The organism is Brevibacillus sp. AG162 (assembly GCF_006715575.1).
In the GTDB taxonomy this organism is placed as follows: domain Bacteria; phylum Bacillota; class Bacilli; order Brevibacillales; family Brevibacillaceae; genus Brevibacillus; species Brevibacillus brevis.
Map to the genome: position 1 here is coordinate 114,621 of NZ_VFNO01000013.1, position 56,244 is coordinate 170,864.

The 56,244-nt window shown below is 47.0% G+C and carries 62 protein-coding genes and 1 pseudogene (1 of these 63 cut by a window edge); 14 read left to right on the top strand and 49 right to left on the bottom strand.

The features are described 5' to 3' along the window. The 6 genes in view from FB479_RS27330 to FB479_RS27355 are tightly spaced (at most 15 nt apart) and all read right to left on the bottom strand, a layout consistent with a single transcriptional unit that may run on beyond the window. Positions 1-802 carry the 5' portion of a GNAT family N-acetyltransferase gene (locus tag FB479_RS27330; RefSeq protein ID WP_185746427.1) on the bottom strand. 356 nt of this gene lie to the left of the window's left edge, so only the first 802 of its 1,158 coding nucleotides appear in the window; its start codon is at positions 800-802; its stop codon lies beyond the left edge, outside the window. Continuing rightward, a complete protein-coding gene (locus FB479_RS27335) occupies positions 783-2,117 on the bottom strand; it encodes a F390 synthetase-related protein (RefSeq protein ID WP_142067369.1) in 1,335 nt (444 codons plus the stop codon). The genes FB479_RS27330 and FB479_RS27335 overlap by 20 nt, the downstream gene beginning before the upstream one ends. Continuing rightward, positions 2,105-2,956 carry an MBL fold metallo-hydrolase gene (locus FB479_RS27340; RefSeq protein ID WP_142067370.1) on the bottom strand — a complete coding sequence of 284 codons (852 nt, stop codon included), beginning with the start codon at positions 2,954-2,956 and terminating at the stop codon, positions 2,105-2,107. The genes FB479_RS27335 and FB479_RS27340 overlap by 13 nt, the downstream gene beginning before the upstream one ends. Beyond that, on the bottom strand, positions 2,946-3,947 hold the full coding sequence (locus FB479_RS27345) for an NAD-dependent epimerase/dehydratase family protein (protein ID WP_142067371.1): 1,002 nt from the start codon (positions 3,945-3,947) through the stop codon (positions 2,946-2,948). Before FB479_RS27345 ends, FB479_RS27340 begins: the two co-directional genes overlap by 11 nt. 15 nt (positions 3,948-3,962) lie before the next feature. Then, positions 3,963-5,138, bottom strand: coding sequence for an ATP-grasp domain-containing protein (locus FB479_RS27350; RefSeq protein ID WP_142067372.1), 1,176 nt, complete (start codon positions 5,136-5,138; stop codon positions 3,963-3,965). After that, positions 5,128-6,123, bottom strand: coding sequence for a beta-ketoacyl-ACP synthase III (locus tag FB479_RS27355; protein WP_142067373.1), 996 nt, complete (start codon positions 6,121-6,123; stop codon positions 5,128-5,130). The genes FB479_RS27350 and FB479_RS27355 overlap by 11 nt, the downstream gene beginning before the upstream one ends. A gap of 338 nt (positions 6,124-6,461) precedes the next feature. On the opposite strand from FB479_RS27355, the gene FB479_RS27360 reads away from it, so the two are divergent. After that, positions 6,462-7,355 (top strand): proline iminopeptidase-family hydrolase, encoded by an 894-nt coding sequence (locus tag FB479_RS27360; RefSeq protein ID WP_142067374.1) that lies wholly within the window; start codon positions 6,462-6,464, stop codon positions 7,353-7,355. Here FB479_RS27360 and FB479_RS27365 read toward each other — a convergent pair. The 11 genes from FB479_RS27365 to FB479_RS27415 all read right to left on the bottom strand — a co-directional run bounded on the left by FB479_RS27365 (position 7,341) and on the right by FB479_RS27415 (position 18,085). After that, positions 7,341-7,637, bottom strand: a complete 297-nt coding sequence (locus tag FB479_RS27365; protein ID WP_106653833.1) for a hypothetical protein — start codon at positions 7,635-7,637, stop codon at positions 7,341-7,343. The genes FB479_RS27360 and FB479_RS27365 overlap by 15 nt on opposite strands. A 99-nt stretch (positions 7,638-7,736) precedes the next feature. Then, a complete protein-coding gene (locus FB479_RS27370) occupies positions 7,737-8,723 on the bottom strand; it encodes a FecCD family ABC transporter permease (RefSeq protein ID WP_142067375.1) in 987 nt (328 codons plus the stop codon). Further along, on the bottom strand, positions 8,720-9,712 hold the full coding sequence (locus tag FB479_RS27375; RefSeq protein WP_142067376.1) for a FecCD family ABC transporter permease: 993 nt from the start codon (positions 9,710-9,712) through the stop codon (positions 8,720-8,722). The genes FB479_RS27370 and FB479_RS27375 overlap by 4 nt, the downstream gene beginning before the upstream one ends. A gap of 72 nt (positions 9,713-9,784) precedes the next feature. Beyond that, positions 9,785-10,765 carry an ABC transporter substrate-binding protein gene (locus tag FB479_RS27380; RefSeq protein WP_142067377.1) on the bottom strand — a complete coding sequence of 327 codons (981 nt, stop codon included), beginning with the start codon at positions 10,763-10,765 and terminating at the stop codon, positions 9,785-9,787. Positions 10,766-10,873: 108 nt separating this feature from the next. Next, positions 10,874-11,725, bottom strand: coding sequence for an AraC family transcriptional regulator (locus FB479_RS27385; protein WP_142067378.1), 852 nt, complete (start codon positions 11,723-11,725; stop codon positions 10,874-10,876). A gap of 131 nt (positions 11,726-11,856) precedes the next feature. Then, entirely contained in the window at positions 11,857-13,866 is a 2,010-nt protein-coding gene (locus FB479_RS27390; protein ID WP_142067379.1) for a peptidoglycan D,D-transpeptidase FtsI family protein, read from the bottom strand. Between the two features lie 11 nt (positions 13,867-13,877). Beyond that, on the bottom strand, positions 13,878-15,929 hold the full coding sequence (locus FB479_RS27395) for a penicillin-binding transpeptidase domain-containing protein (protein WP_142067380.1): 2,052 nt from the start codon (positions 15,927-15,929) through the stop codon (positions 13,878-13,880). A 169-nt stretch (positions 15,930-16,098) separates the two neighbouring features. Continuing rightward, entirely contained in the window at positions 16,099-16,791 is a 693-nt protein-coding gene (locus FB479_RS27400) for an FHA domain-containing protein (protein ID WP_142067381.1), read from the bottom strand. A gap of 224 nt (positions 16,792-17,015) precedes the next feature. Then, positions 17,016-17,345, bottom strand: coding sequence for a cupin domain-containing protein (locus FB479_RS27405; RefSeq protein ID WP_142067382.1), 330 nt, complete (start codon positions 17,343-17,345; stop codon positions 17,016-17,018). A 134-nt stretch (positions 17,346-17,479) separates the two neighbouring features. Continuing rightward, the gene (locus tag FB479_RS27410; RefSeq protein ID WP_106653824.1) at positions 17,480-17,716 is read right to left on the bottom strand and encodes a hypothetical protein; all 237 of its coding nucleotides are present in this window, start codon (positions 17,714-17,716) and stop codon (positions 17,480-17,482) included. Between the two features lie 90 nt (positions 17,717-17,806). Beyond that, a complete protein-coding gene (locus tag FB479_RS27415) occupies positions 17,807-18,085 on the bottom strand; it encodes a DUF2277 domain-containing protein (RefSeq protein ID WP_106653823.1) in 279 nt (92 codons plus the stop codon). A 90-nt stretch (positions 18,086-18,175) separates the two neighbouring features. Between FB479_RS27415 and FB479_RS27420 the strand changes: the two genes are divergently transcribed. Continuing rightward, positions 18,176-18,505 (top strand): hypothetical protein, encoded by a 330-nt coding sequence (locus FB479_RS27420; RefSeq protein ID WP_185746428.1) that lies wholly within the window; start codon positions 18,176-18,178, stop codon positions 18,503-18,505. Here the strand turns inward: FB479_RS27420 and FB479_RS27425 are convergent. From FB479_RS27425 to FB479_RS27440, 4 genes are all read right to left on the bottom strand, one after another. After that, positions 18,502-19,485 (bottom strand): helix-turn-helix transcriptional regulator, encoded by a 984-nt coding sequence (locus FB479_RS27425; protein ID WP_106653822.1) that lies wholly within the window; start codon positions 19,483-19,485, stop codon positions 18,502-18,504. The genes FB479_RS27420 and FB479_RS27425 overlap by 4 nt on opposite strands. Before the next feature lie 134 nt (positions 19,486-19,619). After that, positions 19,620-20,396: a GNAT family N-acetyltransferase gene (locus tag FB479_RS27430; RefSeq protein WP_142067383.1), complete on the bottom strand. Its 777-nt coding sequence runs from the start codon at positions 20,394-20,396 to the stop codon at positions 19,620-19,622. 29 nt (positions 20,397-20,425) lie between these two features. Continuing rightward, positions 20,426-21,319: an AEC family transporter gene (locus tag FB479_RS27435; RefSeq protein ID WP_142067384.1), complete on the bottom strand. Its 894-nt coding sequence runs from the start codon at positions 21,317-21,319 to the stop codon at positions 20,426-20,428. 12 nt (positions 21,320-21,331) lie between these two features. Then, on the bottom strand, positions 21,332-22,297 hold the full coding sequence (locus FB479_RS27440; RefSeq protein WP_142067385.1) for a PfkB family carbohydrate kinase: 966 nt from the start codon (positions 22,295-22,297) through the stop codon (positions 21,332-21,334). 124 nt (positions 22,298-22,421) lie between these two features. On the opposite strand from FB479_RS27440, the gene FB479_RS27445 reads away from it, so the two are divergent. After that, positions 22,422-22,754: a hypothetical protein gene (locus tag FB479_RS27445; RefSeq protein ID WP_106653818.1), complete on the top strand. Its 333-nt coding sequence runs from the start codon at positions 22,422-22,424 to the stop codon at positions 22,752-22,754. A gap of 74 nt (positions 22,755-22,828) precedes the next feature. On the opposite strand, the pseudogene FB479_RS27450 reads toward FB479_RS27445, so the two are convergent. After that, positions 22,829-22,918, bottom strand: a pseudogene (locus FB479_RS27450) (glutaminase); the annotation flags it as partial. 65 nt (positions 22,919-22,983) lie between these two features. Between FB479_RS27450 and FB479_RS27455 the strand changes: the two are divergent. Further along, complete coding sequence (locus FB479_RS27455) at positions 22,984-23,508, top strand: DinB family protein (protein ID WP_142067386.1); 525 nt, start codon at positions 22,984-22,986, stop codon at positions 23,506-23,508. Positions 23,509-23,570: 62 nt separating this feature from the next. Here the strand turns inward: FB479_RS27455 and cuyA are convergent, their stop codons facing one another. Beyond that, positions 23,571-24,569 (bottom strand): D-cysteate sulfo-lyase, encoded by a 999-nt coding sequence (cuyA, locus tag FB479_RS27460; protein WP_142067387.1) that lies wholly within the window; start codon positions 24,567-24,569, stop codon positions 23,571-23,573. 291 nt (positions 24,570-24,860) lie between these two features. Here cuyA and FB479_RS27465 point away from each other — a divergent pair, with 291 nt between their 5' ends. Further along, the gene (locus FB479_RS27465; RefSeq protein WP_106653815.1) at positions 24,861-25,529 is read left to right on the top strand and encodes a hypothetical protein; all 669 of its coding nucleotides are present in this window, start codon (positions 24,861-24,863) and stop codon (positions 25,527-25,529) included. Between the two features lie 108 nt (positions 25,530-25,637). Here FB479_RS27465 and FB479_RS27470 read toward each other — a convergent pair whose 3' ends face one another. Then, positions 25,638-26,342, bottom strand: coding sequence for a Crp/Fnr family transcriptional regulator (locus FB479_RS27470; protein ID WP_106653814.1), 705 nt, complete (start codon positions 26,340-26,342; stop codon positions 25,638-25,640). 108 nt (positions 26,343-26,450) lie between these two features. Between FB479_RS27470 and FB479_RS27475 the strand changes: the two genes are divergently transcribed. Further along, the gene (locus FB479_RS27475; protein ID WP_106653813.1) at positions 26,451-26,792 is read left to right on the top strand and encodes a DoxX family protein; all 342 of its coding nucleotides are present in this window, start codon (positions 26,451-26,453) and stop codon (positions 26,790-26,792) included. A gap of 86 nt (positions 26,793-26,878) precedes the next feature. Here FB479_RS27475 and FB479_RS27480 read toward each other — a convergent pair whose 3' ends face one another. From FB479_RS27480 to FB479_RS27515, 9 genes are all read right to left on the bottom strand, one after another. Then, positions 26,879-27,814: a cation diffusion facilitator family transporter gene (locus tag FB479_RS27480; protein WP_106653811.1), complete on the bottom strand. Its 936-nt coding sequence runs from the start codon at positions 27,812-27,814 to the stop codon at positions 26,879-26,881. Positions 27,815-27,986: 172 nt separating this feature from the next. Further along, positions 27,987-28,901, bottom strand: a complete 915-nt coding sequence (gene murQ, locus FB479_RS27485; protein ID WP_142067388.1) for an N-acetylmuramic acid 6-phosphate etherase — start codon at positions 28,899-28,901, stop codon at positions 27,987-27,989. A 38-nt stretch (positions 28,902-28,939) separates the two neighbouring features. Further along, positions 28,940-30,553: a glycoside hydrolase family 3 protein gene (locus FB479_RS27490; RefSeq protein WP_142067389.1), complete on the bottom strand. Its 1,614-nt coding sequence runs from the start codon at positions 30,551-30,553 to the stop codon at positions 28,940-28,942. A gap of 30 nt (positions 30,554-30,583) precedes the next feature. Continuing rightward, on the bottom strand, positions 30,584-31,546 hold the full coding sequence (locus tag FB479_RS27495; protein ID WP_142067390.1) for a GNAT family N-acetyltransferase: 963 nt from the start codon (positions 31,544-31,546) through the stop codon (positions 30,584-30,586). Positions 31,547-31,569: 23 nt separating this feature from the next. Continuing rightward, the gene (locus FB479_RS27500; RefSeq protein ID WP_106653807.1) at positions 31,570-32,397 is read right to left on the bottom strand and encodes a carbohydrate ABC transporter permease; all 828 of its coding nucleotides are present in this window, start codon (positions 32,395-32,397) and stop codon (positions 31,570-31,572) included. Between the two features lie 17 nt (positions 32,398-32,414). Beyond that, a complete protein-coding gene (locus FB479_RS27505) occupies positions 32,415-33,362 on the bottom strand; it encodes a carbohydrate ABC transporter permease (RefSeq protein WP_142067391.1) in 948 nt (315 codons plus the stop codon). A gap of 29 nt (positions 33,363-33,391) precedes the next feature. Further along, positions 33,392-34,723 carry an ABC transporter substrate-binding protein gene (locus FB479_RS27510; RefSeq protein ID WP_142067392.1) on the bottom strand — a complete coding sequence of 444 codons (1,332 nt, stop codon included), beginning with the start codon at positions 34,721-34,723 and terminating at the stop codon, positions 33,392-33,394. Between the two features lie 129 nt (positions 34,724-34,852). Then, positions 34,853-35,110 (bottom strand): MurR/RpiR family transcriptional regulator, encoded by a 258-nt coding sequence (locus FB479_RS31320; protein ID WP_370511709.1) that lies wholly within the window; start codon positions 35,108-35,110, stop codon positions 34,853-34,855. Next, entirely contained in the window at positions 35,107-35,700 is a 594-nt protein-coding gene (locus tag FB479_RS27515) for a MurR/RpiR family transcriptional regulator (RefSeq protein WP_370511710.1), read from the bottom strand. The genes FB479_RS31320 and FB479_RS27515 overlap by 4 nt, the downstream gene beginning before the upstream one ends. 272 nt (positions 35,701-35,972) lie before the next feature. Here FB479_RS27515 and FB479_RS27520 point away from each other — a divergent pair, with 272 nt between their 5' ends. Next, complete coding sequence (locus tag FB479_RS27520; protein WP_106653804.1) at positions 35,973-36,623, top strand: hypothetical protein; 651 nt, start codon at positions 35,973-35,975, stop codon at positions 36,621-36,623. A 164-nt stretch (positions 36,624-36,787) separates the two neighbouring features. Then, the gene (locus FB479_RS27525; RefSeq protein WP_142067393.1) at positions 36,788-37,387 is read left to right on the top strand and encodes an undecaprenyl-diphosphatase; all 600 of its coding nucleotides are present in this window, start codon (positions 36,788-36,790) and stop codon (positions 37,385-37,387) included. Between the two features lie 109 nt (positions 37,388-37,496). On the opposite strand, the gene FB479_RS27530 is transcribed toward FB479_RS27525, so the two are convergent. From FB479_RS27530 to FB479_RS27570, 9 genes are all read right to left on the bottom strand, one after another. Further along, positions 37,497-37,898 carry a DUF4183 domain-containing protein gene (locus FB479_RS27530; RefSeq protein WP_106653802.1) on the bottom strand — a complete coding sequence of 134 codons (402 nt, stop codon included), beginning with the start codon at positions 37,896-37,898 and terminating at the stop codon, positions 37,497-37,499. 107 nt (positions 37,899-38,005) lie between these two features. Beyond that, positions 38,006-38,290, bottom strand: a complete 285-nt coding sequence (locus FB479_RS27535; RefSeq protein WP_106653801.1) for a DUF4183 domain-containing protein — start codon at positions 38,288-38,290, stop codon at positions 38,006-38,008. A 164-nt stretch (positions 38,291-38,454) separates the two neighbouring features. Beyond that, complete coding sequence (locus tag FB479_RS27540; RefSeq protein WP_232030280.1) at positions 38,455-38,967, bottom strand: hemerythrin domain-containing protein; 513 nt, start codon at positions 38,965-38,967, stop codon at positions 38,455-38,457. Between the two features lie 57 nt (positions 38,968-39,024). Next, positions 39,025-39,342 (bottom strand): hypothetical protein, encoded by a 318-nt coding sequence (locus tag FB479_RS27545; RefSeq protein WP_106653799.1) that lies wholly within the window; start codon positions 39,340-39,342, stop codon positions 39,025-39,027. A gap of 28 nt (positions 39,343-39,370) precedes the next feature. Then, a complete protein-coding gene (locus FB479_RS27550; RefSeq protein ID WP_142067395.1) occupies positions 39,371-39,574 on the bottom strand; it encodes a hypothetical protein in 204 nt (67 codons plus the stop codon). Further along, positions 39,558-40,091 carry a Rieske (2Fe-2S) protein gene (locus tag FB479_RS27555; RefSeq protein WP_106653797.1) on the bottom strand — a complete coding sequence of 178 codons (534 nt, stop codon included), beginning with the start codon at positions 40,089-40,091 and terminating at the stop codon, positions 39,558-39,560. The genes FB479_RS27550 and FB479_RS27555 overlap by 17 nt, the downstream gene beginning before the upstream one ends. A 16-nt stretch (positions 40,092-40,107) precedes the next feature. Next, a complete protein-coding gene (locus FB479_RS27560) occupies positions 40,108-40,677 on the bottom strand; it encodes a 4Fe-4S dicluster domain-containing protein (RefSeq protein WP_017251305.1) in 570 nt (189 codons plus the stop codon). After that, complete coding sequence (locus FB479_RS27565; RefSeq protein WP_142067396.1) at positions 40,670-42,844, bottom strand: molybdopterin oxidoreductase family protein; 2,175 nt, start codon at positions 42,842-42,844, stop codon at positions 40,670-40,672. Before FB479_RS27565 ends, FB479_RS27560 begins: the two co-directional genes overlap by 8 nt. Further along, positions 42,831-43,871, bottom strand: a complete 1,041-nt coding sequence (locus FB479_RS27570) for a hypothetical protein (protein ID WP_142067397.1) — start codon at positions 43,869-43,871, stop codon at positions 42,831-42,833. Before FB479_RS27570 ends, FB479_RS27565 begins: the two co-directional genes overlap by 14 nt. 186 nt (positions 43,872-44,057) lie before the next feature. Here FB479_RS27570 and FB479_RS27575 point away from each other — a divergent pair, with 186 nt between their 5' ends. Next, complete coding sequence (locus FB479_RS27575) at positions 44,058-44,765, top strand: Crp/Fnr family transcriptional regulator (RefSeq protein WP_106653794.1); 708 nt, start codon at positions 44,058-44,060, stop codon at positions 44,763-44,765. Between the two features lie 82 nt (positions 44,766-44,847). Here FB479_RS27575 and FB479_RS27580 read toward each other — a convergent pair whose 3' ends face one another. Then, positions 44,848-46,347: a nitrate/nitrite transporter gene (locus FB479_RS27580; protein ID WP_106653793.1), complete on the bottom strand. Its 1,500-nt coding sequence runs from the start codon at positions 46,345-46,347 to the stop codon at positions 44,848-44,850. A 145-nt stretch (positions 46,348-46,492) separates the two neighbouring features. On the opposite strand from FB479_RS27580, the gene hcp reads away from it, so the two are divergent. Next, on the top strand, positions 46,493-47,788 hold the full coding sequence (gene hcp / locus FB479_RS27585; RefSeq protein ID WP_142067398.1) for a hydroxylamine reductase: 1,296 nt from the start codon (positions 46,493-46,495) through the stop codon (positions 47,786-47,788). 63 nt (positions 47,789-47,851) lie between these two features. On the opposite strand, the gene FB479_RS27590 is transcribed toward hcp, so the two are convergent. From FB479_RS27590 to FB479_RS27615, 5 genes are all read right to left on the bottom strand, one after another. After that, positions 47,852-49,228 carry a YcdB/YcdC domain-containing protein gene (locus FB479_RS27590; protein WP_142067399.1) on the bottom strand — a complete coding sequence of 459 codons (1,377 nt, stop codon included), beginning with the start codon at positions 49,226-49,228 and terminating at the stop codon, positions 47,852-47,854. A 168-nt stretch (positions 49,229-49,396) separates the two neighbouring features. After that, on the bottom strand, positions 49,397-50,458 hold the full coding sequence (locus FB479_RS27595) for a hypothetical protein (RefSeq protein WP_185746429.1): 1,062 nt from the start codon (positions 50,456-50,458) through the stop codon (positions 49,397-49,399). After that, positions 50,448-51,023 (bottom strand): sigma-70 family RNA polymerase sigma factor, encoded by a 576-nt coding sequence (locus FB479_RS27600; RefSeq protein WP_106653790.1) that lies wholly within the window; start codon positions 51,021-51,023, stop codon positions 50,448-50,450. The genes FB479_RS27595 and FB479_RS27600 overlap by 11 nt, the downstream gene beginning before the upstream one ends. A gap of 126 nt (positions 51,024-51,149) precedes the next feature. Continuing rightward, entirely contained in the window at positions 51,150-51,743 is a 594-nt protein-coding gene (locus FB479_RS27605) for a YdeI/OmpD-associated family protein (protein WP_106653789.1), read from the bottom strand. A 988-nt stretch (positions 51,744-52,731) separates the two neighbouring features. Next, positions 52,732-52,977, bottom strand: coding sequence for a YolD-like family protein (locus FB479_RS27615; RefSeq protein ID WP_142067400.1), 246 nt, complete (start codon positions 52,975-52,977; stop codon positions 52,732-52,734). Positions 52,978-53,157: 180 nt separating this feature from the next. Between FB479_RS27615 and FB479_RS31110 the strand changes: the two genes are divergently transcribed. The 3 genes from FB479_RS31110 to FB479_RS27620 all read left to right on the top strand — a co-directional run bounded on the left by FB479_RS31110 (position 53,158) and on the right by FB479_RS27620 (position 54,283). Further along, on the top strand, positions 53,158-53,286 hold the full coding sequence (locus FB479_RS31110) for a hypothetical protein (protein WP_255438744.1): 129 nt from the start codon (positions 53,158-53,160) through the stop codon (positions 53,284-53,286). A gap of 429 nt (positions 53,287-53,715) precedes the next feature. After that, a complete protein-coding gene (locus FB479_RS31325) occupies positions 53,716-53,877 on the top strand; it encodes a putative holin-like toxin (protein ID WP_221629588.1) in 162 nt (53 codons plus the stop codon). Further along, positions 53,810-54,283 carry a hypothetical protein gene (locus FB479_RS27620; protein ID WP_185746430.1) on the top strand — a complete coding sequence of 158 codons (474 nt, stop codon included), beginning with the start codon at positions 53,810-53,812 and terminating at the stop codon, positions 54,281-54,283. Before FB479_RS31325 ends, FB479_RS27620 begins: the two co-directional genes overlap by 68 nt. Before the next feature lie 242 nt (positions 54,284-54,525). Here the strand turns inward: FB479_RS27620 and FB479_RS27625 are convergent, their stop codons facing one another. Next, on the bottom strand, positions 54,526-55,299 hold the full coding sequence (locus FB479_RS27625; RefSeq protein WP_142067402.1) for a M23 family metallopeptidase: 774 nt from the start codon (positions 55,297-55,299) through the stop codon (positions 54,526-54,528). A gap of 108 nt (positions 55,300-55,407) precedes the next feature. Here FB479_RS27625 and FB479_RS27630 point away from each other — a divergent pair, with 108 nt between their 5' ends. Beyond that, positions 55,408-56,100: a hypothetical protein gene (locus FB479_RS27630; RefSeq protein WP_142067403.1), complete on the top strand. Its 693-nt coding sequence runs from the start codon at positions 55,408-55,410 to the stop codon at positions 56,098-56,100. Positions 56,101-56,244: the final 144 nt, after the last annotated feature.

A 56,244-nucleotide genomic window follows, 5' to 3' on the forward strand; every position in this document is an offset into this window, starting at 1 on the left:
ATGTCTTCTTTTGTATTGCCAGTCGGACGAACTCCACCGAAAACTGTGGATTATGCCGGGAGTATTTATCCAGGTACAGCGCGTCATATAAAGCAACGATTCGCTCGACATGATGTTCTCCCAGCTCCTCATGACGCAGGATGCGATAGCCGGATTTGGCAAGCATTTTCCGATCGCGATTGAGCGTATTGCGGACCCGCCACTTGCCCTGCGCTGGCCAATCGGGGTGAAAAAGGTAAACGTAGCGGCTGGGAACCATGAGATAGCCCTTCTCTACAAGTCCCTTGTGGAAATCCGGATACAGTCTGCGACAGACAGATCGAAACGCGATGATATGGCCAGGGAACTTTTGGATGCCGTTTTCCGTGATGTCCTTGACTTCATCTGCACTCACATCATGATACAGATTCGTCGATAACAGCCAGTTGTTGAAAATGACCATTTTGTTGCATTGGCTTTTTTTCATCCAATGTCCAAGCCCTGTCAGAACAGTCGACAATACCCGCCTCAACACCCCTGAATCGAGCATGCCTAGCTCTTCCTTCGCATACGTCACGTAATGGGTAAACACCGAACTGACATACGAATTGTCGTACTCGGTATCGTTCACCGTGACGGGCATGATCCGATCGCCTACACGGAGTGCATGCATCCGCGTCTGTACATTTTGCACATAGCGGGATGGTTGTTCCGTCATCATGGGCAGCAAGTAGCTTTTGACGTAGTCGGAATCCTGTACTTGTTCCCAAGGGATTGGCCCCACCGAGGTCCCTTCATACCATTCAATCCATTGCCTGCTCACCTGGAACAAACATCCTCTCTACCCGCCGCAATTTTTTCGTACCGAGATTCAACTCGTACGGTGCAAACACAATCGCAGGCAATTGTCCTTGCTGATCGGCAATGACTCGCTCAAGACTTTGGCGTACTCGTTCCTGCTCCCGCATGGACGGTCCTTTCCCATCCTTCATGAGCAGTGCTACCTCAACTTGCTCGTAGCTGAGCTGCCGTACCGTGTACTCTTCAATCGTATCAAACGAGGTAATGACAGCACGACGGATGAAATCAGGAAAGACCGATATTAGGCGCACCTCATTTTCATGGCGAAAAACAAACAGATCATCTGCCCTGCCCTCAATCCATTCCAGCGCCATAAATACCGAGCCACACGGACATGGGGTACGCTTTTCCGTTAAAATGTCGTTCAAACGGTAACGGATAATCGGCTGTGTCGTCCGGGAAAAGTCTGTGATGATCGGAAAGAATCGCTCCTTTTGCTCATCGAGATATTCCTTTTCCACCACCACGAGGTCTTCATTGATATGCAGCGTCCCGTGAGAGCAGCTCACCGCAAGCAGTCCTTCTGTGCATTGATAAATTTGATGCACGATCTGCCCGAACACTTCTGCGATGTATGTTTGATCCAACGGGTCCAGCACTTCTGCCACCGAGATCACTTTGATCGGAGATATCCGCAATTTCCCTTGATGCTGGGCAGCCGCGAGCATTCTCAACATCGAGGCTGGCGCAACCAGCACCGTCGGCTGATACTGATTCAGGTGATCAAGGTGCTGATCGAGCGGTATTTGCAAATCGAAGAACGAGAATTGAATGCGCCGCCTGTTGACCGCCGTATACAGGTTGCTGTTCGCTCGCAGGAAAAAAGCAATCCGATGCGTTGACCATAGCTGACCAGGCAGTGCTTTTGCCAAAATCACCCCTGCCCATTTCGCCTGCTCCTGCGGTCCCACGAGAAAAAGCCCGCGATTGCCAGATGTCCCAGAAGACAAGCCTACGGTCACGCCGTTTAATTGGGGAGTGAAATCGCGTGTCGTTTCTGCTTTCAGTGCAATCCCAAACGCTACTTCCCTCTTGATCCCGCACGTATTCAGCTCGTCAAAATGACTCATCATGCTCTTTTTATCAATCGGCTCCATCTGTCTCCATTGTTCTGGCGTTCCCAATCTCTTTCGGTAAAAAGGAGAGGCTGGCAAAATGCGAGACAGCATCGCTCTGACCTGCGCTTCTTGCCATTTCACCAGTTGCTCACGCGAGGAAAACCGACGGGCAAGCCACTTCGTTTTTACATACTGCTTCAAGAGCGTCATGATCTCCATGTGAACTCTCCTCTGCTGGCCTGCCAGACTTCCCCGCAGTGTGTCGGCATGATTTTCATGTCGGGGCGTTGGCGGGATAGCACATGAAGCTTGTGCAAATGCTCGCGATACGCCGGTCGATCCGCCATGATCAACCTAGCCAGCGGATGAGGCAACAGGTTGCCGCGATAGGCTTCACTCGACCAAGCGGCATCCGCACACAAAAATACATCCCCATGATCCCGATCACGCAGGAATACACCAAACTGCCCGATTGCATGGCCGTTCAGATCGACGATATACAGACTCTGATCCGCAAACAAATCGTAGCCTTCGGTGTACGGTGCGTAAGCTTCAGGCAATGCCACCAGCCCTCCGCGATTAATGAAAGTCACCCTTTCTTCGAAATCGTCAGGCATCAAATCAGGCAAGTACGCCTCCCGTAACGCCGCCCACCCCGTTTTTCCCTTGACGTGGTTGTAGGCACTCTCGAAGCAATATAGTCGCGCATGCGGAAAATCGCGCAAACCGCCGATATGATCCGCATGAAAATGAGAAATAAGAATGCCCGCTATGTCTGTCGTTCTGATTCCGCGTGCTGCGAGCTGCTCAGAAATACTCTCATGTGCCTCCGAGAATACCGGCGTTATTTTGCCGTACAGCGAATAAGGAAGCTTGCTCGTAGCTTCAAAAAAGCGCTGCGAATAGCCCGTATCAAAGAGCAGCAAGCCGTGGACGGGGTGCTCGATAAGCCCTGCAATGGCGTGAAACGGGATGTTTTTCATCCGGCCGCCTTTTCGTGAAAACATCTCGAGCTGCTGGCAGTAGCCCGTGTCCATCAGCGTCAGTTTAACGTCCATTATGCGTCCTCCACCAATCTGTAAACGTCTCGATGCCCTGGGCAATGCTCACCCGTGGTTCATAGCCCAGATCGCGCTTCGCCTTGGAGATATCCAAGGTTTGTGATTTGGCGAGCACGCCTACCGAGTAACGCGTCAAAACCGGCTCGCGATAGCCCAAAACGGTCTTGGAGAGCGTCTCCAGCACCCAAGCTGCCGCATACGCCTTCCAATATGGCAGCTCGCGCGTTTTCAGCGGGACCCCCAAGCGGCGGAATACATCTGACAACACCTCGATCATCGTCACTGGCTCCCCATTTGTAATGTTGTAAGCCTGTCCCAATGTGTGCGCTGGAGAATCCATGCACAAGATCAACGCGTCCACGACATTTTCCACATAGGTCAAATCAACGATCGCCTTGCCTCCGTCGATCAGCGGAACGAATTTCTTTTCATTGGCGCGAATCAATCGGGGAAGGATTGCATTGTCCCCTGGGCCAAACAAGGCCCGAGGACGAATCGTTATCGTCGGAAGCCCTGCAAGAAACGCCTTGTCGACTTCCAGCTCCGCCTGGTATTTGGTCTGTGCGTATGTATTGGCAAAACGTACGGGCATCGGCTCATCTTCGCGGATTCCCAGCTTGTCGTCAAAAGCAAAATAAATACTCGGTGTCGATACATGAACCAGACGCTCGATGCCGTGTTGCTTGCAGCCCTCGATGATATGAATCGTTCCTGTCACGTTCGTCTCGTACATGTCACGGTACGTTCCCCACGGCGAGGAAAAAGCAGCCGCGTGATGCACGATATCCTGATCGCGGCATGCCTTCCGCATGGCTTCTCTGTCTCTTAGGTCTGCCCGAAGAAATCGGATGCCTCGCTCCTGCAATAGCTGGCCGATTCGCTCGTCTCTCCCTTGCGCTGTTACCTCATAGCCCATTTCATGGAGTCGTGTCGTCAGCTTCTGTCCGAGAAACCCCGTCGCCCCTGTTACTAGAACTCGCTTGTTCATTACTTCCTCACGTCCTTACGCCTCTTCTCCGTTCCATTCGATATCGCTCGTACTACAAGCGATCATGCTTTTTCTCGTTCGTAAACTCTGCCAAGCCAAATCTGCCAGCATGGAGAACTGATCAAAAAAAGGCCGCGGATCATCCCGCCTAAACAGAACATCCCTTGCAGAAAGCAGGTCGCTCACCCAACGCTTTGCTTTCTTGCCATTCGTCATGCCAGCAAGGCCGTATGTCAGCATCGCCATCCCTAGCATGCAAGCTTGTTTTCCAGCAGGAACAACCGTTTTTCCCCGATCAGAAAAATAAGCAGTCGCAGCCTCTTGCTGTCCTGCAAACAAATGCACACCGCTTGTCAGGCGTGGATTGCACTCGATCACGTATAGCTCTCCCTGCTCATTCTCCATGAAATCAAATGCGATTTGTCCACTAAACGTACACTGTTGCACGAAGCGACTAACAAAATCTCTTACCTGTGGATGGTCTGAATAGACGAAGTGAATCGAGGCACCCTGCCCTGCTGTATATGTTGTTTCGTAATCGGCGTACAAGGTGAGCTGTCCATCATGAGCAACCGCGTAGCTGCACACCTGTTTCCCTTTTATAAACTGTTGGACTAGCCATGGCTGCCTAACTGTCGGTTCGGGTAGCGTGGACTGCCCTGCCGCAGAGGACGGGTTTGCCACGATCTGTACATGAGCTGCGAAGCGAGAATACACGGGCTTTAGCACAACTGGCCCCCTAGCTTGCAGCATAGCCTCCCGCAATTGAACAGGAGATTGTACCCGAACCGTCTGTGGAACCAGTGCGCCCACCTCACGGGCCATTTCGGCAAAAAGCCATTTGTCGTGCAACGAACGCAGTACCTCGATTCCTTCTACAAGTACTTCACCAAAGTCAAGCAAGCGATCCCGCCCGCGCGATACGTAGAATATCTCCTCGCAAGTCGGGATCAAAAGATCGATACACTCACGCTGCATGATTTCACACAGCTTTTCGATATAAGCATCGGGCTCTTGTCGGGGAGGAGGCACTTGGTAGGAGCGCTCTACATAACGAGAGTGCTGGCATAAATGTCGCCGCGCACTCTCTGCTACAATGACTCGATGTCCCGCAGAACCCAGCAAGCGCGCCAACTCTAACGTAGCTGGAGCTCGCCCTCCTGTCAGCAAGACGGATTGTTTAGTATTCAAGCACAATTCCTCCGAGAGACAAGCCGGCGGATGTGCCCAGCAGCAACAGATGATCGCCTCGCTGTACCCGATTCTGCCCAATCGCTTCATGCAGCGCCATCGGGATCGAAGCTGCGATGACATTGCCGTGCTCCGCCAGAATGTTCACCATTTGCTGGTCGCTAAATCCGAGCTTGCCTGCCATGATCCGCATCGCCATCCCACTGGCCTGATGAGGAATGACTGTACGAATTTGTTCCTTGGTTACGGAGGCTGAGGACAGCAAGCGCTCCACAAATCCGGTAATCAACTGCGAGGTCAGGCGAAAAATTTTCCGTCCATCCATATCAAACGCAAAGTCTGCTTCTCTTCCTTTCGCAAATTGGCTCGGGTGGATCAGCGTACCGCCACCCCTTATTTCGGAATAATGCGCTCCTTCACTATATGTTTTCATACTTGAACCCAAGATGCGGGAGCTTTCTGGTGCTGGCGTCCTGCCGATGACAACAGCCGCAGCTCCATCTCCGAACAGCACGCAGCTCTCTTTTTGCTCCCAATTCAAACCTGCGGAGGATATCTCCGATGAAATGATCAAGACTCGCTCATAAATACCAAACGCCATCTGGCACGACATCACATCCAGCGCAGTGACGAAGCTCAGGCATGTCGCATTTATATCAAAGCAAGGGATACCTGTTTTGCTTAGTTGAAGCTCTTCCTGAATCAAGGCAGCCGTGCATGGGATTTCCTGCTGCGCCGTCCCGCTTGCACATACGATACAATCGATATCGTGAAGGGAGAGGCCCGCCGCTTCCAAAGCACGCCTGGCAGCGATGGCCCCCATCTGTGCTGCCGTTTCGTCCGTCACAAAATGCCTGACGCTTACCCCGGACTTTTTCTCTACCCATCCAGCCGCAAGTCCCAGCTTTTCTTCCAGTTCTGCCGCTGTCACTCGCCGAGTGGGCAAGTATTTTCCTGTTCCGAGGATTTTGATTTTTCTCTCCATAATCTGTGTCTCCCTTAGCTCGCATTACTCACACACTATTCGACATCTGCCCTATATTTTACATAAGTTTGTCGATTTATGGTAAACAGAATAAACACTTGGTACTAATTACCCAAGTGTTTGTTGTATCGGGATTTCTTTTTTGATCCGCATTTCTAATGTGCTGGTTATGATCGATCTTTGCGATTCCCTCGAGAGTAAGCTTTTTCGCATGCTGATCCCTCCTATTTTCATCGAAAGCAACTGTCATCGCTTTCTATACCAATGATGATAAATTGAGGGTATGCTATATTGAAAGTAAGAGAGATCAGCATGAACCTGAAGTGGAGGCATTATCGATGAGTATGCAAGAAGGCTATATTGAAGTTCCTGGCGGAAGAGTATGGTACAGTCGTGTCGGCGCAGGGGAGAAAACGCCTCTGATCGTCCTTCACGGAGGACCTGGCAACACGCATGATCCGCTCAAATCAACGCTTCATGTCTTAGGCAACGACAGACCCGTCATTTTCTACGATCAGCTCGGATCAGGAAATTCCGATCGACCAACTGATCTGACTCTTTGGAAAACCGAACGCTTTGTGGAAGAGCTGGCTTGCATCAGACAAGCCCTTGGCTTAAAAGAGGTTCACATTCTGGGACACTCGTGGGGCACGATGCTGGCAGCAGCTTATTTGGTGGATGCCAAGCCGGAAGGGGTACAGAGCATCATCTTCTCCAGCCCATGCCTGAGCGCAGAACGTTGGAAACAGGACGCAGATCGCTTAATCGAGCAATTGCCAGTGGATGTGCAACAAACCATCGCTACACACGAGGAGCAGGGCACAACTGATTCACAAGAATACCAGGATGCCATGAAGGAATACTACAAGCGCCATGTGTGCCGCCTTGATCCAATGCCAACAGTCATGACAGAAAGCCGTCCAAGAGCAAACAAAGAGGTTTACATGAAAATGTGGGGACCGTCTGAGTTTTGCCCAACAGGGAATCTGAAAACATTCGACTACACACCCAAACTGCATCAAATCAACATCCCTTCCCTGTTCGTTTGTGGCCGCTACGATGAAGCGACTCCAGAATCGACAGGTTATTATCAGTCTCTGGTGCCAAATGCCGAGCTCCATGTCTTTGAAAACAGCTCCCATGTCGGCTATCTGGAAGAGACAGACGAATACGTGCGAGTCGTCCGCAGTTTTTTACAAAAAGCAGATACGAAAACCTCATTCTTTTTTTAAGTAAATCAGGAAATTTAGTATGTTTAACCCTAATATGATGAGAAACATATAGGTGGACATAGCATCGCCACTTAGATTAAATTCATCCGCTATGTAACCCATAATCATAAGATTCGTTCCAGAAACGATTACTGAAATTGCTGAAATCATACTAAGTGTAAATCCATTGACAAGATTACATCGTTTCTTTTGAAGCAATAAAGCAACGGAAATAACGAGTAAACTTATGATAAAAGTAATCAAAACAATTCTTACTAAATCGTTTATCTCCATCCCTGCCATAGTCATCCCCCTAACAATCTTATACCTGCTATATTTTACCACACAAAAGAAAGACCGAATTTCGCAAGCAAGTCCTTTTGCAAGATTCGGTCCCTTCTTTTATACTCCTTTTCTTTTCTCTCGTCCGATCAAATACAAGAAATACGGCGCACCAATGACAGCTGTCACGATGCCTACGGGAACCTCCATCGGCGGCAAAAGCCATCTGCCTAGCCCATCAGCGGCGACCATGAGCGTAGCACCGAGCAGAGCGGCGACCGGGAGAAGAAGCGCGTGCTTCCCACCTACCAATCGACGAGCAATGTGCGGTGAGAGCAGACCGACGAACCCGATGGAACCGACAACCGCCACACATGCACCTGCAAGTGCGACAGAGGTTATCAAAAGTACAACACGCAGTCTCGTCACATCCTCGCCCAAGCCTTCTGCTACTTCATCTCCGAGAGTCAATACGTCGAGCCGGTACGCCAATAAATAAGCAATCGGTAAAAAGACGAGTATCCACGGAAGCACCGCCCATACGTGTTCCCATCCACGCCCCCACAAGCTGCCTGCCATCCAGAGCAGTGCCGCATTGACATCCCCCGGATTTTTGACCATCAGGTATTGGATGCCCGCCTGACAAATGACCCCGATGGCGATCCCTACCAGCGCTAGAGTAGCGGGCTGGACGCGTTTTCGCGCGGTATATACATACAAAATAGCAGCGACAACTGCCGCACCCCCAAATGCCGCCAACGGCAGCAAATACGCCGGAGATTTGGGAAAAAGAAAAATGACGATGGCAGAGGCGAGTCCCGCCCCTTTAGTGATGCCGATTACGTCAGGAGAGGCCAACGGATTGCGAATCATTCCTTGTAAAATAGCCCCGGATACCGCCAATCCCGCTCCAGCCAGCATGCCGAGGACGACACGCGGCAAACGATACTCTCCAATAATAAAGCTATGATTTTTCGGCCCCGTCCCAAAAAGTGACTCGACTACCTCGCGCGGCGATATGGACACCGCCCCCGTTCCGATGCTGATAACAGCGGTGACGATGAGCAACAGAAGGAAGGCAGGTGCAATACTTTGTCGGCGTGTCATGAAGCTTTCCTCTCCTTGCCCACTAAGTAAAGGAAAAAGGGAGCGCCCAGAAAAGCGGTCACGATGCCTACTGGCGACTCATACGGATACGCAATGAACCTGGCAAGAATATCCGCATAGACCAGCAGCAATGCGCCGAGCAGCGCTGTAATCGGGAGGTATAGCTGACTCTCTCTTCCTAACAAAAGTCGGGTCAAATGTGGCACCATCAATCCGATAAAGCCGATCGGACCAGCAACGGCAACAGCCGAGCCTGCGAGTACGATGACAATGATTCCACAGATCGTCCGCACCCGAAATACATGTTGTCCAAGATTTTTGGCCACATCCTCACCCATACGCATAATCCCGATGGAGCGAGCCATGAAAAAGGCAACCACTAGCCCAGCGATCGACCATGGCAGCACACGGTTCACATCCGTCCAATCTGCTCCATCCAATGAGCCTGCAAGCCAAAACAGGACTTGGTCGGTAGAATGCTGATGGAACAAGATGAATGCCTCTGTAATCGAAGCGAGAAACAAATGGACGGCTGTCCCAGCCAAAGCCAGCTTAACAGGAGTCATCCCCCCAGCCGCACCGAGATAGTACACCGCAAAGCCACCTATGACAGCCCCGCCAAAAGCGAGTGGTGCTAAATATGGCACCGGGAGATTGGGCAAGAGTACCAAGGCAGCAACGACAGCCATCGATGCACCTGCGTTAACCCCAAACGTCTGTGGAGAAGCAAGCGGATTGCCTGTCATTGCTTGCATAATCGCACCAGCCACACCAAGACCAGCCCCAATGATGACCGCCAATAGCGTTCTTGGAAGCCTGAGCGTCGTCACAATCAGATGCTCCTGCGATGTAGAGGGGGCAAAAAGGGATTTTACGCCACTCACTACCCCCATGTCTGTCCAACCAACTGAGATACTGACGACTAAACCAAAAACGAGCAGGAGAATTCCTGCCGCAAGAACAATGCCCGCCTTTGAAGCTCCCTCCATAGGTACAACCTCCTCCCGCAAAAACGACGGGATCGATGTCAGCTACGACACCCATCCCGAAAAGTTTCTTCTTTATTTGCCAGAAAGAAGCGTTACTGCTTCCTCCGAACTTAACTCCGATCCGATCAAGCCACGTGACAGCGCCCATTTATTGCGTGCCACTTCAAACACCTTGCCATTTTTTACGGCGTTGATGTTTTGCCAAAGCGGATTCGTCTTCCATTCATCCACAATCGTCTTGTCACCTGTTTTCATCAAAAACAGTACGTCTGGATTGAGGGCAACCAGCTGTTCCAGATTGGTTTTTGGATACGCCTCTTCACTCTTTGCCGCATCCTCCAACCCGAGGTATTCCAAGAGAGAGCCAGCATAGGAAGCATTGGAGTGAGCGAAGAATCCGGTCGGGTTCACTACTGCTGGCAGAATCTTCAGCTTGGCATCTGTTTTTGGCAGCTTCGCTTTGATGGCATCCATTTTCGCTTGATGCTCGTCGAGGCGTTTTTTGCCTTCTTCTTTCAAGCCTGCTGCATCTGCGATTACGGCGTAATTGGCTAGCATATGCTCATAGTTCGCTTGGTGGTCATTCAATACAATGGTTGGTGCAATTTGCTTCAATTTGTCGTACACAGCCTTGTGCTTGTTCAAATCTGCAATGATGAGATCAGGAGCAAGGGAACTGATCAGCTCCATGTTTGGTTCGTAACGAGAACCGAGTGATGTATAAGTGCCTACTTTTTCTTTCACCTCAGGAATGATCAGATTCGCATCACTGTCATCAGAGATACCTACAGGAGCTACACCCAATGTCGCCAAAGCATCTGCAAAGGAAAAGTCCATCACGACAATACGCGCAGGCTTGCCAACAATTTCTGTTTCCCCCAGCTCATGCTTGATCACTCGCTTTTCACTTGGAGCAGCTGGTGTAGACTCTGTATGGGTTGCAGCTGCTGGAGCTGTTCCCTGTGCATGTTGTGTCGCTGTACCGCAACCACTCAAAAAGACAGATACCAAAAAAATAAGAAGAAAGCCGGGTAACATCAGTCTTGCTCTCATGATGATAAACCTCCTACCAAAATAAAACTCCACCGAAATTGAAAATCATTTTCAATAGAGATTATATCGATAGCCACTACACCATACCATGAAGAATCTTGCTCGATTTCATGAATTATCTTGTCTCATATGCGTCTTGACGTATTCCGATGGTGATAGTCCAACAACTTTTTTAAACATCTTGCTAAAGTAAAACTCATCGTTATAGCCTACGCTTTGTGCCACCTCACGCAATCGACTCCCTGACAATTGGAGCAGCACCTTTGCCCGATTGATTCGAAGGCTTGTCATGTAATCGGAAAAGCTCACACCCTTTAACATTTTGAACATGCGTGAATAATAGCTGGGACTGACATTCGCCTTTCCTGCCAACATTTCCAGCGTGAGATTAAGCATGTAGTGCTGATCGACATACAGAATCGTTTCTTCAATGCTAGCTATCGTATTTTCGTTGCTCTCAATCGAAGAAAAATCTTTCACCAGGATGTACAGAATGCGCTCGAATAACAACCTCTGCCGAAATTGCTCTCTCTCCTCATTCGACGCATAGCTTTTATGTAGTTCCTCCATTAAATGCAAGACCTGCGAATGGCTTCGTACCCGGAAAGTCCCTTCCAGAGGAAAATTTTCTCCGCCCGGAACAAATACTCTCTCTTTCCCTGTTTCGTTTTGTTCGATCCAATAGGAGAACGCAATGAAAAAGACCTCCAGCTCTTTGTCTTGTTCCGTCCGCAAAGAAACGCTCTTCTTCGGCTTGATAAAAAACACATCTCCTGCCTCAACTAACTGCCTCTTCCCGTTCTCTTCCATTGTTCCTTTACTATTTTTGATAAACCCGATTCGATGAGAATTGACAGCTGAGAGAATCAGTGGTTCGTTGTGACGGCAAATCGCAACACTGACCGTGTCGAGGGAGTAGATCATCTGTTTTAACTGTCGATAGGCTTCATTTGCAATCAACGGTGCATCCCCCTCTCCTATTCCTTCTATTATAGCTTGTAAACTCTATCTAACGCATTATTTGAGGGCTTTGGTAAATGAAAGAAAGCTGCCCGAAGTAGATCCTCGACAGAACCACTTCGAACAGCCTGTTATTTCAATCCAATATGCTTGTCATACACATCGTATACGGAACGTGAAATAATCGCAGCCGATCTTCCCCCATAACCACCCTCAGGAACGATTACGGCTACTGCCAGGACAGGATCGTCGACTGGGGCATACGAAATGCTGACACCATTCGTAATGCGGGCGTGCATTTTCCACCTTGTCTTTTTCTGTCCTGTTTTCTCATCTGTCACCATCACCGGTACATAAATATCTTGCTCAGATGTACCCGTTTTTGCAGCTACCTGAAACGGCATTCCCTCATACGCGCGGACTGCTGTTCCCCCTGGCTTTGTCACCATCACCATGCCTTGCTCTAAAATATCCCAGTATTTATCGGGGTGAGGGAAGGTACTCATGGTTTTTGGCGTGTGCGTTTTCACCAGTTTTCCTTTAGCGTCTGTGATCTTATCTACCATCTGCGGCTGCAAACGCACACCTTTATTCGCAAGTGTCGCTGCATACTGTGCCAATTGCATCGTCGTTGCTCGAACTTGCTGGCCGAAGGAAGCCTGCACCATCGCTGCTAATGGACCGTAGTTTTCATTCATCACCAAATAGTCTTCTTTGCCTTTGTTTTCATTCGGCAGATCGACGCCAGTCTGAACCCCTAATCCAAATGCGTGATAGTACGATTGCAGCACGGACGCTGACTGTTTTCCTTTTCGACGGGACAGCTCCTCCCCGATTCTCGCCATGTACGTATTCGAGGATTTTTGCAGGGAAATCGCAGGCGTAATCATGCCATGCGCTTTGGAATTGTCGTTCTTAATCCGGTCTGTTCCACGTCCATAGTGATACACCCCTCCATCATTCCAACGATCAGCGGGAGAGATGATGCCTTCCTGCAAACCGAGCAATACCGTAATCGGCTTGAGGACAGATCCTGATGGCACAATTGAACCCGGATGCTTGTAACCCTCCTGGATGGCCGCCTCGCCCGTTAATGGCCGCGTATCGTATGGCGCTTCCCGAATCGTCCCATTCGTCACCGCCAGCTTGATCTCGTCATACATTTTTTGATCCGGTCCCTCAATCCATACGTTTGGATCGTATTCCGGATAACTGACCATCGCGACGACCTTGCCTGTCTTAACCTCTACTGCCACGACGTACGCTCCCTTTGCCCCCCTCGCCTCAGGGATGGTTGCACGCATCTTCGGAAGAAACGCTCGGATCGAATCCCGGATATCTAGCTGTACCCGCTGATCGATGGTGAGATACACATGATTGCCCGGAACGGATGGAACTTCCTCCACTTGCTTCACAATTGTCTGATCTGCTGCGACCTCATACATCCGGTAACCGTTGCTCCCGCGAAGTTCTTTTTCGTAAGACAGCTCAATCCCATCGAGCCCGACTAGCTGGTTCGGCAAATACCGCTCGCTCTCATCCTTGTAGGAGGCGAGCTTCACATTTTCAGCAATGTGAAAGGGCCGAACATACCCGACCGCCTGTACAGCGATTTGCTTGGGATCGTAATTCCTGATCGGTTTTGTTACTACTTCAATCCCCGGCAGATCGCCGCGATGCTCACCCAGTACCGCGATTTCTTTGTCCGTCAAATCCACCTTCAACTCTTTTTCCAAATAGCGCGGCAATTGCCGTGCCACTTCCACATAATTGCCTTTCTCGTAGGCATAGCCGACATCCATCTTTTTTAATAGCGTGGCCTTGTCGAGGCTCAGTATTTTCTCCAGCTTTTCCACCAGGTCAAAGTACGCTTTCTTCTCCATGACCTCTTGTTCACGGAAGACAGCGAGATGGGAAGGCCGACTTTCGGCAATGACATACCCGTTGCGGTCATAAATGTTTCCTCGCATAGCAGGAATGTAATCTTTTTTATACGATCTGTCTGCCAGCTCATTTGCATAATCGCTCCCTTGCTGGATTTGGATTTGCGCCAATCTCAAAATGATGACCACAAACATCAGAAATACGACGATATAGACGATTTGCAGTCGCTTCACACGATCATTTTTTTCTTCCTTCATCCTTGCTCTCCCTACTCTTTCAGTACCTTCGTGAAAATCCGTTTGATACGTGCATCGAGTACATGACTGCCACCCCGACCACGCACATCTTCGATCATCATGGTAACCAGCAAACGCGGATCATCTGCATTAAAAACGGCGTACCATCCGTTTTCCACTCCGAGCTCGCCCTTTTTCTGTTTCAGCTCAGCTGTTCCAGTCTTGCCCGCCATGCGAATACCAGGCACACGCGCTCCTCGTCCTGTGCCGCGCGGGTCTTCCATGACCTTTATCAAATGCTGCTTCACCGTGCTCGCCACATCGGCAGGTATGACATTTGTCTTCCAATACCCGCCTTTTTTGTCTTCCTGCACTAGTGATGGATAGACGATACTCCCGTCATTTGCAAAAGCGCTGTACACCAACGCGAGGTGAAGCGGTGTCATCGTTACCTCGCCCTGACCGTATCCGGAGTCTGCCAATTGAATCTCGTTTTTGAAACCGTCGTTATACAGCTTCGACTTGTCCAGTGGATATGGAATCGGGAGAGCTTCATGGAATCCAAACAGCTCGCTCTTTTTCACGAATTGCTCCTCCCCCATGGAGAGTGCCGCTTTTGCAAAATAAATATTGTCGGAGTACACCAATGCTTTTTCCAAATTGACAGGTCCCCCGTAATCGCTGACCCGCGTTACCTCGTACCCACCCCAAGACGCATCCTTTTGCCAATGCAGTCCGCGGACATGGATACTGTCCGCAGGGGTAATTGCGCCTGACTCAAGTCCAATCGCTGCCGTAATCGGCTTGAAGGTGGAGCCCGGCGCAAACCCGCGCGTGAATCGATTGAGAAGCGGCTTTTGCGGGTTTTCATTCATTTGCTTCCACTCTGCAGCCGACATCCCAAGTACAAACGCATTCGGGTCAAAGGACGGAGAATTGACGAGGGCCAGTATTTCCCCGGTCTTTGGTGAGATCGCCGCAGCTGTGCCTGCTTCGTTTTTCAGCTCCTGGTAAATCGTCTGCTGTACTTCCGCATTTATGGTTAATGCCAATGGCTGTCCATGCTTGGCGAAGCGTTCCGCCACGGTCTTTTTTTCTGTCCCTTCTGCATCCGTAATGACGATGCGCCCACCTGCGCTCCCTCTTAGCTGCTCCTCAAAAATCTGTTCCAGTCCTGATTTGCCAATCACATCAGACGTTTTATAGCCCTGATCCTTTCGCTTCTCGTACTCTTCCTGACTGATTGCGCCTACATAGCCGACCAGATGGGCCGTCGCGTCCTGATAGGGATAGTAGCGGACTTTCTTTTTGTGCAATGTGAGCCCTTCTGTTTTTTCCAATTGTTTGATGCGTGCATCGTCCTGCGGCAGCGTGGCGATCCGGATAAACTTGGCCGACTTGCTTGTCGTAGCTTGGACCTTCGAGGTGAGGACATCCAACGGAATTTGCAAAAGCTTGCTGACCTCCATTTTCCCGGTCTGTGAAGCCTGGCTCCATTCTCCCGGATTTATCCCGATATCTACCACGACACGCTCTGTTGCCAATGGACGCCCTGCCCGATCCGTGATTTCACCTCGTCTGGGATACACTGTATTGGCTCTTACTTTGTCCCCTTCTTTCATTTCTGGAAAAATAAAAGAAGGATTCCAATGAATGTACCAATCCTCCAAGTCGTTCTGCGTTTCTTTGACAAGCGTTGCTTTCCCTGTAAAGGAAATTGGTTCGACGAATGTTTCCATCGTCAGCCGATAATGAAAGTTGATCTGCCCATCCTCACCCGGCATGACGTCGCCATTGTACATCGGCTCGACCGCAATCGCTTTGGCCTCGATTCCTCCGTAAATGTTTTGGTAACGCGAAACGAATTCTTCTTTGCTGATGGTCTTTTTTGTATGTAAAGAAAGCTGCTCGTACATGTCAGAGAATTTCTGTTCTCCCCACTTTGTCGTATACGCGGTGAATGCTGCCTTTGCCCTCTCGCCATCCGACCGCGTGGTGTCCTTCCAAAAGTCCCAGAAAAGATAGAAAAACCCTGAAAGAACAACGAGAAAAACCGTCCAAAATACCAACCATGTCTTTTTCACTAGTCATTCACCTTCCCTCCCACACGATATTACAGTCGGATACCATAATATATGGAAAAAAGATGATGACAAGATGAGACTATTCTCATAGGACGATGATAAGTGTCAGATAGTTACATCAAATGCAAAAAAACACAGGAAATTCATCCTGTGTCTGCCGTACTGCTTACTATTCTTCCCACATGTAACCAAAGCGCGGAATCGTGGTGACGTTCTCGCCATATCTGCCCAGCCGCTTACGCAAGCGATAAACGAGCGCGTTGATCTCCGCTCGGCCAACATCCGGGACGCTGCTCTCCGTATTCAGCAACCGCTCCGGCCAGACGAGTACCATGATTTCCTCATAGCTGACCGCCTGATTCGCACGTTGGTACAAAAGCATGAGCAAGTCCATATCTTTTCCGGTCAAATGGATTCTCGCGCCATCGAGACGTATTTCTCTGCGTTCCAGATTGATGACCAAGCCGGAAGTGGAGGTGGTTTCTTTTGGATTCGTCAAAGGGAATGAGAACTCCCGCGTCACATCCATCTCGCTGCCCTCTGCGAAAAATATCATCTCAACCACGCCTTTTGCCAGCGTAATATGATCACCGTGATAAAGAAAATGCGGTGCTTGCTGTATCGGCATTCCGTTTACTTCTGTCCCATGCTTGCTTTGCAAATCAGAAATCGTATATTGGTTATTGATTTTCCGTATCACTGCATGCCTTCTGGATATATACGGACTGGAAAAAGCAATGTCTGGTTGTAATTGATTGCCCCGTCTTCCAATTGTACACTCTTCCTTATGTAGAAACTGACGCTTTTGAAGCTGCTCGGGGTCTCCTTTTTTGATCAGTACATATATGCCGTCGTCCAACATTCATCACCTCGAAAAGAGTTGGAGCTATCAGTATTTATTACATAATAAATTACGCATAAGTCAATACTTTTTTCTTTTAGTGGAAAGTCAAAAAGTTTTAAACATAATTAATAGCAAAAAAGCCGCCAATTGTCCAGACAACAAAAGTGACCGGTCGATTGACAGCTCTATATCATCGCTATCCGACAAACGAATAGCGTTCGATTTTCTATGTTGATCGTGTCTTAGGAGCAGCGCTTGAGAGCAGCGAATTGTTTCGGTTCAATCGCCAGTAGATGACAATCTCCATTCGGGATAAACAGTTTGTAGGAAACTCCCTTTGGCACAATGATAAACTCTCCAGCTTCCACCCATATATTACGCTCGTGGTACATCATCAACAATCTTCCTTTGACGACAAACAGCAGTTCATCTTTCTGGTCATTTTGTTGCCAAGGATACTCACCTTGCAGCTTCTCTAGCTTAATAGACGTATCATTCAGCTCTCCGACAATCAGAGAGCCCCAGGAATCTTGCAAGCGTGATAAATGTTGTGCGATGTTTACCTTTTCCATGATGATCCTCTCCCCTTTGCACTCTACGATATTATAATTTGCAGGAGAGAGACATAGTAGCGAAATGATAAATCATCTCATAAGGCGATGATAAGATACTGAAATTTCTGATACAAAACAACTGTCATCCAAAATTAATCGGAAAAGTCTCGAAACAGCACATCCAACTCCTTCTCGTCGTACCTATCACCGTCACTTATAAATTTTTCGATCTCTATCGTACCGTCCTCCATAATCTCGATCTCCCATCTTTGACCAGGGACAGCTACCTCGATCATGATGCTTTCACTCCTTATTTTACTCAAGCGATAAAAGATATGTCGCTCCTCCAATTTGTTTAGCAAATCGTTCAACTCATTTAGCCGCTCCATAGGCTCACCCCGTATTCATTTCTCGCAAAATAAAAATGGGCAGTTGCCTTAATGGACTGCCCCTAGAATAGACTGCTTGTCTTTATCGTCTCACTGCTCTGTCGTGCCAAACCGTTTGGCATTTCTCGCGCGAGCACGCTCGATTTCGACTTCTCGATTGCGTGGCTCTGCATTCGTCACCAGCGAATCCAAGAGATTTTTCGCAACAACGGAGACCTCTTGGACCGCGCGGTGAAAAGCCTCTTCATTGGCCTTCGAAGGCGTGTTAAAGCCCGAGAGCTTTCGCACGAATTGCAGGGCTGCTGCTTGAATCTCATCTTCTGTCGCGGGTGGGTCGAAGTTGAACAAGGTTTTGATGTTTCGGCACATCGCTTACACCTTCTGTTCCTTTTTTTGTATCATTTTACTATACGTGATCGTTGAATCGCTAGATGAGAGGAAACGGAGTGAAGCACAATTATGGCCAAACGCGCATTAACCTATGCCCTCCTGATCATGTCCATTCCTGTTGTTGTAGGAGGATGTACGGAGTTCTTCGGGACCATATCAGGCAGGATACAAACGAACCAAGATGCGATTGCTTACATCCATCAAAAATATAACATTCCTTTAGAAGATTTGAAGGCTGACATGCCATCATTTCGTTACGGGATGAATCGGTATTTTACGAGAGTCCACGATGTCAAAAACAAGAAAGTGTATGAGTTAACAGTAAGGCCCATGCCTGATAACCATGTGCCTGTTGTAGAAGAGTTACCTTTCAATCCACAGGAAGCAGCGTCTAACTAACAAAATCTTCCCCGCTTCACCTCGGAAGGATTGAGTCCATACTGCTTGCGAAACGCCTCGGAGAAATGACTGAAGTTGGAGAATCCCACGATGAGTGCAACCTCACTGACATTCAGATTGCCCTCCCGCAGCAATCCAAGCGCTTTTTCCAAACGCCTTTCCCGCAAATAGGCAAATACACTCGTCCCGAACTCTTCTTTGAAGCCGATCTTCAGCTTGTATTCATTGAGCTGTGCCATACGCGCCAGTTCGATCAGAGAAGGCGGAGACTCCATATTTTCGAGTAGAATGTCACGGGCGTTGTGAATCTTTTCCCGATCACTCCGAGATAACTGTGTCCTTGGTCGATTCTCTTCCCGCTCGAACAAAAACGTATCCAGCGCCGACGACACAATCTCCAGAATCTTGCCTTCCGTATGCAATCTACGCAGCTTCAGATGAGAGGATGAAAAATCGTTCAACTGCTGGAGCATCCGAGCCATATTCGGTTGCAACGGCATTCGAAACAGACGATAGGCTTGATTGCCAAGCAGCCCTTGAAATGAATACGCTGCTCCCACATCGCTCTCAGCCACCCAATCATTAAATTGCTCCACGGAAATACCGATCCCGACAGATCGATGTGGAACATCCGCCCGGTACATAAAATGCGCATGAAAGTCGTTCATCAATTGAAGGGAGCAGCTCCCAGGCAAAAACTCGTGCTGACTTCCCGAAACGACGAACTCCCCGCTCCCCTCCAAACAAAAGCTGAGCTCAACCATGGCTGCCTGCGACTGTAAATTCATGACGCGGTTTTCCTGAAGGGAATAGCTGGATTCGACCAGCTCCAATCCCGGTCGAGGAATCACTCTCCGAAGGTAGCCATCACTATTCGTCAGTGTATACCGATTCGCTTCGGACACAATGCGATCACTTTTTGTAGAGGGCAATGCATTGATATAGCTATCGTATATGGAATGTACAGATGCTTGATCCATGACCTTCTCCCTGCCTAACCATATGTAGGATATTTTTGCAAATGATTCTTATTCTCATAATAGTTACACAGGCGAGTATCTGCAACTACAAAAGCTGCCCCTCAGAGGATTGGGCAGCTTCTATTTCCACGATACTATTTATACTCATAAAAACAAGGATAAGAATAGGCGAGAAATTCAAATCCTTTTTTCTCCAAAATCGGTCGACTCATCGGACTTGCATCCACCATCAACAGCGGATACCCGCGTTTTTGTGCTGCTTGTACCCGTACCGCGACGAGGGCCGTATAATAGCCTTTATTTCGGAAGTCAGGCAAAGTAGAGCCTCCCCACAGACTGCCAAAGGACGTATTCTCATGCAAATACATCCAAGCTGCACTCACTGCCTGATCGCCACTGTACGCAGCGTACACGAGCAGGTGCTCAGGATCTTCCGCCAAATCCCGTTTTAATCTCGCAGCAAGCTCCGCATTGACACTGCCCCATAGCTGCTCCTTCAGCTGCATGATATCATCAATGCCCGCCGAGTCTGTGATTTGCCGTATCTCTGGCGGAATGACAAGGCTTCGCAACTCCTCTGCCTGCGCCACCTCCAACACAAGCAGCGCCTCCTCCTCATCAACTGTAAAACCATGGCCTTTCAGCCTCTCAAGCAAATTAGCCGGTTGGTCATAATCAAACAGCTTCCACTCAAAGGACTGCTGAAGACTTGAGAAATAGGCAAGTTCCTGCTTGATCACTTCCTCTGCATTTTCTTCATACAGCCTGGAAAACAAGACCACTCCTGAATCATCCGGGGTTGGCGAGACGTGACGAACAAGGTGTTCTGTCTCCTCCCGTCGAAGTGGCGGATAGGTGATTTCCACTCTCATCTCTTTGTCAAAAAGCTGCAATACCTCTGTCTTATTCATGTTTTCTTCCTCCCTTGCCTCTGTCAGGACTAGTGCAGAATGTTCAGCAAAAACGTTAATGTACCTATACTGATAACCGTCGTAACCAACACGCTGCTAGAGACGAATTGTGGTCGCATATTGAATTGGATCGCATAAATCGCAGTGGTTGCGGCAGAAGGCATGGCTGCCAGAACGACCAGCACCTTTTGCAGCAGCGGATCAATCGGGAATAACAGACAGATGAAGTACGCCAAAAGTGGTGACGCCACCAGCCGAATGACACTCGCAGCACTGAGTCCCTGCCACTCTAGCGCTTTCGTAGATACATTGGCGAGCTGCATGCCCAAAATGAGCATCACAACTGGAATCGCCGCCTGTGCAACGAGATCAATCGCTTGGTAGTAGCTTTGCGGGATGACGATTTGCAGTTGTTGCATCAAAATCGCGAGAACCACAGCGTAATTGGACGGCTGCTTGAAGATCGCCTTGATAGCCGTCCCCATTCCATTCCCGCCTCTGGAGGCAAAATACACACCGAATACGCCCATCATGATCGAGTGGAAAACCATGATTTGCACCGCATATGTAAAGCCAGCCTCTCCGAAGGCGAACAAAATAATCGGCGTCCCGTAGTTGCCACTGTTCATGAAGGCAGTCGCGAGCATCAGCGCGCTTTCCTGTTGCTTGTCGTATTTGAACATGCGTGCCGTCAACTGCGTGATCACAACAAGAGCAGCCAGCAAGAGCAGCGAAATCACGACGATATAAAATAATTGCAAGTCGAGCTCTGTTTTGTAAAAGGTACGAAAGACGAGCGCCGTCGACAAGATGTAAATCGCCAAGGAAGAAATCGGCTTCAAATCCATTTTGAAAATGCGCTGCAAAATATAGCCGCTAAGAAAAATGAGCAGGACAGGCAGGATGACTTCCACAAATATCATGACTCTTCCCTCCTACCGTGCTGCTTCCATGAAGCTTTTGACCTCAGACAGCGTCGGCAGGGCGGGAATGGCGCCCGTCCGTGTTGTTGTTAGCGCACCAGCCGCATTGGCAAAGCGCACCATGTCCTCTAAAGCGGCTTGTTGGATATCCAGCATACTTTCCCCCGCCTCAAGAAGCTGATAGAGTAGCGCGCCCACAAACGCGTCTCCCGCTCCAGTCGTGTCGATCGCGGTTACTTGAAAGCCACCGACTGTACCGAATCGATTTCGTGTGCGGTAAAAACACCCCTTTTCCCCCAGCGTGACAAAAACAGCCTGCAGATCATATTGCGCAAGCATCCACGCTGTCGCTTCCACGACATCCTCGCTCCCCATGAGAAAAGCCAGCTCTTCCTCGGACAGCTTGACGATATCGGCCTGCGCCACTCCTTTGAGGGCCATAGCCTTCGCTTCCTCCAGATCCCCCCATAAGGACGCTCGAATATTCGGGTCAAATGAAAGGAGCCGTTGATGCTTTTTGGGGTACTCGACGGCTTTCCAGGTTGCTGATCTGGCTGGCTCATGCGTCAAGGACAACGTACCGAAATGAAAAATGGCAGCCTGTGCAATCAACGCCTCGTTCACGTCTTGCTCCCGCAGCATAATGTCTGCACCCGGATTGCGGTAAAAGTGAAAAGAACGATCGCCTGTCTCATCGAGATGGACAAAAGCCAATGTCGTAGGCGCTTCCTCCGTGAGTACGATCCCTTCTGTGCCAATATTCTGTCGGATCAAGGTCTGTTGCAAAAAACGCCCGAACACATCATTTCCCACCGCACCGATAAAGGAAGTCCGCTTCCCAAAGCGCGACAGGGCGGCAAGTACATTGGCAGGCGCTCCTCCAGGGTTTTGCTCAAATGCAACGCTGCCCGGCTTTTCCTTCTGCTGTACAGGTGTAAAATCAATCAATAACTCGCCACATGCAACCACATCTACCATGTTGATTTCCTCCGATGACCGTGATAGCTCCAGTATGTCACAGGTTCTTTTTTTTGCCAATGAAAGCCAGCGGCTGTATGTTGATGCTTCCATTTGGTAAAATCAAGAAACGAGGTGATTCGCTGTGAAAAGTTTTGGGTTTACCATTTTTGAACCAGTTGGAATAAGAACTGATTATCCTTTGGTTGATTTGGAGAAAAAACAGGTGACAGCAAGAATCTTCTATAAAGATAAACTTCTGATGACGGTGCTCGTTGATTTACGATCAAATCATATTCAAAAGGAAGGAAATCTATCAGAAGTTGCTCACCTCACTACTCCAGATGGAATGAAGATCGTAGATGAAGAGAGAGAAATTAGCATCATAAAGAGCCAAGCTGAATTCTTTATTGAAAACAGAATTTCGAATCCTACAGAACACGAAGAGCAGCTCATAAAAAATCAATTAAGGAAATAAAAGAAATGGCTAAAGATCCAGACATGATCTGTGATCTCTAGCCATTTCTTTTTAATAGATCGTCAAATCCCACGCGGAGGGACGGCAGCCATAATGCCTCCTGACACGCCGCTTTTCGCTGGCACACCCACAAAAGCGGCAAAATTGCCGGAAGCTCCAAACAAATTGGAAGGGATGGCGCCTGTGAAAGACGAATAATTCCGAATTCCATACCGAAAGGAGTCGTACCATGAATTTTAATCTAGATGAAGCGATTGAGGTTCTTGAGCGTACGCCACAAGCATTGGAATATTTGTTAACGGGCTTATCGGATGGGTGGTTGCTGCACAACGAAGACGACGGCACCTGGCATGCCACCGAAGTGATTGAACACCTGATCGAGGCTGAGAAAACGAATTGGCTCCCACGTCTGGTGATCATTCTTCAAGAGGGAGAGAGTAAACCGTTTCCTCCATTTGATCGGTACGCTCACTTACAGGAAACCTCGGTTAGATCGTTCGAGCAAAAGCTGCAGGAATTCAAAACGCTTCGTGTACAAAACATAGCCAAGCTGCGAACGCTCGTGGAACCGGAAAAGCATCTGGAATTAACCGGACTCCATCCCGCTTTTGGGGTCGTAAAAGTACGGGAGTTGCTCTCTACGTGGGTCGTTCATGATTTAACGCATACGGCGCAGATCGTACGGGTCTTGGCCAAGCGGTACACGGCGGATGTAGGGCCATGGAGCGAATATTTAGGTATCCTGAACAAATAATCGAACAGGCAGGGGTAGCTCTGGACGCAAATGTACGTCATCGCTGCCACTGCCTGTATTTTTTATGGCAAAAACAGCTGCGGAACGGTATACAGCGCTGGGGCACCACCCGTATGCAGGAACAATACGTGATCACTCTTCTTAAAATACCCTTCGCGAATTAAGCCGATCAACCCCGCCATCGCCTTTCCGGTATAGACTGGATCTAGCAAAATTCCTTCTGTCCGAGCGACCAGCTGAACAGCTTCGATCATGCCATCCGTCGGAATCGCATAGCCTGGCCCGACAAATCTGTCGTCGCAAAGCACGGCTTCTGCTTGTATGTCCCCTTGCAAGCCGATCAGTGAAGCTGTACTGCGAAGCAATCCCATCACCTTGGCTTCTTGTGCAGCCCGATCTCGACTGACATTGATCCCGATTACTTTTGTGTTGGACTGGCGCGCCATAAAACCGGCAAGCAGACCGGCTTGCGTACCGCCGCTTCCCGTTGCCGTTACGACATAATCGTAGGGACTCGTTGTTTCCCATGCCTGCTGCTCGATTTCCTCCGCGCAAGCCATGTATCCCAATGACCCGACTTCGTTAGAGCCTCCTACAGGGATCAGATATGGTTTTCTGCCTTGTTTTCGCAGACTTTCAGCGAGTTCTTCCATCGCTGCAAGCAAATCTGCCTCTGCGGGAATGACCTCGATTTTTTCTGCTCCGAGCAAGTGAAACAACAGATGATTGCCGCTCGCTTGCGGTTGGTAGCCGCCCGTCTCAGGCGCGGACAGCACGAGCTGGCAGTGCAGACCTTCGCGGACTGCCGCCGCCAGAGTCAACCGGCAGTGATTGGATTGGACAGCTCCACATGTAATCAACGTGTCTGCCCCTTGCTGGATTGCCTCCGCTACCAAATACTCCAGCTTTCGTGTCTTGTTTCCCCCTGCTGTCAAGCCAAGCATGTCGTCTCGCTTGATAGAAATGCTCGGTCCTCCCAACTCCTTGGACAGTCGCTCCAGCCTTTCGATTGGTGTAGGTCCGTGTGTATAAATTTTTCGCTGGTAACGGATATGGTTCATGCCCTTCGTTCCCTTCGGTTTGGAGTGTGATTTGGTATTCATACGCTTTGTGTTGTACGAATTCCTTCGCATTATGTGACTTTGTTACAGGCAAAAATAAGATTGCCCGGTACAATGGGTCTCGTAAACCACAAAAGTTAAATAGCTTGAGCTCAGAGCTCCTCTTTTTTGGGCGTTCTTTCCTGAAAAATTTGTCGAAAATTTAAATATTTTGCAATTGTAAATATGAGGAATAACAGGGATAATATACTCGATAGACTGTAACCCAATTTCAATCGTGGAGGGAAATCTATGAAAACACTCCTGCGAATTGCCATCGCCTTAGCCATGGTATTAACCATGTCAAGCGGTGCTTTTGCTGGTCCAAATCCTGCCGCTTACGAGGCAAAGTTTGTAGGATTAAAGGAAACTTACAATGCTGGTGAATCGATTAAGCTATCCGTAGAAACAAAAACAGCCGGGCAGATTACCGATGCCAAGTTTTTGCTGAAAACAATTGGTGGCAATGACAAGGATAAGATCACCAGTGTCCGAACTACCCATAGCAAAACCAAAGCTACCTATACGACCACAGGTTACCTGAAGCCTACCTCCCAAGGTATCTACTTGCTCGCTTACCAAGCCACTCACAAGAGCTTTGAAGGAGAAAAGAAAATAGAACTCACTGCAACTCTTTCGATCAAGGATCCAAATAAAATCACCTTGAATGTCACACCGAACACCATCCATGTCAAAAAAGGCAAAGAAGTGCCTATCCTCATCACATACAGTTCAAAAGCCACTCCTCAATTCACTTACAGTACACAGGTTACTGAGCTTTACACGAAGCGAGTCGGCAATGAAAACAAGAAAGTCGTACTCTTCAAAGCTGAAAAAGCCGGAAAATTTACAATCAATATCACTGCAAAGAACAAATACGATGAGGTCTCTGAAGCAGTCGAAATCGTTGTTTCGGATTAAAAGACAATATCGAGCACTATCATTTCTCGCCATACCAAAAATCCCGTCCCCTTTTTATAGGGCAACGGGATTTTTGCTGATTGGCTCTATTTCCATCCGTGATAGTATCTACACTTTCGCCAATGCTTCTCTCAATCGTTCCCGATGCACCCATAACGGCTTACGCAGTCCAGCCTTCTTCACGATGCCTTCTACAGTTAGCTCATGGAGCGCCTCTGTTACGGTTTCACGAATACACCCCATCATTGTCGCCAGCTCCTGATGCGTAAGGTTCACTGCCAGCTCGACCCATTCTGGTGCGTCAGCCTTACGCTCTTCTCCATATTTCTCGCACAGCCTGCCGAGCAAATATACGAGACGCTGTCGCACACTTCCATACGCCATGAGCTCCATCATTTCTTCTACCTCTTGCAAACGATTCGAGACAATCTCGATAAAATGCAAGGCAAGCCTCGGCTTCTCTAGCATCAGCTCTTCAAATTGTCCTTTATCAATCGAACAAATCAGCGAATCTTCCCACGCTTCGGCGTACATATTGGTTGAACTAATCGTAAACGAGCCGATCTCGCCAAACACATGGCCTGTGCCGAGCAAATCAATCGTTAGCTCTTTGCCGTCAGCCGAAAGCTTGTATAAGCGAACCTTCCCAGCCTTGATCAAAAACAACCTTTTCTGCTCCAGGTGAGGGGAGGAAATCATCGTTCCTTTTTTGACTACTTCCATAGGGGTCGCCGGTTCCAATTGGGCTAGCTCCGCTTCACTTAACGTCTGAAACAAATTGATGCGAGATAAAAACTTCTCCTTTTCGATCACTGTGTACTTCCTCCTGCTCACTGTAGGCTGAACTACATATTATATAGATCACTCCCATTATACTCCTCGTTAGGAATGGATTTCGAATGAACAAAGGAGTGTAAATCGTTGAACACATTCATGATAATTCTTTCACTGATTTTGGCTTTGATGTTTTCTATCTCGGTGTTAATGAAGTTTTTACGTGCAAAATCTATGCTCCAGCACTGGAAGGAATATGGGTACCCACTTTGGTTTATGGACGTGATTGCTTCACTTGAGCTGGTCGGAGTCATCGGCGTAATTAGCTCCTTTTGGATTCCTGGGGTATTAACACTCGCTTGCATCCTGTTTGCCATCCTCATGCTTGGTGCTATCCATGCCCATCTTTTTCGGGCAAAACATAAGCCCGTCATGGCGATAAATGCGGTATTTATGCTTATTTGTTCGTTGCTTCTTCTTTGGATTTAATCGTTTCCGTGTGCTTTTGAGGAAAAGCAAACAAAAAAGGCTATCTCCTGAGCTTCCTTGGAGACTAGCCTTTTTCTCATGGTCATTTATGCTTGCTTAAGCAAAAACTGCTTGCCATATTCCCCATGATCCAGAATCGTCGGATGCTCGATCTGAATCGTCGAATGGTCAATTCCGTACTTCGTTTGCAGAATGTGGTTAATCGCCAGAATGACACAATACGGCTGGATACCTTCCCGAACGAACACATGCGCTGTCAGGGAGTAATGCTCCGTGGATACCGCCCACAGGTGCAGCTCATGAACATCCTCCACGCCCTCTACTTCACTGAGGTCCTGACGGATTTGCTCGAGATCAAACTGCTCTGGAACAGATTCCATCAATACGAGCAGCGACTCACGAATGATTTTGGCGCCACCTGTAAAAATAATTCCCCCAATCACCATGCTGATCAACGGGTCGAACAAATAGTAGCCTGTCATGTAAATGAGAATCGCCGACGTAATTACACCGACTGAGCTGAGCAAATCTCCAATAAAGTGCCATAATGCGCTTTTTACATTGAGATTGTCTTCTTCTTTCATACTGCGGGAAAGTACGATGGTCAGTACGACGTTTACAACCAAACCGATGGATGCAATGGTCAGCATCAACTGCAAATCAACGTCTTGCGGATTGATCATCCGTTTGATCCCTTCAATGACAATCCCGATCGAAATCACGGCAAGAGCCAAGCCATTCAAGAACGAAGCAATAATTTCAAAACGGAGAAATCCGAATGTGTACTTCTTATTCGGCTTGCGTGTCGCCATATAAATAGCGGTCATACTCAACCCTAAAGCAAAGACGTCAGAAATCATATGGGCGGAATCGGACAGGAGCGCAAGTGAATTGGACATCAAGCCTCCCACAACCTCCACGATCGTAAAAAACAATGTCAATAGGAGCGTAATCCACAGTGTTTTCTTCGATGTTTGCTGTTCTTTCACATGATCAAGATGATGATAATCACCCTTTTTCATACGTATCACCTCTGTCTATTTAATTGTAAAAATTATAATGTAAGAATTAATGTAATCATATCCTCTTTTCCAACGATATTCAAATGAACATTTTATGGATCATACAAGTGATTTTCATTACCAGTTGTGTCTTACAAGACAAAAAAAGCCTCATCCAAAAGGATTAGGCTGATCATTCCTTATGATGATTCCCTTCCAAAATCCGTCGGATATTGCCCTTGTACTGGGTGAGCAAACGGCTGGCATCTTCTGCTGGCAACCCAGTCTTTTGCATCACGATCGCCAGTTTTGCGTCACCGTCTGCCTTGTGCAACAGTACGTCTGCCTCATCAGTAGAGACATTGGTCGCTTCTGCCACGATTTGTTTTGCACGTTCCTTCAGTTTCTCATTGGTTACCTGCACATTGACCATCAAATTTTTGTATACTTTCCCCAACCGTACCATGCATCCGGTCGTAATCATATTGAGAACCATCTTCTGCGCCGTAGCTGCTTTTAAGCGAGTCGATCCGGTCACCACCTCTGGCCCTACTACCACATTAATCGCTACATCCACACCTTGGCTGATCTGCGCCATCTGGTTGCAGGACAATGAAATGATTTTTGCCTGCTGCCTTCTTGCTTCCGCCAATGCTCCGATTACATAGGGTGTCCGACCACTCGCCGCAATGCCCACCACGGCATCCCCTGCCTTTACGCCATAGGCGATCACATCTTCCCTGCCGTTCTGCTCAACGTCTTCGGCTCCTTCGACTGCCCTGACGATCGCTTTTTCCCCGCCTGCTATGACTCCCTGCACCAATGAGGGGTCCGTCCCAAAGGTTGGGGGGCATTCAGCAGCATCGAGCAAGCCCAATCTCCCACTCGTTCCTGCTCCAAAATAAAAGAGTCTTCCGCCGTTTTCCAGACATGCTGCGATCAAATCAACGGCCGCTGCTATCGAAGCCAGCTCCTTTTCAACGGCAAACGCAACTGTTTTATCCTCTTCATTCATGATCTGAATAATTTCCATCGTAGAGAATTTATCCAGCTCTTCCGTATTCCGATTTCTTGTTTCTGTCGTTAAATCACGCAGGTGAAACTCCATCCAGTTACCTCCCACCCATCTACACTCATCTTCTCTTTCTACCCTACACCATGCTGCTTTTTCTCCGATGGAAACAGGCTGACCGGAAGATGTCCAGCGGCCTTTCGTTCCCCGAACAAAATGTCTGCCACAAGCTCTATGGCCTGGTACGTATGGTCGTAAACAGCGAGATACGCATCGACCTCTGGCATTACCAAGAGATCATACGGGTTTCGCAGGGCGACAGCCACGACCTTTTTCCCCTGTTGAACGAGCCGGTTCACCAGCAATGATTGGCCTTTAAAGATATGGGCATTGTACGTAAAAACGACGATTTGCTCTGTGGCTGACATCATATGCGCCACAAGCTCCATTTCTTCCTCTGGCGGGTTGAGCGTCGACATCATCTGGTATTCAACTTCACGATATTTTCTCAATGGTGCGACCAAATCGCCAGAAGCTGCTTGCCCATCCTCTGCCAAAGTAAGATTGGCAATCCCCGGAAAAATCACGCCTAGCGGTTGCGTGCTTCTCTGCAAAGGAAGCAGCTGATGTTCATTTTTCACCAAGGTTATGGCTTGGGCGAGCACACTTCTCGCCATGTCTGCATGTTGGACAAGGTCAAAGGAAGGGCCTTTTGCTCGCAAGCAATGCTCCCACGAAAGAAATCGTTTCTTTAATTGAAGCACGCGATTTACTGCTTCGTTGACCCGCTCGTCTGACAGTTCCCCCGAATGAATAGCCGCAACGAGTCGTTCGTACGTTTTTTGCTGAACTTCTTGCGTGTGGGAAACCAGAACAAGATCGATCCCAGCCTGCACACAGCGCACCGCCGCTTCCGCAACCCCGATGGTACCCGCAATGGCAGCCATCTCCATGCAATCCGTAATCGCGACCCCATCAAATCCGAGGGACTCACGCAATATTCCCGTCACGATCTCCATGGAATACGTAGCAGGAGAACCCGACTCATCCATACTGGGCAAACTGATGTGTCCAACCATAACCATGGGGACTCCTGCCGCGATACTGCGCTTGAATGGAACCAACTCAACCTGATCCAGTCGCGTCCAATCATGCCCAAGAACAGGAACGGCTTCATGAGAATCCGTGCTCGTATCGCCATGACCGGGGAAGTGCTTGATAGAGGGAATGACACCACTCGCAAGCAAGCCTTGAATGGCGGCCTCACCAAACCGCGCCACCTGCTCTGGCGCTTCCCCAAAAGACCGTACCCCAATGACCGGATTGTCCGGATTGTTGTTCACATCGACCGTCGGGGCGAAATTGACTGAAATCCCTGCTGCACGCAGCTCCTCACCTGTTGCCTGATAAATGCGCTTGGCTTGATCGAGATTGCCTGTGGCACCCAAAGCCATCGCTCCGGGAAAGCGCGTCGCCGCTTTTTGCAGACGGGAGACCACGCCATTTTCCTGATCGGTCCCGATCAACAGCGGATAGGGATGCCAAGACTCATACGCCCAGCTCTGGAGCTTTCGCACGCGCTGATAGGTCTCCTCCGGTGTCCCGATATTGCGGCTAAAAAGAATCACGTTTCCGATCTGCTTTTGTTTGATCCACGTTTCCATTTCTTCGGGAATATCCAGCGTAGGGTAACCGATCATCAGCAGTTGCCCGACCTTCTGTTCCACTGTCATATGTTCGGCTTGCATAGAATCCTCCTCCCTACCGTCTTGCTCTTGTTAAGCGAATGCTTTGCCGTATTTCTCATACCGCTTCCAGCTGCGATACCCGAGTCTCGCATAGAAGTCGACCAGCGTCGTCCAATCGATGACAATGTTTGAAATACCGCGGTTCCGCAAAGCCACAATGCCCGCCTCCACAATCGCCAGTCCCAAGCCCCGTCCTCTATACTCCGCATCCACGCCCAACGGACCGATGCCGCCCAGCCCATCTGCAAACAATGGTGCCCAGTAGACGTTTTGGGCAACAAACGGAGAATCGGCATCATTGATCCGGCAAAAACCGACGATCTCATCGTGCACCTCCACAACGACGAATTCGCGTCCGGTTCCTCCCCGCTGGAAATAGTGAGTGGCTTCATACTCCCAGCGTCCGGGAAAGCATCGATGCAAGAAGGCCAAAAAAGCATCTTGGTCCGCCCTCGTCAACAGTCGAAAGCGGCCATCTGGTACCTCTGGCAATTCCAGCTTCGCTGGCTCGAGATACTGGCATAACAGATCGTTCTCCAACCGATCCTCCGAGTGATACCCTTGTCGCTCAAACCACGCTTTTACGTCCGCAGATTCATCGGGTATACCCGGAAAATAATGATACGGATCGCGTCCCAGCAAGACCTTTTCCACCCCTCGCTCTCGCAACGCATTTTCTGCCCTTGCTAGCAGTTCACGCCCGACACCTTGCCCGCGATGACCGCTAGCAACGAGCAAAACTTGAATCCAGCCAATGCCTTTTCCCAACTGAATGTCGAGCTTTTCCTGCCAGCATTTGGCCACGACAAAACCGACAGGACGCTGCGTCACAGCATCTATCGCAATCCACGACCCGGCTTTGACTACATTCTGATCCTCGAAGCTGTTTTGCCGCATGAGCCCAGGCCGCATCGGAAAGCGATCACCCAACTCCTGATTCCACAGCTCGCACAGAGTGTCCGCATATAGATCGTCCCAAGGTACGTATTGCATCGGATGCTTGCCTCCCTTACGCCCTATTTCAATCCAGAAGTTTTGGAGCCTTCCACAAAATATTTCTCGGCAAACAAAAACACGATCAAAATCGGGATCAAGCTGATTAATGCCCCTGCCACCAGCAGTTGATCCTCTGTCTTGTACTGACCGCTCAAAGACAAAATCCCGATCGGCAGCGTAAAGTTCTCGTCCGAAATGAGATAAATGACTGGCGCCAAAATCTCATTCCACTTCCCCATAAACGTAAAGACCGCCAGTGTTGCCAAGGAAGGCTTGCACATCGGCAAAAACACCCGCCAGTAAATCTGGAACGGATTGCAGCCATCCAGCTTTGCCGCTTCCTCGTAATCCTTCGGGATGTTCAAGAATGCTTGCCTCATTAAAAAAATGGCAAACGGCTGTCCGAGCCACTCCAAAATCCAAAGCGGGGCCAACGTGTCGAGCAGTCCCAAATTTTTAAAGATAATAAACTGCGGGACTATCGTGACGATCCCCGGGATCATCATCGTTCCCAGCACGATCATGAACAGCGTGTCGCGGAAAGGAAAGCGCAGCCTGGCAAAGGCAAAGGCAATCATCGAGCTGGACAATAAGGCCCCGATAACCGAAAGAATCGCGACAATCAGACTGTTGATTGTATAGCTGCTAAAATTCGCCTGTTCCCACACGGTTGTATAGTTGCTCCACTGTGCTGGATTGGGCAGCCATTCTGGCGGAAATTGCATGTACTGCTTATAAGTTTTCAGCGAGTTAAACACCGTCGTTAAAAACGGAACCAGCATAATCAACGCACTGGCTATGACAAACAGGTATCCAATGATTTTATTTAGAGGGAAACGCTTTTGCATGGCTACCTCCTTGCCTCTTAATCATAATGAACCCATTTCTTTTGCAGCTTGAATTGGATGAGCGTAATGGCAAGCAGGATGATGAACAACACCCACGCGATGGCAGAGGCGTAGCCCATTTTGAAAAAGCTGAATGCTTGGCGGAACATGAACAGCATCAGGACGAGGCTGGCGTTGTTCGCACCACCTGTCGAGCCTGCCTCCGTAGAGCCCCCGGTCATGACAAAGATCTGCTCGAAGTTTTGGAAGGAGTAAATCGTATTCAAGATGACGACCAGAAACGTCGTGCCGGAAATCATCGGGACTGTCACCCGCCAAAACCTTTGCCAAGCGTTTGCTCCATCAATCGAGGCTGCCTCGTACATGTCAGAAGAAATTCCTTGCAGCCCAGCGAGAAAAATAATCATCATATAGCCGACCGATTTCCAGATAGCGATGAGAACCAAGACCGGGATGACCCAGAATTCATCAATCAGCCAGTTTTGCGGGGCTAGCCCAAGTTTAGACAAAAAAGCATTGGCAAAACCGATCCGCTGGTTAAACACCGCATCCGCTACATACGCGATTACCGTCCATGAGGAGATAACCGGCAAAAAGTGAACCATCCTGAAAAATTTCAGGCCCTTCAGCTTTTGATTCAGGGCCACTGCTAACAGCAACGCCAAAAACGTTTTGGCCGGAACGTACAGGATCGTAAAATAGACCGTATTCCATAACGCGCGATAAAACAGCGGGTCTTCAAACAGCTTTTCATAATTGTCCAAGCCAGTCCATTTGGGCGGATTTAAAATATCGTAGTCTGAAAAGCTGAAGTACAATGACGCGACCGATGTTCCCACGACGAACACGAGAAAGTGGATGAGATAAGGGGAGACCAGGAGCAGTCCCCATCTCCCCTCGCTATCCAACCATTTTCTCTTTTTCACAGCAGGCTTCGCCTGTTGCTTGGTTTGCAGCTCTAGCATGGTTGGCACACATCCTCACTGATTGATGACTACTGCTTCTTGAAGAAGTCATCCAGAACTTTTTGAATGCCTTCGTCTGTTTTCGTGATGAATTCATCCGTTCCGTATTTATCCATGAACAGTTCCGCCAGATTATCCGTGAACACCTTCACCCACTCGGTAAAGACAGCGTTGGTATCAATCGTGCCCGCGAACTCCAAGGTGTCGAGGAAGACTTTTTTGTTTTCCGGCTTCGTGGCTGGGTTTAGGAACATTTCGGAATTCGCCACTGATTTTTTCACCGGAATGGCTTCCCCTACTGCTGTCCACTCTTTTTGTGCTTCATCTGATGTCGTCCAGTATGTGATCCATTCTTTAGCGGCCTTGACCTTCTCTTCCTCTGCTTTTTTGTTGATGACCCATGAGTTGGCGATTACGGGTGCGAAGCGTTTGCCGTCCGGTCCTTTTGGCATAGGAGCGACATCGTAATTCAACCCTGCACCATTCATCGAGGTTGTTGCTGCGTAAATATCGATTTGCATCGCCACAGCCCCGCTCAAAAACGCTTTGAAGTTGCTTTGGAACGCCTTTAGGTCAGCCGGGTTCGGGAAAAGCTTGCGCTGCATGCCGTCGACCATCCACTCGACCGCTTTTTTGTTCTCTGGGCTGTTGATAATCGATTTTGTCAAAGTCGGGTCCAATACTCCGCCACCATACGCTTTCAAGATGTTAAACGCACCGCGTGAGCTACCAAAAAACGCGAAGCCGTACTGCTTTACTGATTTTTTGTCAAAAGCAGGATCATCTGCATTTTTCCCGTTGGCATCGAGGGTCAGCTTGACGGAAGCTGCCTTCAAATCATCCCAGGTCCAATCTGCAGTAGGATAGGGTACACCCGCTTTGTCGAACAAATCCTTGTTGTAGAAAAGGGCTCCGACCTGGATGCCCTGCGGCACGCCCCAATACTTCCCATCTGAGTCCTTGTTGAACTCCAGACCGTTGAGCTCCTCTTTGCTGATTTCTTTCGTGACGTAGTCGGTGATGTCGAGAATTGCGCCGCGTTGGGCGTACCCAAATACTTTTGTCCCGTCGCTCTGCCAAAGATCAGGGGCATTCCCGGCTGCGATCTGAGTCGTCAGCTTTTGATAGAAGTCATCATATGGAGCCGTCATCGTTTTGATTTTGATGTGAGGATGTGATTGTTCGAATTTTGCAATAATTTCTTCCATCTTTTTCTTCGTGGGTGGATCAGAGCTGTAGCCCATATATAATTCGACTTTGTCCCCCTGCTGTGTGGAGGACTGGCTGCTACATCCAGAAATAAGCAATGCCGCGGCTAAGCCAATCAAACCGAGTGCTGAGAGAAACCTTCTCTTTTTCATGGAAAACCTCCCCAATTGCAATAAGTAGAAAGCTTGCATAGCTAACGATATATCCAAACATCTAACGTTCTTGACTGATAAGGATAAAAGGATAAAGGCAGGAGTTTGTGTATTCTAAGGAGGATTTGCTTATTTGTATTGCTCCCGAACAGCTTTACGCGTCTGGCGCAAGTACGCAGCAGAGACATCGTAATTTTTGGCAGCAACACCTCTAAACAAGATGTCGATCACATTGAGTTGTGCGATTCGTGAGGAAGTGGCGGCACTGCGTTCATCCGCTTCTGTTGAAAACGTGGTTAAGTGAATATCCACGCATTCCGCCAAGGAGTTTGTACCGTATTTGGTAATGCCGATGGTCACAGCTCCCGATTTGCGGGCTTGTTTCATCGTCGTAATGATCTGCGAGGTTTCCCCCGAATTCGAGATGCCGACTGCACATCACCAGCCGTCAAGGTGACTGCCGAAGTAAGCTGCAAGTGGGAATCCGAATGGGCCGTGCACATTTTATTGATGCGCAAAAATTTATGTTGGGCATCCTGGGCAACCAATTGAGAAGCACCCACTCCGTAAAAATCAATCCGGGTGGCACGATACAACTCACCAATCGCCTGCTCCACTATTTTTGTATCCAAAATTTTGATTGTTTCCCGCAAGGAGAGGATGTTGTTGAACGAAACCGATTCAATCAAGGTGTACATATCAGCATCGGGAAGAATCTCTTTGTATTCATCCTGAGCGGTAGACGATTGCAGATCACCCGCTATTCTGATTTTCAACTCCTGAAAACCATCTACACCGATACTTTTGCACATGCGTATGATGGCAGCCTGGCTGGATTCGCTTCTTTCCGCGAGTTCCTTGATGGAAAGACGAATCACCTCATCCGGATTGGCTAAAATGTAATGTGCTGCGTTTTGTTCAGAACGCTTGATATTGTGCAATGATTCGCGGATGCGCAGCAACCCGCCATTCAACACGATACCACCCCTTTAGTCTCGAGAAATTGTTAAAGCGCTTACATTCAAGTGTTACTTTGGCAATTCATTACATATTTTGTATTATAGACACTTGAAATAAAATATCAATATGAATTGTCAAATTTGAAATAAAATTTCAAAACTATTTTTCGACACTTTCTTCCGTTGTTTGTCTTGTTATCATTTTTTACAATTTTTACAGTTACTTATACGGATCTCTTTCCGTATTAATCTATGTACGCCCAATTGACAATTAATGGGGATGATTGAAAATGTCCAAACGCAAAGCACTACCCTTCACCCTGATAGCGGTACTCCTTTTGTCAAGCACACCTGTTCTGTCAAACGAAGCCGCGGCAGCCTCTTCCCACAAAGCGAAAGCAACTGTAACTGCGAGCAAGTTGGAGGAATTATCTATAAAAGATCTGAATCAGAAAACAAAAGCGACGCTGAATCACGTCAAGGAAGTCATGCCTGACCTGAAAAACTATCACATCGCCTCCATCCTAAAAGAGAGTGTCGTCACCACTTCTGGTCCTATCGATCGTCTGGAAATACTCTTGTCGAGCACACGAGAGGGTACTAGCACACATTTCGGCGTTATCCATGTGAACGCAAGTACGGGAGAGCTGATCGGCGTCGACATTCAAAACAAACTCCCCTCTTCGAAAGAAGTTTTCAGTGAACAGGATGCGATCAAAAAAGGCAAGGAGCATCTCAAACGCTTATTTGGAAAGCAAGCCGAAAAATACAAGTTCTCAGAGATCCACTCCTCTACTTCCCAGGATAACAAGAAACAGATTCTTGTGATTTACACATCCACGGACCATTCGATCAACGTGACCATGGATAGTGTCGGAGAATTAAAGGCTTTCAAAAAAAACATCTACCCCGAAGCAGCATTAGAAGGCAACAACAAATAATATGGACCTTTTGTCCAATAAAAAAGAGACGGTTCTGCCGTCTCTTTTTTGATGCTACGAAACCAACCTTACAACCCTGTAATATTCTGTAAGGTAAATCAATTTCCCATTTCTCTCCTTTCGATTACGATTCTCCTGTTACATGTAAAGGAGGATCACCAAAAATGAATGGCATGGAAATCAACATTCACTATTTTCGCTTGATTAATGACTTGGGGAAAGAGTATCCGGCTCTCAATCCCGTCTCTTTTTACGTAGCGGAATACGCTGTGTTTATTCTGGCGTTGAGTGCTTTGGTCTATTGGTTTACGAGAAAACATGAGAATCGCATCATGGTCGTTTGTGCGGCGTTTACGTTTGTTCTCGCTGAGCTATTCGGGAAAGTAGCTGGAAGCTTTCATGCGAACAATCAGCCATTCGCAGAGCTTGCGAACGTCAATCAATTGGTACAAAAAGCGGTCGACAATTCGTTTCCCAGCGACCATACGATCCTGTTTTTTTCCTTTTGCATGACCTACTGGCTTTTTAGAAAGACGACAGGGCCATTCTGGATGCTGCTTGCTGCTTGTGTCGGTCTTTCTCGTATTTTGGTAGGCGTTCATTATCCGGCAGATGTCATTGTGGGTGCCCTGATCAGCATTGGGTCTGCCTTGGCGGTCTATATGATCGTGCCGAGATTGAGTTTTGTTCATACTCTACTTGCTTTCTATGAAAAAGGAGAGCAAGCAATCTTCCCTGCCAAATCGAAGACGAGAGACGTTTGATTCCCCGCTACGTCTCTGTCATCGTTCCACCATAGACATGCAATACCTGTATCGAAGGAAAATGACATGTATGTATGACATGACCTTTTCCCATTATGGAACCAACCATTTAGGAGACAATCATCTTGATGAACTGAAGAATAAGAGGAACACCTTGTACAGGAATGTCACTCAGAATCAAAACTCCCGGCTGGACAACATATAAATTGGGAGGCTGAAGCATTCCATTTATGAAAAGATTCACAACAGAAACTTCATTCGGGTCCAGAATACCGGAAGTACTGAATGTCATGACAGCATCACTGTTGGTATACATGTTTTTGACTCCATCTGAAATTGCCGTATACTGATAAGTTTCTGTTCGTATTAAACCGGGAGTACATGGACATGGGGGGCATGGCGGACACGTTGGGGAGGGTTTTACTGGGAAAATTCCGGGACAACCTAATGGCTGGACGATTTGCAGACTCTGTCTCCTCACTGGGTATGACTGTGTGACATAGCGTCTCATGAAATCACTCGTCCTTTCTCGAAGTGCTTCGACCGCTCACTCCGATTTACACATAGGAGTGAACCCCAGGCACATTCCATCCACCTGGGGCCACCATCCTATTCACCTTAGTTAACGACAAATTCTACAACTATGGGTGTACCACCGTTTTCGGCATCTCCATCTGGAATTGTAATCGCCGTCGTTGTGATTGTGGAAGTATTACCTGCCTGAATCACCCCATTGATGTAGAGATTGTAAAAAGCAAACGTCCCAGGAAATGCTGTCGCAGCAGTACCTGCGTCATTGGTAAAGGCTGTTGCCGCAATGGCAAACGTAGCACCAGTACCAGTTCCAGCGCCCATGGTGGACGTAAATCTCAATGAGGCTAGATACGGTTTAACAATCGGCATTTTGAACACCTCCTCCTCTATTTATTCCCTACTAGTTAATGACTTGTTTCGTCCGATTGAAACCGACAAATGCCAGTAGAAACCTGCACATTTTTCCTTGAAAGAGTATAATTGGAAAACGAAATTACCCCCCCACTTTTACCAGTAGGAGGGCTACATGATTTTTAATCTTGAAACAGTACTCGCAACTGCTCTTTCTCTGCGTCACTCAGTACGTATTCTGCCATCGGGAACAGCACACTCTCTTCTTTAAAGAAATGTTCCATGAGTATTTCTACTGACTTCAGCAAATGAGTGTGGACAGCTGCTATTTCAACAGGTTCAGACTTTTCCATTTCCACAATTCGAATAAATGACATCAGGCTTTCCTTAATAAGATCATGCTCTTCCTCCATGGCAGCAATCGGTCCCATTTCCCGTTCGATATAGTTAGCCATCAGGGGATACAGGCCTTCCTCCTCGCGTCTGGAGTGATGCTCCAGTTCCGAAAAAAACGTGGACCCCAGCTCATGAAGCTCCGTTAAGCCTTTCTTTCTTCTAATGGGTTCTGCAGTAGATTTCAGGTTAGTTGCTAGATGTATGAGCTCATTCATCTGCTCAGCCAATGATAGGTGCTCGTCTTTCAATTTTTCCAGAGCTGGACACAGCTTCCTCTTCCCTTCAAACTCCTGCATCATCCCCATACATCCTATAGGCGGTGGTCCCATCACAATCCCTCCATCTACTAGTGGAAGTTAGTTACGAAAAGAAATGCGATACGCTAGCTGTCCCCGATTATCCCTAGCAACCATTCGAATACAGTCTTCCTCTTGCGAAAAAACAACCGGTCCATTCTGGATGGGAATCGCAACAAACTGGCAAGGATTAAAGTAGAGTCGCAGATGCTCCTCATCCTCCGTGATCTCCCATTTTGCCAGCCGCCTTTCCAAGAGAGCCGGACTATGTGGTTCGGCATCATCTGCCAAATCTTGAATGAGTATCCCCATTTTTTTATCCACCAAGGAAGGCAGCTCTTGGTGAAGCTCGGCAATCGTTCGCTTACTAGGATTCATGGCAACTGATCACACTTCCTTCCCCGGATTATTTCCCTTGTTCTCTTCGATCTCGCTGGTCTTTTCTAAATACCATCCATGCCAGTGGGAACAACACCACCGCAGCACCGCTGAGCAATAGCACCTCCATATATCGCTGTGCAAAATACATATTGACTGTGTACTGGGTGCACACAATGCTGGCGAATAGGATCAAGGCCAATAGGATGACACCTCTATAGCTGCTCTTCATAACTTTTCACCCCTACAGCGTATACGGCTCCATCTTTCTCTTGAATAACTATTTCCGGCAGTGGTCTTCTCGGCGGACCAGCGAGCGGATTACCTGTAGCAATATCAAATTTTCCATGATGGCAAGGACATAGCAGCTCTTTCTCATCTCGGTCCCAAAATACCGGACAACGCAGGTGGGTACATGCATTTTGATACGCCTTGTATTCTTTTTCCTTCACATATACGAACAACGCGCTGTCATGCTCTCCTGGATAGTTAAACTCAATCGCATCTCCAGGTTTTATATCGCTGAGATTCGCGATTTTTTGTGTGGGATACGACTTGCTGGATGAACTCATCAGCTCCTTGGCAGCCAATGCCCCCCATGGCAGAGTTGATGCCGCGAAAAGACCGGCTGCTCCTACCATTGTTTTCATAAAACTCCGTCGATCCAGACTACGCTCATTGGAACGATTGATGTTATGCGTGTAATTGTCATCCTTCAACGGAATTGGGCGGGTTTTCTCGTTCTCCATAAGGTATTTCTCCCCTCTAGAATAGCTTCTGTTTGCCCTGCAGAATGCCAGGCAGGCTAATTTTCACATTGGTTTCGCCTTCCAGCACATCCGGGTCGTGGCTGGCAGTCCATTTGCCATTGGCCAAAGGAATCTGTGCCCGTTTTTCTTCCAGCTCTGCTTCCTCAATCCACTGCAAGGTGTTTGTCGGGCAAACCGAAGCGCACATCGGCGGGATTCCCTCTTTTGTACGGTCATAGCATAGATCGCACTTGTACATGAGATTCTGCTCTTCATCAAATTTGGGAATCCCATAGGGGCATGCAATCGTACAGTTTTGACAACCGATGCATTTCTCTACCAATGCTGACAAAACGGCTCCATTATCTGCGATTTGAATCGCCTGAGCAGGACAGCTGCGGGCACAAGCAGGATTGACACAGTGGAAGCACATGAGAGGAATCGTTTGTCTGTTGATAAACGGGTCCACATCCAGTACGTAGTTTCGATTTCGGTTGTCGTGACCTCCACACTGTGTACACGCCGCCAAGCAGCTTCGACACCCGATGCAATTGTCCATTTCGATGTATAAGACTTGTTTACCCATGGCGAACTCCTCCATGTTTGTGCTTGATGATTTTCGCGGCGCACGCTTTAAACTCAGGCATTTTGCTGTAAGGGTCCAATGCCGGGTTGGTCAGCAGATTGATAGACTCCGCTTTTCCCCAGTGGTACGGGACAAACACCGTATCCTCTCGAATAGCCTCGATAACTTTCACGCGGTACTGTGCCTCGCCTCTTCTTGTTTTCAGAGTGACCAGCTCATCGTGTTCAATGCCATACCGAGTCGCTGTTTTTGGGTGAACCTCTAGCAGAGGATCAGGATACATGTCCTTCAAAAACGGGATTCGTCTTGTCTGGTTCCCGGACAAATAGTGGAACACAACTCGTCCCGTCGTTAACCGCAAAGGATATTCTTCATCTGGCTCCTCCGCTGGCGGGCGGTAAGGCAACGCACATATTTTGGCTTTGCCATCCGGGTGATAAAATTTTTTATCCAGGAATAAATGGGGCTGTCCCTCATCACCCTCCTCGCGGCATGGCCAGAAAACACCATTGTTTTGATCAATTTTCTCGTAGGTGACCCCGTAGTAGTCAGCTACTCCGCCTTTGGAGACCTGACGTATTTCATTGAAAATATCCTGAGGAGACTTCAAGTACGAAAAGAATTGTCCGCGCCCCATTCTTTTGGCGATTTCTATCTGAATCCACCAGTCAGGCTTGGATTCGGCAAACCAATCCTGTGCCTGACGATGACGAATGATGCGGCCTTCGAGATTGGTTGTCGTTCCATCGTCCTCTGCCCAAGTCGTAACGGGAAGCACGACATCGGCGTATTCAGCTGATTCGGACAAGTAAAAGTCGCAGCAAACCATAAAATCTAGACTTTTCAAAGACTCCCTAACATGGTTTAGATTTGGCGCACTTACAACCGGATTGGAGCAGAGTAAGTATAAGCTGCGGATCGTTTTATCCTTCATCAGCTGGAACATCTCATAGGCAGAAACACCTTTCTGCGGCATCTCTTCCGCAGGAATGCCCCAGGCACATGCTATTTCACGCACATGTTCAGGATTGTCGAGCTTGCGGTAGCCAGGCAATTGATCGGCTTTTTGCCCGTGTTCCCGTCCCCCCTGACCGTTTCCTTGACCAGTAAGGGTTGCAACACCTGATTTTGGACGGCCAATCTTGCCTGTGACGAGCGACATGTTCGTATAGGCCGATACGTTGTCCGTCCCTTTCGACTGCTGTTCCACCCCACGGCAAAACATCACAATCGCATCGGGTGCCCTCCCGAAAATGTCGGCAGCCCGCACAATCTTCTCCACTGAAACCCCTGTTATTTCGCTGACATGCTCCGGTGTGAAGGTATCAACCACTTCTTTTGTTTCTTCAAAACCATTCGTATGATTTCGAATAAAGTCTTCATCTATATGCCCATTCTTGATCAGGAGATGAACGATTCCGTTTGCCAGCGCCAAATCTGTACCGGGCCGCAGATCCAGGTGGATATCAGCTCGTCGTGCCAAAGGTGTTTCCCTTGGATCGGCTACGATTAGATAACCGCCTCGATTTTGCACTTCCCAAATACGAAACATGCTGGTTGGATGACATTCAGCCGCGTTTGAACCGGCCAAAAACAAGCAGTCTGTTTGATGAATATCCGTCCAGGGAACGGTAGAACCGCGGTCAATCCCCAAGCTTCGATTCAATCCTGCCGCAGCGGAGGACATGCAGAAGCGGCCATTGTAGTCGATATAGCGGGTTTGCAAGGCGACCCGCGCAAACTTACCCGTGAGATAACATTTTTCGTTCGTCATGGAAACGCCAGAGTAAACAGACAAGGTATCCTTGCCATAGTTGTGCTGCAATTCCTTGAACTTGGAAACGATCAAGTCAAGTGCTTCCTCCCATGACGCTTCCCGAAATCCTTCTGCCGTACCTTTTAGCGATGCATCTGTTCGAATCAACGGCCGCTGTATCCGATCCGGATGATTCACCTGCTGATAAGCCGTCACCCCTTTTGGGCACATCTTCCCCAGATTGACAGGGAAATCGTACCGTGGCTCCACTCCGATAATCTTGTTCGTCGTTGTATCTACACGCAGGTTCATCCCGCATTGCATGCCGCAGTAGCAGCAGTGCGTGCTGACCAATTTCTCGTCAGGATGAATCTTGTTTTCCACTACTTTAAAAAATTTATCCTTTGGCATGTTGATTTGCCTCCCTGGCATTGATCTCGTGCGTAGGAACTCCTGTGAAGCGGAACATCCGGTATTTTCTGCGGCACGGCAAGCAAAGTTCAGCCAAGTGGAATCCTTCTTCCATTTGAAAAGCCATTTCGTTTTTACCCAGCACGTTGATTACATCTGCCGACTGTTCCGCAGAAACAAACTCATTGCTGCACACTTTGCACTTTTTCATTTCCTGCTCGCCATAGTGTTCGCGATAATTGCGTGCAAACACACTCATGGGACGGAACGGTATGTGAGCCAGTTTTCCGAATGGCAGATAAATCAATGTCACAATCACTGCAAATTGATGAGTGACTGATATGACCGGGTGCCCAAAGCCCCCTAAGAACATGTTGCTTGCGGTTAACATCAAGCCTGTCACACTGATAAACAGTAGCAGGTATAAAGGCAAGAAGTCGTAGACAAAGGATTGTTCAGCCCGTGCCTGCATGTTCTTATGTCTGCGATACAAAGCCATGACTGCTCCGCCGATGACCATAAAAGCAGTAATGTTCAACGCGTTGTAAAAGAGAAAGGCAACCCAGCCATCTGCTTGTACTGTCAAAACATCCACACCCATGAACACGACCTGATAGTAGCCGTTGTCCGTCATCGTGAAATACATCCAGCCAAAAACTAACGGAAAGGTGACAAACGCGGCCAAGATGCATCCCCACCCCAGCAAAATGTGCTGTGTCCAGCGGTACCATCCCCGATTCCAAATAAAGCGATAGATGGCTAGATGATCCACCGTTGTATTCGCCGTGCTTTTACGAAAGAGCAGCCGTAGCCCCTTTTTCAAAATCACATTCGTTGGCGGGCGGTCTGCCCACGCAGAAAATCGGTAAAGGAAACCTCCAATAAAGACAAGGGTTCCCACCATATATCCGTAAAGCGCCAGGTCAATATGAGTGAAAAAACGTGTTCCCACGTAAGTTAGGACGAACAAGCAAGCAATGATGATAAAAGCACGCTTCGCCACCTTGGAAGCAAAAATATAGTTCATACAACACCCTCCCTGCTGCTGCTCATTTTTTCCTTTCATTCGAGACCATTGTAGCAATGGCTCGTAACCCAGGTTGTGATTTACCTCACACCACTGCCACAATCATGATGATTTTCTCCCCCCAACCATCGATTTCGGATGATATAATGAGTTACCTATTTATCCTTGTTGTAAGGGGGGACCCACATGACCGGAAATGGCACAACGTTTGTGGAGCAGATTTCTTCCGATTTTGTGAAGAGCCTTGAAACGTTTTCTGTTAGGAAAAGCTTTGTTCCCGGAGCCGTTCTGTTTTTGGATGGTGAAAGAGCCGACCAGCTATTCTTAATTTCGTCGGGCCAAATCAAGCTCACAAAAAACACGAACGATGGAAAAGAACTGACCCTGCAAGTATTTGGTGCAGGAGAGCTTGTCGGAGTCTCTGGGCTCTTCGAACAGGAATTGACGTACACCTCCACAGGCACCATGTTGATGGAGGGTGAGGTATGGATCATCCCGCGACAAGGGTTGGAAAAAATGCTCATCAAAAACGGTCAATTTTGCGTAGACTTCCTGCGTTGGATGGGATTGATGAACAGGCGGATGCAGTCCAAATTTCGTGATTTGCTACTCAATGGCAAAATCGGCGCCTTGTATTCAACGCTAATCCGCATGAGTAACACGTACGGCAAGCCACACCCCGACGGAATCCTCATCGACCTTTCCCTTACCAATCGTGATTTGGCGCAATTCATTGGCCTGACACGAGAAAGTGTCAACCGGATGCTTTCCGATCTGAAAAAACAGGACTCCATCGATCTGCTTCCCCACGGGCATATCTTGATTAAGGACCTTGCCTATTTAAAAGAAGCGATTTATTGTGATGACTGTCCTCCTGATATTTGCCAAATGTGAGCAAACTCTGCATACTTTTCTACACGAAAAAAGTCCTGGACTTGTCCGTCCAAGACTTTTTTTATAAGTGATTCAGCCTGATTTATCCATGTCTTTGCTCCACGAGCTCGCTGAACATGCCCGCATAGTACTCGACGTCTCCTGCATCGTCCAGAATCGCGCTGATCGTTAACCATTGGAGATACTGATCCCCATTCTTCCGGCGATTCCAGATCTCACCTTGCCAATAGCCGTTCTTTTTGATCGAGTCCCACATCTTTTGATAGAAGTCGGCATCCTGCCTGCCTGATTTTAAAATATTGGGGGACTTGCCAATCACCTCATTCATCTCATAACCGGTCACTTTCGTAAAAGCATGGTTCGCGCTTTTAATAACTCCTCGTGTATCGGTAATCAGTATCGCCTCTCCCGTCTTTTCCATAATGGTGGCGGCGAGCTGCAGCTTCTCTTGATAAAACATCCACATCACCAAGACCAAGCTTGCCAGCGCAAACTGAGATAACGCCATGAAACCGATCGCGTAATGTCCGGTTAGATTAAACAGCATCGTTAAGATCAACGGCGGGAAAAATCCTCCTAATCCCCCCATGGCAGATACGATCCCATTTACAATCCCCGCTTGTCGCGAGAAATACATCGGCACTAATTTGAACACGGCACCGTTACCGATTCCGGCACATATCGCTACCAACAAGCACCCTACTGTATACATCAAAATCGATGGCGAAAACGATAAGACAATACCAGACAAGGCGAGCCCGGCAAACACAATCATCAATGCCTTGAAGGGGTTCCACCTATCTCCTAACCAGCCTCCCAATGGTCTCGCAAGTGTCGCCAAAAGAATGAACCCTGCTGTTCTCATACCTGCATCTACTTTATCCAGTTGGAAATGGCTCACTAAAAAATTCGGGAGATAAACGGTGAAAGCGACGAAGCAGCCAAACGTAATAAAGTAGAACAAACTGATTAACCATAGTTTTTCGTTTTTGTAGACACTCTTTATCTGCTGACCAAGAGGAGTCACTACCTTAGGTTCATTTCTATCCCCCATCAAGAAGGTAAGCGCAGCGAATCCCGCGAGTAATAACATGAACATCTGTACAGTGGAGGCCCATCCAAACGATTTAGCCAGAACGGGCGCTGCAAAAGTGGTTACCGCTGTACCAATATTCCCCATACCGTAGATTCCGTTTACAGAACCATGCTTCTCTTTCGGATAGTATTTCGGTAGAGAAGTGACACCAACGGAAAACACCGCTCCGCCTATCCCCAAAAATAGCCCGCCGATTAACAAATCTGTATAAGTGGTCGCCTGGCTAATATAAAAAACAGGAGCCAGCAGCAAGAGAAAGCTTATGCTAAATAAAATTCTCGCGCCAAATCGGTTACTCCAATATCCAACAGGGATTCTCAGCAACGATCCTAGAAGAACAGGAATCGCTGTCACCCACGCTACTTCGCTTGCACTCATGGGTACGGTTTCTTTGATAAAAGGCATGAGCGATGACAGAATGACCCATACCATGAAACCGACCGTAAGACTCAACGTCTGTAACGGCAACTGCCATTTTCGTACCATAAACAACACCCCTCATTTGGGAAATCTTCTTCATCCACTATGATAAGAGGCAAAGTTTGGTTTCGTTGTGATTTTAATCACAGCTCCTTCCGGGCAACCCGCTTATAATCAAAGCGAAATCTTGAATCGAAGGAGTGGATTATACATGTTTTGTTATCAATGTGAACAGACTCCATCAGGTGGTTGTAAGGTCATCGGCGTTTGCGGAAAGAATGAAGATCTTGCGAGTATTCAGGATACAATAATTTTTGCTTTAAAAGGGATTGCAGCTTATGCCACACATGCTCGTCAACTGGGATATATCGATCCTGAAGTGGATGGGATTACTCAGGAAGCTCTCTATTTTACATTGACGAATGTGAATTTCAACTTGGATGAACATTTGCAAATGGCCATGAAAGTAGGCAAAGCCGCGATAAAAGTCATGGAGCTTTTGGATCGGGCCCATACGGATCATTTCGGAGTCCCACAGCCAATCACAGTCTCACAAAATAAAATAGAAGGAAAATGCATCGTTGTTACAGGACACAATCTGTTTGCTCTCGAAGAGCTGTTAAAACAGACAGAAGGCAAAGGAATCAATGTGTATACACATTCCGAAATGCTGCCTGCACATGGCTACCCCGCACTGAAGAAATATCCTCATTTGAAAGGAAACATCGGGAAAGCATGGTACGATCAACGTCAATTGTTTGAGAAATTTCCTGGCGCCATACTGGCTACAACAAACTGTGTAATGCCCATTCGAGGCAGCTATGCCGATCGTTTCTTTTCCTATGATATAACCGGTTTGGAGAACGTGACGAAAATTGTAGATAACGATTTTGCGCCGCTCATTGAAAAAGCATTGTCTCTCCCTGAGGTTTCCATCGAATCGGAACTGACGTTGACGACCGGGTATCATCACAAAACGGTCCTCGGCATCGCTCCCGAAATTATTCAGGCAGTCAAGGAAGGACAGATCAAACGCTTCTTCGTCATCGCTGGTTGCGACGCTCCTGGCAAGGGAGGCGAGTATTACCGTGAATTGGCTACGTCCTTACCGCCAGAAACAGTCATTCTTACTACCTCCTGCGGAAAATTCCGTTTTAACGATGTAGATTTCGGCACCGTGCCAGGTACCAACATCCCAAGATATATTGATTTGGGACAGTGCAATAACTCCGTTTCTACCATTACGATTGCGGCAGCATTAGCCGATGCCTTCGAGTGTGAAGTGAACGAGCTGCCGGTAAGTATCGTTCTTTCCTGGTTTGAACAAAAAGCGGTTTCCATCCTGCTCGGTCTGTTTAGCCTGGGGATACAAGATATACGGATTGGCCCAAAATTGCCTGAGTTCATTCAGCCCGGGGTTCTGCAAGTACTGCAAGACTTGTTCCATATTCAGTTGATTGGTGATGCTCAAGAAGATATGAAGCAAATGCTGGGAATCACTCAGTAGGCGTAATAGAAAAAACGGCTGTCAGAGAGTTAGTGGTAAGACTAACCAATGACGGCCGTTTTTTCATTCTTTACCTATTAAAGAACTGATCCATTTTCCTGTGTGTGCGTCGACAACTCCTTTGTCTCCGCTGAGGCGGTAAACAAGCCGCGGTTTTGGTTCCTCTACCTCGTTAAAGTCTATATCCGGTAGCAAGTAGTAGAGTTCGAGCGATTTTTTCACGGCTTGCTCCGTTTTTTTCGCAAAGGCCAGGTCTACTCTCTGCATGTTATTGTCGAGAATAACGGGCGAGGTAAGCTGCTTATCCCCTATAATACTGCTGCCTGAGGACGAGTTGACAGCTATTTCAAATCTTGCGTTCTTAATCAGAATACCATTTTTCAACCATCCAAAATGCACTTTATAGTCCCGCCAATTCGTCTCCTTCCCCCTCGGACCTCCATCATACGGCTGTGGATCAAGCATATAAATATCTGCCAACTGATGACGGAGCTTCGTTTGCAGGAGATGGATTGCGCTTGCCTCCGCCTGCTCACGGGTAATTGCTACGTCTTTATGACTCGCCGCCTTTGGAGCTGAAGCAGCGGGCATTTCCTTCAAAATCTTGATCGGTTTCTTTGGTTTCGCCACCACCCCTTTGCCATCGATCATCACGCCTGAGATCGCATCTACCATTTGCGGATCGGTTGGTAGGTAATCGTAGACCAACATGTATTTCTCCCCATGATCTCCACTGGAAAAACTCTTATAATACAAGGTTGGCTCCGTTTTTTGTTCCAACAGCTCGCGCGCTTCCTTTTCCGATATGATTTGGCTTGCGTCAGGCAACTCCCCTTCATACCATAATCGAAAGAATCGCAGAACCTTTCCGTCTCCTCGCGTGGTTACAGCGATATAATTGTCCTTAAAAGGAATACCATTTTCTACTCTCTGAAATTTAAAATAGTATGTACCGTCGCTCTTGTAATCGACTTCATCTGGCTCTATTAAATTCGCTCGTTCCTCAGAAGGAATGACTTTTGTGAGAAACTGCAATACTCCCTCAAGAGCAATTTGCTTGCTATTCGTTGTAGCAGGGCTAGGGGCTTCACTGTCTTTGTCACTATATTGATAGCTTAACAGGTTCCCTGAGACAGGATGAATTTTATACATGATACTTGATTGATCTGAATGATACCAACTAAGGTTCCATCCCGCATAGGGTGTAAAGTCATCAAACGGTTCGATGTATTCTCCATAACGATACTCATAACCTTCGGGAATAGTCACCCATTTCTTGGCGTATTCAATAGCCTCTTGTTCTGAAAGAATCTTTTCTGATTTTTGCTCAGCTGCCTGTACCAGTGTACTCTCATCTGCAATATTGCCTAGTACAAGTAAAGATGAAAGAACGAGAATCGACAATCGTTTCCAAAATCCTTTTGTACTACTTTGCTTCATACACATGTTCCTCCTCTATCTATTCCCATTGATTTCATCGGATCATTACGGATTTCATCACTTTGATATTTTTCCATTCTTTGTTAACTTTATATCAATATACATATTTTGTAAAACAAAAAAAGAGACGGTTTCCGCCTCTTTTTCCTCCACCTTGACTTGCTATTTCTACCATTGTGTTTCCGTTTTGTGTTCAATTACTTGTACGACTTTTGGTTCAACTGCTTTCATCATTTGTTTCAGTAAATCATCGCTGATCGTTACTTTATTTTTTCCATCTTGAAGCTGTCCTTCAGCCTGTGTTCTTGCAATCACATCAATGACTTGTTGTTTCGAGATATTTTTCGATGCTGCAACCTCCACAACAGATTTTCCTTTTGCTAGTTCTTCTTTTAACTCTGTCGGGCTCATTTTTAGTAGAGCAAACAGTTTTTCATCGTTTATAAAATTATCAGCATAATAATCAGGCTTACCGTCTCTGGAGAAATAACCTTCTACTTCACTGTTTGAAGGTGTAGGAGCTACCGGAGAAAGACTAATTGTATTCCCCTGAACAAATACTTGGTAACCCTCTCCCTCTGATCCCTTCTTGGTGTAATTCAAGATAAAAGTTTTCTCATTTGGATTGTCCATTTGCTCCATGGCAACCTCGTAATCTTTGATGTTGCCGTACAATTGATCAATGAGCTGATCTACCTTCCCCTTGATTTCCTGATCAGGTAAAGTAATGAGTGGTTTCTCCTTAGGCTCCCAATTCTCTTGCGTCAGGTCTTGAATCTCATCCGTAATACCGTTTGTATGGAGGGTAATCTTTTTGCCAGTTCCCCCTTTTTCCTGCAAGACGATGCTTAGTTGGACCTTTTTGGTTGAATCATTGGGGTCTCCAAGGTAGCTTGCATTAATAATCTCAAACGATTTTGTTTCGGGAATGGCACGATACAGCTTCTCAAGTGTTGCTTTCCCAGCCTCATCCAGCTTGACTTGTTCAGAAGTCATTGGTGCTCGAGTAAGCATGTCAATCACAACAGGGGCCGCAAATGCTGCGGTTGGAATCAAAATCGCAGCAGCAACAATTCCACCAATTAATCGTTTTTTCATGGTTATTCCGCTCCTTTTTCGTTGCAAATAGTGAGAATAAGATTGTTCGATTCTTTTGGAAATGGCCGGCGGGCATTCCATCGTTTCTGCCTCTTCAAGCAGATGTTCACGGATTTTGCGTTCAATAGTCATTGATCTTTTCCATCCTTTCCAGGGGGAGATTCCCTAAGTATTTTCGAAGCGCCTGGAGGCCAGCATGATATCTGGACTTGACTGTACCCAGCGGAATATCAAGCAACGTCGCAATTTCCTCAAGAGTATAATCGTGATAAAAGCGGAAGATAATCACTGTCCGCTGTTTGTCGGTCAGTTTTCGTATGGACTGGGATATCATTTGGTTTGTTCCATCCATCAACGCAGTATGTTCATCCAAATAAGACTCTTCGTGGGAGAAGGAACGAATGCGTTCAACAATGCGGAATCTCCTCCAGCTCTTGACCCGAAATCTCTGCACTTGACGGATTACCAGGCCATGCAGCCAGAACTGGAAAGGACGGTTCGTATCGTAATTAGCCAGTGAGGTCCACATTTGCATATAGATTTCATTCATGACATCTTCCCGATCCTGCTTATGATCCACCAGAAAGGAGACGGTCCGGTATACGTCCTGAAAGGTGGCATCATACATCGTATGAAATGCCTGTTCATCACCCTCTTTCATTTTTATAAGTAATTGATACATCTCTTCATTTTCCATTCAGAGGGCCCTCCTGAGTAAGCAGCTTACACCCTATATTGTCTCTCGATCGGAAAAAGGTTCGGTTTTCTTCAATTTTTTTTTGCAAACGAAAAAGAGACGGTCGATTCCCGCCCCTTCTTTCAATTAATCATGTAATCCCTTACCATCAAGAATTTGCTGCATGCATTTTTCAACCCTTGACTCTCGCGTTTTGGCTTGCTTGGGTGCTGAAAAATGAAGAAGGTAGGCTCTTTGCCGTCCTGGCGTCAATGCTTCAAAAGCAGTTTTCAAGGCAGGGATTTCATCTAATTTATTTTGAAATTCTTCAGGAATGCTGTATTCTTCATGCTTTTTAAAGTTCACTTCCAAACCCGCTTTTTCCACTTCAATCGCTTCATGAATGTAGGCCTTCAAAATGGGTTCCATTTCCATGATTTCTTCCACATTAGTGAACCGGATCTGGCGCGCAGCCTGTACATTCTCCGTTTGTTGAATGAGAATCCCATTTGGATCTTTTAACAAGGCACCTTTTTGAAACAGAAGCGCACAATATTCTTTAAATCCATGTATTAAAACGATGTTTTTTTTCTCAAACGTGTAACAAGGATGCATCCACTTAAAATCTTCGGTCAGCTCACAGTCAAGAACAATGCTTCTGAGCTTCTCAAATTCAGCCTTCCACTTTTTTGCCTTGTTTAAAAATTCATCAACCTTAGGATTCGTTTTGCTTGTTGTCACCAAGGAACACCCCTCATCTAGTTGGTGTCATGTCAATTTTTAGTTTTGACATTATCGTATTTGTATTATTCTATCATCATGTATTCAGGTTCCTTCTTTTAAAGAATACGCTCTATCAGATTGAGAAGGTGATTGATTTGGATATCGATTTCTATAAAAAATGGGCTTGCTAAAAATCGAATCCTGGTTATGTTACTGTGAATGGAGAGAATATCGTCATTGATCCTGCCGGCGTACCAAATACAGGTGTAAGATTACCGCTCACTCCGGAGACTTTGCTTGACTTGCTCCATAACTTCCAGAGACCAGTGCAAATGGAGAAAGGCGATATGCAGTTGGGGCATATCCTTACGCATGGTCATGCTATTGTAGAAATGAAACAAGCTTATGGCCATTATTATAAATACGCGTACAGTTATCTGAGACTTTGCCGAATGACGGGCCGTAGTCCATCTGATTATCGATTGTTTCAGTGTATTTTGTGAACGGATTATGTTTAACCGAAATTAAGTCTCAAATAAAACGAATGAAGAGGCGGAAATGATCCGCCTCTTCATTATTAATCAATCCCAAGCAAACCTCTGCTCTTTCCAAAGATCACCGTACATTTATTATAGTTGTTGTGGTACAGGGGGAACGAGGCTCTAAGAATGGTTTATCGACTTGTTCCAATAGCAACGGAGAAACAAACATGTTGTCACCTCGAAACAAAAAAGTCCCCAACTGCTTTTAGCAAATTGGGGTACACAGGAAGTAATACGTGAATAAAAAAGTGCTTATCAATATAGTAGGTTATCAGCTCATTATTTACTACAAGTATATATAGGTATGCATACCTTCTCTTGCCACAAAAAATAGCGTAGACCCATCTGCACAGATTAAGTCGTACGCCTTATCCCCAAGAGAATCTACACTAGATTTCATATTACATTACCTTTATCGGCTTGATTTGGCAGCTATTTCATGTATAAATATTGGTAAAACTTCCTTACTCGTAACTCACCTTCATAATGTCTAGAAAAGGAATCTTCCTAATTGCTCCGTTTTCTTCTACATAAACTAGCCTTGTACGCGAAGCAAGAACTGTGATTCGCCCGCGTACTTTTTCAGACATTCCCCAAACAGTCAGTGACCTTTCATCCCCGTCATCCTTTGCTTCAACGAGCTGATTTCCCAATTCTTCTAATTCAAACTCTTCTCGAGTAGGTCTTTTTAGTGTAGATGCTTTTGCCATGTCATTCCCCCTAGATCCTCTTCTTTCTAAACTTATGCATCAAAATTAATACCTTGTCACCCAATCTTGTCCCCCTAACGCACGGGCGGACAACTTTTCACATAGCATTATTTTAGCGATAGAACAAGTTCTGTTTGTACACTTGTTAATCGCCAGTTATTTGTAAAGGAGGGATAGAGTATGGGAAACCAAAACAATAATGAAGCGAAACAAATTAGACAAGTGGAACGTATCCTCGAAGATGCAATTGAAGCCCTACGGGAAGCACTACAAAGGCTTAGAGAGATTCGAAACGATCTTGACGATTAAGACTTACTAAAACGATAAAGCGGGTCCATCTGAGCATGTTGTGATGGACCCCCTACATAACGTTATTGGCTCTCTCCCGATTGCATGATGCCATGTTTTCGCTTGATACGTCGCGCCTGTTGGTTAATCCATTTGACTACACCCCACATCCCAAGCTGCATCCCCGCAAAAATCAAAAAGAAACAGTGGGCTTTCATGATTGTTTGAAAGCTTATTGTCTTACACGAAAGGCTCCGAGGTTTTTTGTCATACTACTGAAACAAGGTGTTTACCCGAATCTGCATTTACTGATAATACACACGAAATAATGGAGGAGGATCGCTTGGGCGAAGTGAATTACCTCTCATCGTTGGAAATAATTGGTACGCTAATCCTGCACAATGGAATAGGCTTGAAAGGACGTTCAGCTATCCTCCGGGAAGAGAGATGATGCCTGTGGAGGTTAGGTTAGAGCTTATGATTGGTTTCGGCATGTTGATTATCGCATTGCTGGGGCTGGTTGTATCTATCGTCACTGCCAGAAATGCCTGTAGCGGCTGCGGTAAAAAATCCAAGTCCAACTGTAGAACAAAAGATGGTTGGAACAGGTGAGGCATGGATTGCACCAAAAAATACACCAAAAAATACGAAAGAGCAGTACTCTGTGTATGCCATTAACAACAAGATGATCGGCGTGACCGTCGATCAAGATGCTACAAATCCAATGAATAAAGATTCGTTTACTTTTTACTTAGACAAATTCCCAAAAGGTTACACACTGGAGAAGATGGAATGGAAATCAAATGAGAAAACGATTCTGAATACAGTTGAACAAGCTGTGAAAAACGATTTTTCCGAGAGTAATGAACCTAAATTTACGATCGGCGGCTCCTTGCAGATACACAGTTTTCATTATGATGCTCAAAAGATGAAGGGTCAGAAGGGTGTCCTAACGCTCACTTTTAAAAACGAAGCAAATCAAAAATTGGTATGGAAAAAGGATATTGTGCTAAAGTAACAGCTGAGTATTATGCATACGCTGTTTTCTGAAATAGCCGTAGGTGGACCAGGACAAAATAAAAAAAGAGGCGGATAATCACCGCCTCTTTTCCCCAATCAATCCCAAGCAAACCTCTGCTCTTTCCAAGGATCACCGTACATATCCTCATGTAACCATTAAGAGATTATTAAACAATCAAACCCGTCTCCTCAAAACAGGGACGGGTTGTCATTTAACATTGGGTTATCTAATTTCTGCGGCTATTCCCTAGCTTGTTGCTTTAATTTCATTTCTTTTTCATCAGAGATATTAAAAGCCTTTTTAAAATTTGGTACGGTTTGATCTTCCAACGGTTGTGAATTAATCCACTTCATAAATTCTTCTTCCCCTACATAATTTATAAGGGTGTCTTCAAAAAAGTATTCTGCACTGTCAAATTTACGTAATAATTCATCTTCCGTATGATGCTCTTCGGTTTGATGCTCTTCGTGTGGCGCAAAGGTCGGGCCATCAAAGTAGTGAGGCCAGAAGTATTTAGGGTCTATTGTATTTGAATAGGTAATATCCTTCCCGTCATACTCCCCTTCATTATTTATATCGATATGCAAATGAGGACCAGTAGTATCTGTACCAGTATTTCCTGATACCGCAATTTCTTCTCCTTTCTTCACAGAATCACCCGTAGATACAGATTTGGATTTTAAATGAAGAAACCTAATTACTAGTTTAGTATTCGTGTCAGGGTCCTTGTCTCTTGTTTCAATTGCCACATAATTGCCTGCACTTGTCCAATAACCTGCACTTAATACGGTTCCTTTTTGTGGACTGTATACAGGCTCTTTATTTACTGCAATATCCATTCCTTTATGACTTTTAGAATATCCCCTACTTAATTCACTATCAGTAGTAACCCAACTCCAGTTAAAATCGTCGTATGGATTTATCCCTTCTGCGTAAGCTGTTCCATTGCCAGCACTAACTACAGTTGATACCGCGAGAGCTAAACCAAGAATACCTGCCCTTATTTTCCTCACGCTTCCACTCCTTTCATTTTATGGTATATTATTACCAGTATGATTATAGTATTTGTTTGTCAAATTTTCAATTAATTTGTATAAATATTGGAAAAGGTGGTAATTTAAGTGTACAAAAAGTTAAAGTTATTCATTTTGCTTTCTGCCGTTTCGTTAGTTGGCTGTTCGACTAGTAACAATGCAGTAGCAAAACCGGAAAGTCCTCATCCTACGCCCGTAGAATATAGTAAAAAGTTGGAAATTCTTGATCGGTTAGAGAACCACGACTCTACCTTAAGTCGAATGACAGAAATACTAGCAATCGAATGGCATCATTTATTTACACAAAAGAATGAAGAGGATCTATGGAATACATATTTTTATCTCACTTGGAATTTACGTCCAGACGAAAAAGAACAAGTAAGGAGCGAATTATCTACAACCCACAAAGAGCTCGCAACATACTTGGATATGCAGAAACAAGGCACACTCCCCGCAAAAGAAGTTAGTATTAAAAATATTATGGCAGAGAGAAACCCCAATAATGACGGTTATCTCGTGAAAGCAAGTTACCTTCTAACACTAAAAGACGGTACGACCAAAGAAGTACGGGTTGAACTTAACGCAGACGACTACATGGAAACTTTTAATCCTCGTTTTAACACTATAGCTACAGGAGAAAATCTTCCTGAGCCTAAAAATGAACAAGAGAGATTACGTCGTGAATTTATACTTAGGGCACTTGACTATAATGTAATCAAAAAAATGACTTACGATGAAATTTTGGAGATGATCGACATGAAATCGGTCGATACAAAGTAAACCTATGTACGTTATACTGCTTAAAAGGGAAATAAAGTTTCCACTTTCTGAAATCTCGGTCAAGTAAAGTATTTATTTCGTGTACCCGCAGATTCCTGATACGAATCACAGTAAAAAACCCGTCTCCTCAAAACAGGGACGGGT

Excerpts from the sequence above, each read along its gene's own strand:
- FB479_RS27370 (WP_142067375.1), bottom strand. The coding sequence starts at position 8,723 with ATGACACGCCGACAAAGTATTGCACCTGCCTTCCTTCTGTTGCTCATC.
- FB479_RS27615 (WP_142067400.1), bottom strand. The coding sequence starts at position 52,977 with ATGGCAAAAGCATCTACACTAAAAAGACCTACTCGAGAAGAGTTTGAA.
- FB479_RS27345 (WP_142067371.1), bottom strand. The coding sequence starts at position 3,947 with ATGAACAAGCGAGTTCTAGTAACAGGGGCGACGGGGTTTCTCGGACAG.
- FB479_RS27455 (WP_142067386.1), top strand. The coding sequence starts at position 22,984 with ATGAATTTTAATCTAGATGAAGCGATTGAGGTTCTTGAGCGTACGCCA.
- FB479_RS27575 (WP_106653794.1), top strand. The coding sequence starts at position 44,058 with ATGACCGGAAATGGCACAACGTTTGTGGAGCAGATTTCTTCCGATTTT.
- FB479_RS27420 (WP_185746428.1), top strand. The coding sequence starts at position 18,176 with ATGGCCAAACGCGCATTAACCTATGCCCTCCTGATCATGTCCATTCCT.
- FB479_RS27335 (WP_142067369.1), bottom strand. The coding sequence starts at position 2,117 with ATGGAGATCATGACGCTCTTGAAGCAGTATGTAAAAACGAAGTGGCTT.
- FB479_RS27595 (WP_185746429.1), bottom strand. The coding sequence starts at position 50,458 with ATGACTATTGAACGCAAAATCCGTGAACATCTGCTTGAAGAGGCAGAA.
- cuyA (WP_142067387.1), bottom strand. The coding sequence starts at position 24,569 with ATGAACCATATCCGTTACCAGCGAAAAATTTATACACACGGACCTACA.
- FB479_RS27400 (WP_142067381.1), bottom strand. The coding sequence starts at position 16,791 with ATGTTGGACGACGGCATATATGTACTGATCAAAAAAGGAGACCCCGAG.
- FB479_RS27620 (WP_185746430.1), top strand. The coding sequence starts at position 53,810 with ATGCCTGTAGCGGCTGCGGTAAAAAATCCAAGTCCAACTGTAGAACAA.
- FB479_RS27580 (WP_106653793.1), bottom strand. The coding sequence starts at position 46,347 with ATGGTACGAAAATGGCAGTTGCCGTTACAGACGTTGAGTCTTACGGTC.
- FB479_RS27590 (WP_142067399.1), bottom strand. The coding sequence starts at position 49,228 with ATGAAGCAAAGTAGTACAAAAGGATTTTGGAAACGATTGTCGATTCTC.
- FB479_RS27390 (WP_142067379.1), bottom strand. The coding sequence starts at position 13,866 with ATGAAGGAAGAAAAAAATGATCGTGTGAAGCGACTGCAAATCGTCTAT.
- FB479_RS27530 (WP_106653802.1), bottom strand. The coding sequence starts at position 37,898 with ATGAGACGCTATGTCACACAGTCATACCCAGTGAGGAGACAGAGTCTG.
- FB479_RS27545 (WP_106653799.1), bottom strand. The coding sequence starts at position 39,342 with ATGAATCCTAGTAAGCGAACGATTGCCGAGCTTCACCAAGAGCTGCCT.
- FB479_RS27500 (WP_106653807.1), bottom strand. The coding sequence starts at position 32,397 with ATGCAAAAGCGTTTCCCTCTAAATAAAATCATTGGATACCTGTTTGTC.
- FB479_RS27490 (WP_142067389.1), bottom strand. The coding sequence starts at position 30,553 with ATGCAAGCCGAACATATGACAGTGGAACAGAAGGTCGGGCAACTGCTG.
- FB479_RS27355 (WP_142067373.1), bottom strand. The coding sequence starts at position 6,123 with ATGGAGAGAAAAATCAAAATCCTCGGAACAGGAAAATACTTGCCCACT.
- FB479_RS27540 (WP_232030280.1), bottom strand. The coding sequence starts at position 38,967 with ATGATGCAGGAGTTTGAAGGGAAGAGGAAGCTGTGTCCAGCTCTGGAA.
- FB479_RS31320 (WP_370511709.1), bottom strand. The coding sequence starts at position 35,110 with ATGAAACAAGCCCGCAAATCGGGAGCTGTGACCATCGGCATTACCAAA.
- FB479_RS31325 (WP_221629588.1), top strand. The coding sequence starts at position 53,716 with ATGCCTGTGGAGGTTAGGTTAGAGCTTATGATTGGTTTCGGCATGTTG.
- FB479_RS27380 (WP_142067377.1), bottom strand. The coding sequence starts at position 10,765 with ATGAGAGCAAGACTGATGTTACCCGGCTTTCTTCTTATTTTTTTGGTA.
- FB479_RS27510 (WP_142067392.1), bottom strand. The coding sequence starts at position 34,723 with ATGAAAAAGAGAAGGTTTCTCTCAGCACTCGGTTTGATTGGCTTAGCC.
- FB479_RS27360 (WP_142067374.1), top strand. The coding sequence starts at position 6,462 with ATGAGTATGCAAGAAGGCTATATTGAAGTTCCTGGCGGAAGAGTATGG.
- FB479_RS27465 (WP_106653815.1), top strand. The coding sequence starts at position 24,861 with ATGAAAACACTCCTGCGAATTGCCATCGCCTTAGCCATGGTATTAACC.
- FB479_RS27535 (WP_106653801.1), bottom strand. The coding sequence starts at position 38,290 with ATGCCGATTGTTAAACCGTATCTAGCCTCATTGAGATTTACGTCCACC.
- FB479_RS27405 (WP_142067382.1), bottom strand. The coding sequence starts at position 17,345 with ATGGAAAAGGTAAACATCGCACAACATTTATCACGCTTGCAAGATTCC.
- murQ (WP_142067388.1), bottom strand. The coding sequence starts at position 28,901 with ATGGAGTTTCACCTGCGTGATTTAACGACAGAAACAAGAAATCGGAAT.
- FB479_RS27600 (WP_106653790.1), bottom strand. The coding sequence starts at position 51,023 with ATGGAAAATGAAGAGATGTATCAATTACTTATAAAAATGAAAGAGGGT.
- FB479_RS27435 (WP_142067384.1), bottom strand. The coding sequence starts at position 21,319 with ATGATATTTGTGGAAGTCATCCTGCCTGTCCTGCTCATTTTTCTTAGC.
- FB479_RS27365 (WP_106653833.1), bottom strand. The coding sequence starts at position 7,637 with ATGGCAGGGATGGAGATAAACGATTTAGTAAGAATTGTTTTGATTACT.
- FB479_RS27425 (WP_106653822.1), bottom strand. The coding sequence starts at position 19,485 with ATGGATCAAGCATCTGTACATTCCATATACGATAGCTATATCAATGCA.
- FB479_RS27550 (WP_142067395.1), bottom strand. The coding sequence starts at position 39,574 with ATGAAGAGCAGCTATAGAGGTGTCATCCTATTGGCCTTGATCCTATTC.
- FB479_RS31110 (WP_255438744.1), top strand. The coding sequence starts at position 53,158 with ATGGGAAACCAAAACAATAATGAAGCGAAACAAATTAGACAAGTGGAA.
- FB479_RS27555 (WP_106653797.1), bottom strand. The coding sequence starts at position 40,091 with ATGGAGAACGAGAAAACCCGCCCAATTCCGTTGAAGGATGACAATTAC.
- FB479_RS27375 (WP_142067376.1), bottom strand. The coding sequence starts at position 9,712 with ATGGAGGGAGCTTCAAAGGCGGGCATTGTTCTTGCGGCAGGAATTCTC.
- hcp (WP_142067398.1), top strand. The coding sequence starts at position 46,493 with ATGTTTTGTTATCAATGTGAACAGACTCCATCAGGTGGTTGTAAGGTC.
- FB479_RS27495 (WP_142067390.1), bottom strand. The coding sequence starts at position 31,546 with ATGCAATACGTACCTTGGGACGATCTATATGCGGACACTCTGTGCGAG.
- FB479_RS27480 (WP_106653811.1), bottom strand. The coding sequence starts at position 27,814 with ATGAAAAAGGGTGATTATCATCATCTTGATCATGTGAAAGAACAGCAA.
- FB479_RS27570 (WP_142067397.1), bottom strand. The coding sequence starts at position 43,871 with ATGAACTATATTTTTGCTTCCAAGGTGGCGAAGCGTGCTTTTATCATC.
- FB479_RS27440 (WP_142067385.1), bottom strand. The coding sequence starts at position 22,297 with ATGGTAGATGTGGTTGCATGTGGCGAGTTATTGATTGATTTTACACCT.
- FB479_RS27520 (WP_106653804.1), top strand. The coding sequence starts at position 35,973 with ATGTCCAAACGCAAAGCACTACCCTTCACCCTGATAGCGGTACTCCTT.
- FB479_RS27340 (WP_142067370.1), bottom strand. The coding sequence starts at position 2,956 with ATGGACGTTAAACTGACGCTGATGGACACGGGCTACTGCCAGCAGCTC.
- FB479_RS27505 (WP_142067391.1), bottom strand. The coding sequence starts at position 33,362 with ATGCTAGAGCTGCAAACCAAGCAACAGGCGAAGCCTGCTGTGAAAAAG.
- FB479_RS27560 (WP_017251305.1), bottom strand. The coding sequence starts at position 40,677 with ATGGGTAAACAAGTCTTATACATCGAAATGGACAATTGCATCGGGTGT.
- FB479_RS27565 (WP_142067396.1), bottom strand. The coding sequence starts at position 42,844 with ATGCCAAAGGATAAATTTTTTAAAGTAGTGGAAAACAAGATTCATCCT.
- FB479_RS27430 (WP_142067383.1), bottom strand. The coding sequence starts at position 20,396 with ATGAATAAGACAGAGGTATTGCAGCTTTTTGACAAAGAGATGAGAGTG.
- FB479_RS27525 (WP_142067393.1), top strand. The coding sequence starts at position 36,788 with ATGAATGGCATGGAAATCAACATTCACTATTTTCGCTTGATTAATGAC.
- FB479_RS27410 (WP_106653824.1), bottom strand. The coding sequence starts at position 17,716 with ATGGAGCGGCTAAATGAGTTGAACGATTTGCTAAACAAATTGGAGGAG.
- FB479_RS27415 (WP_106653823.1), bottom strand. The coding sequence starts at position 18,085 with ATGTGCCGAAACATCAAAACCTTGTTCAACTTCGACCCACCCGCGACA.